Annotated in this window: 52 protein-coding genes, 1 other RNA gene and 1 other annotated feature (1 of these 54 only partly in view); of the genes, 3 read left to right on the top strand and 50 right to left on the bottom strand. The window is 32.0% G+C overall.

The genetic code is table 11. The annotated features are described in order from the left end of the window. The 14 genes from typA to RR409_RS07890 form a co-directional block, all read right to left on the bottom strand. A protein-coding gene (gene typA, locus RR409_RS07955; RefSeq protein WP_332557205.1) for a translational GTPase TypA crosses the window boundary here: on the bottom strand, nucleotides 1–1,201 show its 5' portion. 629 nt of this gene lie to the left of the window's left edge; the window shows 1,201 of its 1,830 coding nt (coding positions 1–1,201); the start codon lies at nucleotides 1,199–1,201; its stop codon lies beyond the left edge, outside the window. 392 nt (nucleotides 1,202–1,593) lie between these two features. After that, a complete protein-coding gene (locus tag RR409_RS07950; protein WP_332557204.1) occupies nucleotides 1,594–3,261 on the bottom strand; it encodes a ribonuclease J in 1,668 nt (555 codons plus the stop codon). Between the two features lie 243 nt (nucleotides 3,262–3,504). After that, nucleotides 3,505–3,942: a Fur family transcriptional regulator gene (locus RR409_RS07945; protein WP_332557203.1), complete on the bottom strand. Its 438-nt coding sequence runs from the start codon at nucleotides 3,940–3,942 to the stop codon at nucleotides 3,505–3,507. A gap of 65 nt (nucleotides 3,943–4,007) precedes the next feature. After that, on the bottom strand, nucleotides 4,008–4,271 hold the full coding sequence (locus tag RR409_RS07940) for a DUF1292 domain-containing protein (RefSeq protein WP_332557202.1): 264 nt from the start codon (nucleotides 4,269–4,271) through the stop codon (nucleotides 4,008–4,010). Between the two features lie 37 nt (nucleotides 4,272–4,308). After that, nucleotides 4,309–4,719 carry a Holliday junction resolvase RuvX gene (gene ruvX, locus RR409_RS07935; RefSeq protein WP_332557201.1) on the bottom strand — a complete coding sequence of 137 codons (411 nt, stop codon included), beginning with the start codon at nucleotides 4,717–4,719 and terminating at the stop codon, nucleotides 4,309–4,311. Nucleotides 4,720–4,809: 90 nt separating this feature from the next. Continuing rightward, nucleotides 4,810–5,067 (bottom strand): IreB family regulatory phosphoprotein, encoded by a 258-nt coding sequence (locus RR409_RS07930; RefSeq protein WP_161624457.1) that lies wholly within the window; start codon nucleotides 5,065–5,067, stop codon nucleotides 4,810–4,812. A 77-nt stretch (nucleotides 5,068–5,144) separates the two neighbouring features. Continuing rightward, nucleotides 5,145–7,796, bottom strand: coding sequence for an alanine--tRNA ligase (gene alaS, locus RR409_RS07925; protein ID WP_332557200.1), 2,652 nt, complete (start codon nucleotides 7,794–7,796; stop codon nucleotides 5,145–5,147). 205 nt (nucleotides 7,797–8,001) lie between these two features. Then, nucleotides 8,002–8,173, bottom strand: a binding site (T-box leader). Nucleotides 8,174–8,258: 85 nt separating this feature from the next. Further along, nucleotides 8,259–9,284 (bottom strand): AI-2E family transporter, encoded by a 1,026-nt coding sequence (locus RR409_RS07920; RefSeq protein WP_332557199.1) that lies wholly within the window; start codon nucleotides 9,282–9,284, stop codon nucleotides 8,259–8,261. Beyond that, nucleotides 9,271–9,780 (bottom strand): PRC-barrel domain-containing protein, encoded by a 510-nt coding sequence (locus tag RR409_RS07915; protein WP_332557198.1) that lies wholly within the window; start codon nucleotides 9,778–9,780, stop codon nucleotides 9,271–9,273. The genes RR409_RS07920 and RR409_RS07915 overlap by 14 nt, the downstream gene beginning before the upstream one ends. 213 nt (nucleotides 9,781–9,993) lie before the next feature. Beyond that, nucleotides 9,994–10,422 (bottom strand): Fe-S cluster assembly scaffold protein NifU, encoded by a 429-nt coding sequence (gene nifU, locus RR409_RS07910; protein WP_332557197.1) that lies wholly within the window; start codon nucleotides 10,420–10,422, stop codon nucleotides 9,994–9,996. Nucleotides 10,423–10,672: 250 nt separating this feature from the next. Further along, on the bottom strand, nucleotides 10,673–11,746 hold the full coding sequence (gene mnmA / locus RR409_RS07905) for a tRNA 2-thiouridine(34) synthase MnmA (RefSeq protein WP_332557196.1): 1,074 nt from the start codon (nucleotides 11,744–11,746) through the stop codon (nucleotides 10,673–10,675). Nucleotides 11,747–11,756: 10 nt separating this feature from the next. Then, a complete protein-coding gene (gene nifU / locus RR409_RS07900) occupies nucleotides 11,757–12,182 on the bottom strand; it encodes a Fe-S cluster assembly scaffold protein NifU (RefSeq protein WP_332557195.1) in 426 nt (141 codons plus the stop codon). A gap of 1 nt (nucleotide 12,183) precedes the next feature. Next, on the bottom strand, nucleotides 12,184–13,368 hold the full coding sequence (gene nifS / locus RR409_RS07895) for a cysteine desulfurase NifS (RefSeq protein ID WP_332557194.1): 1,185 nt from the start codon (nucleotides 13,366–13,368) through the stop codon (nucleotides 12,184–12,186). Then, nucleotides 13,361–13,801 carry an Rrf2 family transcriptional regulator gene (locus RR409_RS07890; RefSeq protein WP_332557193.1) on the bottom strand — a complete coding sequence of 147 codons (441 nt, stop codon included), beginning with the start codon at nucleotides 13,799–13,801 and terminating at the stop codon, nucleotides 13,361–13,363. Before RR409_RS07890 ends, nifS begins: the two co-directional genes overlap by 8 nt. Before the next feature lie 349 nt (nucleotides 13,802–14,150). Between RR409_RS07890 and RR409_RS07885 the strand changes: the two genes are divergently transcribed. Continuing rightward, complete coding sequence (locus RR409_RS07885; protein WP_332557192.1) at nucleotides 14,151–15,503, top strand: aminotransferase class V-fold PLP-dependent enzyme; 1,353 nt, start codon at nucleotides 14,151–14,153, stop codon at nucleotides 15,501–15,503. A 74-nt stretch (nucleotides 15,504–15,577) separates the two neighbouring features. Here RR409_RS07885 and RR409_RS07880 read toward each other — a convergent pair whose 3' ends face one another. The 16 genes from RR409_RS07880 to RR409_RS07805 form a co-directional block, all read right to left on the bottom strand. Next, nucleotides 15,578–16,972, bottom strand: coding sequence for an amino acid permease (locus RR409_RS07880; protein WP_332557191.1), 1,395 nt, complete (start codon nucleotides 16,970–16,972; stop codon nucleotides 15,578–15,580). Nucleotides 16,973–17,376: 404 nt separating this feature from the next. Further along, nucleotides 17,377–17,880 carry a flavin reductase family protein gene (locus tag RR409_RS07875; RefSeq protein WP_332557190.1) on the bottom strand — a complete coding sequence of 168 codons (504 nt, stop codon included), beginning with the start codon at nucleotides 17,878–17,880 and terminating at the stop codon, nucleotides 17,377–17,379. Between the two features lie 237 nt (nucleotides 17,881–18,117). Then, nucleotides 18,118–19,026, bottom strand: a complete 909-nt coding sequence (locus RR409_RS07870) for an AEC family transporter (protein ID WP_332557189.1) — start codon at nucleotides 19,024–19,026, stop codon at nucleotides 18,118–18,120. A 600-nt stretch (nucleotides 19,027–19,626) separates the two neighbouring features. Continuing rightward, nucleotides 19,627–21,444: an ABC transporter substrate-binding protein gene (locus tag RR409_RS07865; RefSeq protein ID WP_332557188.1), complete on the bottom strand. Its 1,818-nt coding sequence runs from the start codon at nucleotides 21,442–21,444 to the stop codon at nucleotides 19,627–19,629. 93 nt (nucleotides 21,445–21,537) lie between these two features. After that, a complete protein-coding gene (locus tag RR409_RS07860) occupies nucleotides 21,538–22,512 on the bottom strand; it encodes a dipeptide ABC transporter ATP-binding protein (RefSeq protein WP_332557187.1) in 975 nt (324 codons plus the stop codon). 108 nt (nucleotides 22,513–22,620) lie between these two features. Beyond that, nucleotides 22,621–23,577, bottom strand: coding sequence for an ABC transporter ATP-binding protein (locus tag RR409_RS07855; protein WP_332557186.1), 957 nt, complete (start codon nucleotides 23,575–23,577; stop codon nucleotides 22,621–22,623). 12 nt (nucleotides 23,578–23,589) lie between these two features. Then, on the bottom strand, nucleotides 23,590–25,101 hold the full coding sequence (locus tag RR409_RS07850; RefSeq protein WP_332557185.1) for an ABC transporter permease: 1,512 nt from the start codon (nucleotides 25,099–25,101) through the stop codon (nucleotides 23,590–23,592). 19 nt (nucleotides 25,102–25,120) lie between these two features. After that, the gene (locus RR409_RS07845) at nucleotides 25,121–26,563 is read right to left on the bottom strand and encodes an ABC transporter permease (protein ID WP_332557184.1); all 1,443 of its coding nucleotides are present in this window, start codon (nucleotides 26,561–26,563) and stop codon (nucleotides 25,121–25,123) included. A 385-nt stretch (nucleotides 26,564–26,948) separates the two neighbouring features. Next, nucleotides 26,949–28,019, bottom strand: coding sequence for an ornithine racemase Orr (gene orr, locus RR409_RS07840; protein WP_332557183.1), 1,071 nt, complete (start codon nucleotides 28,017–28,019; stop codon nucleotides 26,949–26,951). Next, the gene (locus tag RR409_RS07835; protein ID WP_332557182.1) at nucleotides 28,016–29,344 is read right to left on the bottom strand and encodes a GlmL-related ornithine degradation protein; all 1,329 of its coding nucleotides are present in this window, start codon (nucleotides 29,342–29,344) and stop codon (nucleotides 28,016–28,018) included. Before RR409_RS07835 ends, orr begins: the two co-directional genes overlap by 4 nt. Before the next feature lie 116 nt (nucleotides 29,345–29,460). Continuing rightward, nucleotides 29,461–31,638 carry a D-ornithine 4,5-aminomutase subunit OraE gene (gene oraE / locus RR409_RS07830; RefSeq protein WP_332557181.1) on the bottom strand — a complete coding sequence of 726 codons (2,178 nt, stop codon included), beginning with the start codon at nucleotides 31,636–31,638 and terminating at the stop codon, nucleotides 29,461–29,463. After that, nucleotides 31,638–32,000: an ornithine aminomutase subunit alpha gene (locus tag RR409_RS07825; RefSeq protein ID WP_332557180.1), complete on the bottom strand. Its 363-nt coding sequence runs from the start codon at nucleotides 31,998–32,000 to the stop codon at nucleotides 31,638–31,640. The genes oraE and RR409_RS07825 overlap by 1 nt, the downstream gene beginning before the upstream one ends. A 20-nt stretch (nucleotides 32,001–32,020) precedes the next feature. Continuing rightward, entirely contained in the window at nucleotides 32,021–33,433 is a 1,413-nt protein-coding gene (gene ortB / locus RR409_RS07820; RefSeq protein ID WP_332557179.1) for a 2-amino-4-oxopentanoate thiolase subunit OrtB, read from the bottom strand. 24 nt (nucleotides 33,434–33,457) lie between these two features. Then, nucleotides 33,458–33,757: a 2-amino-4-oxopentanoate thiolase subunit OrtA gene (gene ortA, locus RR409_RS07815; protein ID WP_332557222.1), complete on the bottom strand. Its 300-nt coding sequence runs from the start codon at nucleotides 33,755–33,757 to the stop codon at nucleotides 33,458–33,460. A gap of 173 nt (nucleotides 33,758–33,930) precedes the next feature. Beyond that, nucleotides 33,931–34,977: a 2,4-diaminopentanoate dehydrogenase gene (gene ord / locus RR409_RS07810; RefSeq protein ID WP_332557178.1), complete on the bottom strand. Its 1,047-nt coding sequence runs from the start codon at nucleotides 34,975–34,977 to the stop codon at nucleotides 33,931–33,933. Between the two features lie 314 nt (nucleotides 34,978–35,291). Beyond that, nucleotides 35,292–36,650 carry a sigma 54-interacting transcriptional regulator gene (locus tag RR409_RS07805; RefSeq protein ID WP_332557177.1) on the bottom strand — a complete coding sequence of 453 codons (1,359 nt, stop codon included), beginning with the start codon at nucleotides 36,648–36,650 and terminating at the stop codon, nucleotides 35,292–35,294. Nucleotides 36,651–37,112: 462 nt separating this feature from the next. Between RR409_RS07805 and RR409_RS07800 the strand changes: the two genes are divergently transcribed. Both RR409_RS07800 and RR409_RS07795 read left to right on the top strand, forming a co-directional pair. Next, the gene (locus RR409_RS07800) at nucleotides 37,113–37,880 is read left to right on the top strand and encodes a threonine/serine exporter family protein (RefSeq protein ID WP_332557176.1); all 768 of its coding nucleotides are present in this window, start codon (nucleotides 37,113–37,115) and stop codon (nucleotides 37,878–37,880) included. A 2-nt stretch (nucleotides 37,881–37,882) separates the two neighbouring features. Continuing rightward, nucleotides 37,883–38,326: a threonine/serine exporter family protein gene (locus tag RR409_RS07795; RefSeq protein WP_332557175.1), complete on the top strand. Its 444-nt coding sequence runs from the start codon at nucleotides 37,883–37,885 to the stop codon at nucleotides 38,324–38,326. 159 nt (nucleotides 38,327–38,485) lie between these two features. On the opposite strand, the gene ssrS is transcribed toward RR409_RS07795, so the two are convergent. The 20 genes from ssrS to RR409_RS07695 form a co-directional block, all read right to left on the bottom strand. Further along, a non-coding RNA gene (gene ssrS / locus RR409_RS07790) (6S RNA) lies at nucleotides 38,486–38,680 on the bottom strand. 233 nt (nucleotides 38,681–38,913) lie between these two features. After that, nucleotides 38,914–40,695 (bottom strand): aspartate--tRNA ligase, encoded by a 1,782-nt coding sequence (aspS, locus tag RR409_RS07785; RefSeq protein ID WP_332557174.1) that lies wholly within the window; start codon nucleotides 40,693–40,695, stop codon nucleotides 38,914–38,916. Nucleotides 40,696–40,749: 54 nt separating this feature from the next. Beyond that, complete coding sequence (hisS, locus tag RR409_RS07780; RefSeq protein ID WP_332557173.1) at nucleotides 40,750–42,000, bottom strand: histidine--tRNA ligase; 1,251 nt, start codon at nucleotides 41,998–42,000, stop codon at nucleotides 40,750–40,752. A 19-nt stretch (nucleotides 42,001–42,019) separates the two neighbouring features. Continuing rightward, on the bottom strand, nucleotides 42,020–43,477 hold the full coding sequence (locus RR409_RS07775; protein ID WP_332557172.1) for a coproporphyrinogen III oxidase: 1,458 nt from the start codon (nucleotides 43,475–43,477) through the stop codon (nucleotides 42,020–42,022). 87 nt (nucleotides 43,478–43,564) lie between these two features. Continuing rightward, nucleotides 43,565–44,167, bottom strand: coding sequence for an MBL fold metallo-hydrolase (locus tag RR409_RS07770; RefSeq protein WP_332557171.1), 603 nt, complete (start codon nucleotides 44,165–44,167; stop codon nucleotides 43,565–43,567). 9 nt (nucleotides 44,168–44,176) lie between these two features. Then, nucleotides 44,177–44,626 (bottom strand): D-aminoacyl-tRNA deacylase, encoded by a 450-nt coding sequence (dtd, locus tag RR409_RS07765; RefSeq protein ID WP_332557170.1) that lies wholly within the window; start codon nucleotides 44,624–44,626, stop codon nucleotides 44,177–44,179. A gap of 39 nt (nucleotides 44,627–44,665) precedes the next feature. Then, a complete protein-coding gene (locus RR409_RS07760; protein WP_332557169.1) occupies nucleotides 44,666–46,840 on the bottom strand; it encodes a bifunctional (p)ppGpp synthetase/guanosine-3',5'-bis(diphosphate) 3'-pyrophosphohydrolase in 2,175 nt (724 codons plus the stop codon). A 117-nt stretch (nucleotides 46,841–46,957) separates the two neighbouring features. Further along, nucleotides 46,958–47,476, bottom strand: a complete 519-nt coding sequence (locus tag RR409_RS07755; protein ID WP_332557168.1) for an adenine phosphoribosyltransferase — start codon at nucleotides 47,474–47,476, stop codon at nucleotides 46,958–46,960. Between the two features lie 206 nt (nucleotides 47,477–47,682). After that, nucleotides 47,683–48,528 (bottom strand): DHH family phosphoesterase, encoded by an 846-nt coding sequence (locus tag RR409_RS07750; RefSeq protein ID WP_332557167.1) that lies wholly within the window; start codon nucleotides 48,526–48,528, stop codon nucleotides 47,683–47,685. Between the two features lie 141 nt (nucleotides 48,529–48,669). Continuing rightward, complete coding sequence (gene secF / locus RR409_RS07745; protein WP_332557166.1) at nucleotides 48,670–49,554, bottom strand: protein translocase subunit SecF; 885 nt, start codon at nucleotides 49,552–49,554, stop codon at nucleotides 48,670–48,672. A gap of 4 nt (nucleotides 49,555–49,558) precedes the next feature. Continuing rightward, nucleotides 49,559–50,797, bottom strand: coding sequence for a protein translocase subunit SecD (gene secD / locus RR409_RS07740; protein WP_332557165.1), 1,239 nt, complete (start codon nucleotides 50,795–50,797; stop codon nucleotides 49,559–49,561). A 99-nt stretch (nucleotides 50,798–50,896) separates the two neighbouring features. Next, entirely contained in the window at nucleotides 50,897–52,264 is a 1,368-nt protein-coding gene (gene scfB / locus RR409_RS07735; RefSeq protein WP_332557164.1) for a thioether cross-link-forming SCIFF peptide maturase, read from the bottom strand. Nucleotides 52,265–52,322: 58 nt separating this feature from the next. Next, complete coding sequence (scfA, locus tag RR409_RS07730; RefSeq protein ID WP_017414649.1) at nucleotides 52,323–52,460, bottom strand: six-cysteine ranthipeptide SCIFF; 138 nt, start codon at nucleotides 52,458–52,460, stop codon at nucleotides 52,323–52,325. 96 nt (nucleotides 52,461–52,556) lie between these two features. Then, nucleotides 52,557–52,931, bottom strand: coding sequence for a TIGR04086 family membrane protein (locus RR409_RS07725; protein ID WP_332557163.1), 375 nt, complete (start codon nucleotides 52,929–52,931; stop codon nucleotides 52,557–52,559). A 61-nt stretch (nucleotides 52,932–52,992) separates the two neighbouring features. Next, entirely contained in the window at nucleotides 52,993–53,268 is a 276-nt protein-coding gene (gene yajC, locus RR409_RS07720) for a preprotein translocase subunit YajC (protein ID WP_332557162.1), read from the bottom strand. 43 nt (nucleotides 53,269–53,311) lie between these two features. Next, nucleotides 53,312–54,442 carry a tRNA guanosine(34) transglycosylase Tgt gene (gene tgt / locus RR409_RS07715; RefSeq protein WP_332557161.1) on the bottom strand — a complete coding sequence of 377 codons (1,131 nt, stop codon included), beginning with the start codon at nucleotides 54,440–54,442 and terminating at the stop codon, nucleotides 53,312–53,314. A gap of 25 nt (nucleotides 54,443–54,467) precedes the next feature. After that, entirely contained in the window at nucleotides 54,468–55,493 is a 1,026-nt protein-coding gene (gene queA, locus RR409_RS07710) for a tRNA preQ1(34) S-adenosylmethionine ribosyltransferase-isomerase QueA (RefSeq protein WP_332557160.1), read from the bottom strand. Between the two features lie 80 nt (nucleotides 55,494–55,573). After that, nucleotides 55,574–56,587, bottom strand: a complete 1,014-nt coding sequence (gene ruvB / locus RR409_RS07705) for a Holliday junction branch migration DNA helicase RuvB (RefSeq protein WP_332557159.1) — start codon at nucleotides 56,585–56,587, stop codon at nucleotides 55,574–55,576. A gap of 118 nt (nucleotides 56,588–56,705) precedes the next feature. Continuing rightward, a complete protein-coding gene (gene ruvA, locus RR409_RS07700; protein WP_332557158.1) occupies nucleotides 56,706–57,299 on the bottom strand; it encodes a Holliday junction branch migration protein RuvA in 594 nt (197 codons plus the stop codon). After that, on the bottom strand, nucleotides 57,292–57,447 hold the full coding sequence (locus RR409_RS07695; RefSeq protein WP_332557157.1) for a hypothetical protein: 156 nt from the start codon (nucleotides 57,445–57,447) through the stop codon (nucleotides 57,292–57,294). The genes ruvA and RR409_RS07695 overlap by 8 nt, the downstream gene beginning before the upstream one ends. Between the last annotated feature and the right edge of the window lie 224 nt (nucleotides 57,448–57,671).

Genomic DNA, 57,671 nt, shown 5'->3' with positions numbered 1-57,671 from the left:
GCAATTGTCCGTCTTTCTCTTTGTATATAACTGTAGGTTTTGAAACTTGGAATTCATAACCTTCTCTTCTCATTGTTTCTATTAATATAGAAAGATGTAACTCTCCTCTTCCACTTACCTTAAAGGAATCTGCAGAATCAGTTTCTTCAACTTTTAAACTTACGTTAGTTTCAAGTTCTTTCATAAGTCTATCTCTAAGATGTCTTGATGTAACAAACTCCCCATCTTGACCTGCGAAAGGTGAATTGTTAACAATAAAGTTCATGCTTAAAGTTGGTTCGTCAATATCTACAAATGGAAGTGCTTCTGGTGTCGCTGCATCTGCTATAGTTTCACCAATGTTTATATCTGATATACCAGAAATTGCTATTATATCTCCAAGTTTAGCTTCTTCAGTTTCTTCTCTTTTTAAGCCGTTGTATACAAATAGACTTGAAATTTTCACATTTTTTATAGTGCCATCTCTTTTAATTTGTGCAACGTTTTGGTTTCTCTTTACGATTCCTCTTTCAATTTTACCAATACCAATTTTTCCAACATACTCATTGTAATCAATTGATGTTATAAGTAATTGCATTGGCTCATCTATATATCCTACTGGTGGTTTCACAGTATTTATAATCGCCTCGAATAGTGGAACCATATCATTTGATTCTTCTTCTAATTCAGTTTTTGCAATACCATCTCTAGCTGAAGCATAAATAATCTTGAAATCAAGTTGTTCATCATTAGCTCCTAATTCAACGAATAAGTCAAACACTTCGTCAATAACTCCCTCAGGTCTTGCATCTTTTCTGTCAATTTTATTAATAACTACCATTGGTCTAAGCTTAAGTTCTAGTGCTTTCTTAAGAACAAACTTAGTTTGAGGCATTGCCCCTTCATAAGCATCTACAACTAAAAGCACACTGTCTACCATTTTAAGAACTCTCTCTACTTCTCCACCAAAGTCAGCGTGTCCAGGAGTATCTATAATGTTAATCTTAACATCATTATACATTACTGCTGTGTTCTTAGAAAGTATTGTAATACCTCTTTCTCTTTCTAAGTCATTAGAGTCCATTACTCTCTCTTGAACTTTTTCATTTTCTCTAAACACCTTACTTTGTCTTAAAAGTGCATCAACTAAAGTTGTCTTACCATGGTCAACGTGTGCAATAATCGCAATATTTCTTATATCTTCTCTTGTATATAAATTCATAATCTTCCTCCAATGTTTATCATGATTTGTGTAATCTAATGCAAAATCAAACTAGTAAGGGTTTACCCTTACTAGTTAAAACGCAAAACTAGTTAAGTGCAAAATAAAATTGGATACCTAAGGTTGTACCCAATTTAAAAATCACTATACTTATTCTAATATTATGCTTACTAAAAGTCAATGTTATAGCGACAATAGTTATTTGTTAATAGAAATACAATTTTCCACTTATGGTCTACTTTATTTAAAATTAGTTAAAATACATCATTGAAATTTCCACAAATTGAAAAAAACATCTTAATTGGTGTCTATTAACAAAGCAAAGCTACAATAACCCGAAGCTGATTACACTTAAGCTTCAAATTATTGTAGCTTTAGATTTAAATTTGATATTAAACTTCCATAATGATCGGTAAAATCATTGGACGTCTTTTAGTTTTCTCATATAAATAAACTCTTAAACTATCTCTAATGTTAGTTTTTATAGTTGGCCAATCTGTAATACGTTTTTCCTCACACTCTTTAAGTGCTTCTCTAACACGTTCTCTTGCCTGTTCCATTAAATCTTCGGATTCTCTCACATATACAAATCCTCTAGATATTATATCTGGTCCTGCAATAACACTACCACTTTCTTTATCCATGGTAACAACTACTGTTAATATACCATCTTGTGATAAATGTTTTCTATCCCTAAGAACAATGCTTCCTACATCTCCAACTCCAAGTCCATCTACAAATACCTGTCCCGAAATTACTGAACCAGCTTTTCTTATTGAATCTCTTGTGAGTTCAATAATATCTCCATTATCACCCAAATAAATGTTTTTTTCCGGCATTCCAAGCTTAGCAGCAAGTTCACCATGTTGCTTTAAGTGCCTATACTCACCATGAACAGGAATAAAAAATTTAGGTTTTACTAAGGTATGCATTAATTTCAATTCCTCCTGGCAAGCATGACCTGATACATGCACGTCTGCCAACGCTTCGTATATAACTTCTGCACCTTTTTTAAACAGTTGATTTATTACCTTAGAAATAAACTTTTCATTACCCGGTATAGGTGTTGCAGAGATAATTACCATATCTCCTGGAGCAATGGTTACCTTTTTATGTTCAGATGCTGCCATTCTAGATAAAGCTGCCATAGGTTCTCCCTGACTTCCAGTAGTTATTATAACAATTTGATTGTCCTGGTATTTACCTATGGAGTCTACATTTATCAAGGATTCTTCATCAATATTTATATATCCCAGCTCTATAGCAACAGCAATAATATTTTCCATACTTCTACCAGAAAGAGCAACTTTTCTTCCGTATTTATTTGCAGCAGTGATTATTTGTTGCACCCTGTGAATATTTGATGCAAAGGTTGCTACAATTATTCTTCCCTTAGCAGTACGAAATATGTTCTCAAAGGTTTCTCCAACTGTGCTTTCTGACATGGTATATCCCGTTCTCTCTACATTAGTGCTATCTGCAAGCATTACTGTAACACCTTTTTTACCAAGTTCAGCAAATCTAGTTAAGTCGGCTACACAACCATCTATTGGAGTAAAATCAATTTTAAAATCTCCTGTATGAAGTAAAACTCCTGAAGGAGTATGTATTGCCATTGCTACTGAATCTGCAATACTATGGCTCGTTCTAATAAACTCTACAGATGAACTATCTAGCTTAATAATATCTTTCGGTTTTACTGTCACAAGTTCTACAGTACTTAACAACCCATGTTCTTTAAGCTTAGTTTGGACAATTCCTAATGTAAGCTTGGTTCCATAGATAGGAATGTTAATCTGCTTTAAAACATAAGGCAGTGCCCCTATATGGTCTTCATGCCCATGAGTTAGGAAAATCCCTTTAACTTTATCTTTGTTTTTTATAAGATAAGTTACATCCGGAATAACTATATCTATTCCTAACATCTCATCATCTGGAAATTTTAGCCCACAATCTATAACTATTATGTCATTCTTGTATTCGATAACAGTTAGATTTTTGCCTATTTCATTTAGGCCGCCAAGTGGAATGATTTTAATTTTTTCTCTTTCTTTCTTCAAATGTTCTCCCCTCCTTTGCTAAAAAATTATATTATTATGTTACAGGAAGTATATTTCTTATCACATAGTGAGGAATCTCACTTTCATAAACTACTTCTAGAAATAGATTTATCTCTCACCTTCTAAAGGTGAGAGATTTACTTTTCAAAATGTAATTAATTGTTATGTGCACTTATTTGTAAAAAATACTCCTGATAATATATCTAAGTTTTCCTTATAACTTGTTTTGATTTAATCATATAATTATGAACACTCATTACAAAGACCATAAAACTTTAAACTATGGTTTTCAATTGTAAACTTATACTTTTTTTCTATAACTTCTTCAATTTCATGTAATAAATCTCCTTGAACTTCAATAACCTTACCGCATTCATTACATATTAAGTGATGATGCTGATGTATATCATCCGCTTGGCAGAGTTCATATCTGCTACGACCATCATCTAAATCAAGTTTACAAACTACTCCCATTTCCTCAAGTAATTGAACAGTCCTATAAACTGTAGCTAATCCAATTTCAGGACAATCAACCTTTACTAAATCATATAGTTCCTCTGCAGTAAGATGGCAACCTTCACTGTTGATAATTCCATTAAGTATGGCTCTTCTTTGAGGTGTCAATTTGTATCCTTTTTCCTTAAGGATTTCCTTTAAATTTTCAATTTTATCCTTTACCATAGCTAAATTAATACACCCTCTCTTATTTATTTATCATGAAGTCACATCTTAGCTCATATTAAAAATTAATCAAAAAGACCTTCTTCTGAAAGTGTTTCATAGGCATCTGCCACAATGTTAAACTCATCTTCATCATCTACAGAAACTAAGATTTCATTTCCCTCTTCATCTTCAACAACCTTTAATGCTACTGCATCTAATTCCTCTTCTCCAGCAGGAACTACTATAAAGTATTCTGTCTCTTCTATATCTAACTTCGTTATTACATCAAATTCAATTTCATTTCCTTCTTCATCAGTTAATGTAATTTTTTCTAAAAAATTATCCATTTTTGTCCTCCTAATATGTGGTTATTTTTTCTATCTACTAATATATACTATCCAAATATCCCTGAAGTATATACGTTGCAGCGATTTTATCCACTACTTTTTTTCTTTTATCTCTCGACATATTTGATTCTAACATTGCCTTATGGGCCGCTACTGTAGTTAATCTTTCATCCCAATACTTAATGGGAACATCTATATGCTCCTTTAACACTTGGCAAAATTCCATAACTTTTTCACTTTGTGGCCCTAATGTTCCATTCATGTTCTTAGGCAATCCTGAGATTATTGTATCGACATTGTATTCCATGCAAATTTTAAGTAGCTCTTCAATATCGTATTCTATCTTTTTTCGTCGTATAGTTGTGATTCCTTGAGCAGTAAATCCTAGAGGATCACTTATAGCCACTCCTATTGTTCTATCGCCAATATCTAATCCAAGTACTCTCATATATAACTCCTTAGTTTTATTTATCAAGTGTTAAACTTTTACATTTTTAGTATGTGTAAATTACAAATAAAAATGCCCTTACGGGCATTTTTATTTTATCTCTAGATAAGCTTTTAAAACTTCTTCTAATATATCGTCTCTTTCTAGCTTACTAACTAATGCTCTTGCTCCGTTATAGTTGGTTATATAAGTTGGGTCGCCAGATATTAAATATCCAACTAATTGGTTTACTGGATTATATCCTTTTTCTTTTAAGGCATTATATACGTCAGTTAGTATCATTTTTGTCATATCTTTTTTATCTTTGATCACATCAAACTGAACTGTATGCTGTTTATCCACCATAATCACCCTCTCAATTTATCTTTAAATGATAAAGGCATATATTATAGGTATATTATAAATCAATTTTTTCAAAAAGTATACTATTTCACCAAAGTTTCTATTACTGCAGAAGCCTTATCTATAGCCTCTTTAAGCTTTTCTGGTAACTTACCTCCAGCCTGTGCCATGTCTGGTCTTCCACCACCACCGCCACCAGCGATAGTTGCAACTTCCTTAATAATCTTTCCACAATGGATTCCTTTAGTCACAGCATCCTTTGATGCCATAGCTATAAATTGAACCTTTCCGCTACTAATGCTTCCAAGAACAACCACACCTTCTTGAAGTTTATCTCGTAGCTTATCTCCAAGATTTCTTAGGGCATCGCCTTCTACATCCTTTATAATAGCAATTATAGCTTTAACTCCTTTAATATCTACAGCACTCTTTAAAAGGTCATCTTCTACACCACTAGTTAATTTTTCTTTTAACCCTTGAATTTCTTTTTCTTTCTCTTTTAAAGTTGAAACTACTGCATTTAGCTTATTTAGTATATCCTTTTCGCTGCATTTTAATACAGAAGAAATTTCCTTTAAGAAATTATCCTTTTCTTCTACATAATTTACAGATTTTTGTCCTGTAATTGCCTCGATTCTTCTTATACCTGCTGCTACTCCAGTTTCACTTATAATTTTAAATAATCCAATTTCTCCTGAATTCTTAACGTGAGTTCCTCCACAAAGTTCCTTGCTATACTGACCTACTGAAACAACTCTTACATCTTCTTTATATTTCTCATCAAATAATGCTACTGCACCACTTGCTTTTGCTTCATCTATAGTCATTACATTTGTATCTACCATATAAACTTTCATTATTTCTTCATTTAGCATATCTTCAATTCTTTTAACTTCTACTTCGCTAAGAGCTGTAAAATGAGTAAAGTCAAATCTTAATCTTTCATCATCCACATAAGACCCTGCTTGGTTAACATGCTCTCCAAGAATTTCTTTTAATGCTTCATGAAGCATATGAGTTGCTGTATGGTTTTTACAAATATTTTCTCTTCTAGCTTTATTAACTTCTAAAGTAACAGCTTCATTTACACTAAGAATTCCTTCTGTTACCTCTACAAAATGAAGCACCTTACCTGCAATATTCTTCTTACAATTATACACATTAGCCTTAAAGCTATTGCTATAAATTACACCAGTATCTCCAATTTGTCCTCCCATTTCAGCGTAAAATGGTGTTTTGTCAGTAACAATAATTCCCATATCACTTTTTTCAAGTGTATTTACGAATTCGTCACCTTTTGCTATTACTAGAACCTCGCCCTCACAACTTAAAGTTTCATAGCCTTTAAACTCTGTTGTAACTTCAAGTGGAATTTTATTTAAAATTCCATCATCACTTCCCATGTAGCTAGAATCGCCTCTAGCTGCTCTAGCTGTTTTTCTTTGATTTTCCATTTCAGTATTAAAGCCTTTAATATCAATATTTAAGCCTTTTTCCTGTAAAATTTCCTCAGTAAGTTCTACTGGGAAACCATAAGTGTCATACAATTTAAATGATTTTTCTCCACTTAAAGTTTTCTCATTACTTATTTCTAATTCTTCTATATATCCTTTTAATATATCCATTCCAGAATCAATTGTTTCTCTGAATCTTTCTTCCTCAAGTTTAATAACCTTCTTAATATAATCCCTTTTTTCTTCTAGCTCTGGATAAGCACCTTTACTATTTTCTATAACTTTATCACAAAGTTCATTTAAGAATATATTCTTAATACCTAAAAGTCTACCATGTCTTGCAGCTCTTCTTAATATTCTTCTTAAAACATAGCCTCTTCCCTCATTTGATGGTAAAACTCCATCTGAAATTAAGAACGTAGTACTTCTTACATGGTCAGTAATAACTCTTATAGATATATCCGTTTTAGTATCTTCCCCGTAAGTAACTTTTGCTATATCGCAAACTTCTTGCAGAATTGCTCTCATTGTATCTACTTCAAAAATACTATTTACCCCTTGCATTATAGTTGCAATTCTTTCAAGGCCCATTCCTGTATCTATATTTGGACTTTGTAGTTTTATATAATTACCCTTTTCATCTTTATCAAATTGAGTAAATACTAAATTCCAAAACTCTATAACTCTATCATCTTCTCCAGCTTTGACAAAATCCACTTCATTTGTAATAGTTCCTAACTCACTGTTTCTATCGAAGTGAATTTCTGAACATGGTCCACATGGTCCTGGACCAACCCCAACTTCCCAAAAGTTGTCTTCTTTCCCAAGTCTAAATATTCTCTTTGGATCTATGTCCGTTGTTCTACTCCAAATTTCGAAAGCTTCATCATCTTCATGGTAAATAGTAACATAAAGCTTCTCTTTTGGAATTTGTAATGTTTCTGTTACATATTCCCATGCCCATGGAATTATTTCTTCCTTAAAATAATCTCCAAATGAGAAATCTCCAAGCATTTCAAAGAAAGTACCGTGTCTTGAAGTCTTACCTACATTATCTATATCACCAGTTCTAATGCATTTTTGACAAGTAGTAACTCTCTTACTTGGTGGAGTTTGAAGTCCAGTAAAGTATGGCTTAAGTGGTGCCATTCCAGCATTGATTAATAATAAACTATTATCATTCTTAGGTACTAAAGGAAAGCTCTCCATTCTTAAGTGATCTTTGTTTTCAAAAAACTTTAAAAATGATTCTCTAATTTCGTTTAATGACATGTTTTTCATATATTTCTACCTCCGCATCATTATTTTAATTATTAAAAATATAATAAGTTAAAATATAAAAATCAATTTCTTACAATAAAAGTTTTAATACTTTTTAACATTTATGGCTTATTCTTTGAAAGTATTAATAGTTTTTTCTGAGAAACTTACACAATCTTACCTCTAAAACTTAAAAATTTGTATACAAAAAAACTCTCGCCCAAGCCAAAGGGACGAAAGTTTTCCGCGTTACCACCCTAATTATATCAATAAACCACTGATATCTCTCAAGAAAATATAGCTCAAAGACAGCTTCAATATGCCTCCCAAGAAGTTTTCACCTTCCACTTCCTCTCTAAATGTTCAACATATTTACTCATTCTTATCATCACTTACTATTCATTTATATTGTGAATTATAAGTAAAAAAATAGTAATTGTCAATAACTGAATTTTAAAATGAACCATTTATAAAAGTAGACCTTTAAAATAGATAATAATCTAAATCTTCATAGAGAATTTTTATCATTACCCAAATTGGAACTACTACAATCATACCAATGATTCCTCCAAGACTTCCTCCAATAAGTAGCAACAACAATATAGTTAGTGGATGAGAACTCACACTATCTCCCATCATTTTAGGCCCTACCACATTACCTTCTATTTGCTGAATTAAATTAAGCCAAATTGCTACCCAAATTGCTTTTTGAATAGAGGTAAAGCTTGCTAGTAAAATAATTGGAATGCCACCAATTAATGGACCAAAGTAAGGAATAATATTAAATATTGCATTGATTATGGCAAGAGCAAATGCAAATTTAATTCCTGTGAAAATTAATATAATATATGTCAGAACTCCCACAATGCCACAAAGTTCAAATTGAGTAACAATATATCTCCCAAGGACTTTATCAATATGTACAAGGGCCCTTCTTACAACATTTCTACTCTCCATTGGAACATATCTTATTACCCCATTTAGTATTTTCTCATCATCACATAAGAAAAAATACACTAAAGTTGGTACAATAAATATAAGTAATATATTTTCTCCTATACTGATAGTAGTGTTTATGGTTTCTGTAATTACAGATTGAATACTAGCTCTAACTTTTATATAGAGATTGTTCAAAACTTCTCTAACAAACTCATTTTTAGTAAATTCAAATTTATCTATTGAAAATCTATTGAAGTAGTTCTTAACTTCATTAATGGTATTACTAATATTAGCCCCTTCTTTGTATATAGAAGGTATCAGCATGATAAACACTAATATCACAGCCAATATAATTATAGTTATTACCAAAATGGCTGAAAGTTTTTTATTTACTCCTCGCTTAGTAAACATCTTATAAAAAGGTCTTAAACTATAGGATATAATAAAAGAAATTAAAATTACTCCAAATAAGTCTAAAAATATAGGGAACTTCAATATAATCATTATACTGGCAGCAAGTACTAGCACAATTATGAGTAGCTTTTTAAATGATGGCTTAAACTTCGTCATAACTACCTACCACCTTTGATAGGTTATTGTGTGGGGTACAAACCAATTTGAATTTATCTTCTGTTCCAAAATAAAGTAAATTATCTTCACCTAATATTAGGTTCTTTACTAGGAGTACTTTTCTTTCCTTAAAAATACTAGTAATAGTACCTGATTTTATAGAAATCCCTTTTAATTTGAAGGTTTTTCCACAAAAAATTATATCATTAACCATCCCTAAGATATTACAATGCTTATCTAACACATACATATTTTTAAGCTTAGAAAATTGAAGATAATTATCCTTAGTAACCTTACTTACTAACATTTTAGAATTATAATAAATTATATCTTCTTTTAAAATATTAAAATCCTTGCTTATAAACTTATAAGGATTAACCTTAAAGCCCACTACTTCTTCTTTGCTAAAATTTATTAAAATATCCTTTATATATCCTAGATTTTTGCCATTGATATCAATGACATCCATATATATGAAATCTCTACTTTTAAACATATACAATACCACTCCAACCTATGTAATGTCATTATGGTATTATATCCAATAACTGTAATCTTATACTACATGTGCTTTTGCTAACAATATTGCACTTGTATTTATCCCACTTATATAGTTAAAATGCACTTTAATAGCTTTAAAGAAATTATATTTACTTTATTTAAATCTAACTTGTTATAATTAACTTTATTATGCCTTATTATTTAAAAATTACTCTTCATCTTTACGAGCTTCATGGTGATCCTCATACCTATCACTCCATTGCTCTTCTCCTATAGATTTTCTATAGTTATTAATTGCCCTATGAATAGTTTGTTCTGCTAACACTGAACAATGAATCTTTGAAGAAGGAAGTCCATCCAAGGCCTCTATTACAGATTTATTAGTTAGACTCCATGCCTCTTCTAAGGTTTTTCCTTTTATTAGCTCCGTTGCGATACTCGATGAAGCAATCGCTGAGCCACACCCAAAGGTCATAAAACGAACCTCTTTAATAATGTTATTCTCAACCTTAAGATAAATTTTCATTATATCTCCACAATTAGCATCACCAGCCTCCCCTATGCCATTGGAATCTGGTAGAGTACCCACATTTCTTGGGCTATAAAAATGTTCTAATACCTTATCACTGTAATCCATTTAATAACACCTCTTATTTGAAAATTTATAATAATTTTATTTTAGGTCATTCATATAATACTTATCATTATATACCATAAAGTTATATACAATGATAAGTATATATTTTCCCATAGAATAATTTTAGGATATTTGGAGTAACTCCAAATATCCTAAATACAATCTGTGCCTAAGCACTCAAGCTCATGAATTTTCTAGTGTTAAAACACTTTAAAGTTGTATAACATGAGAGTGTTTCATAATTATAAAACTACAGAACTTCCTCTATAACTCCTCCGCCTACTACTAAGTCATCAATGTAGCAAACTACTGATTGGCCCTTTGTAATAGCACGCTGCTTTTCATCGAACACAACCTTAATTCTATTGTCATCTATTTGGATAACCGTAGCTGGAGTTGCTTTAGTTGAATATCTCACTTTTGCAGTAACTCTAAGTTCTCCTTGAATTTTATCAAAAGGAATTAGGTTAATATCCTTTGCAATAAGCTCTGTTTTAAAGATATGTTCTTCATCACCAAGAACTACCTCATTTTTCCATGGAATAATATCTGTTACAAACATCGGTTTCCCAAGAGCTATGCCAAGACCTTTTCTTTGGCCAATAGTGTAATGTATTATACCTTTGTGCACTCCTAAAACCTTACCTTGTCTATCCACAAAGTTGCCAGGTTTAACTTCTCTTTCACCATACTTTTCTATATAACTTCCATGATCATTATCTGGAATAAAGCATATTTCCTGTGAATCTCTTTTTCTAAACACATCTAGCCCTATTTTTTCAGCAATAGCTCTTATTTCAGGTTTAGAATAGGTCCCACAAGGCATTAAAGTATGAGTAAGATGATCTTGAGTTAATCCATAGAGCATGTAGGTTTGGTCTTTTTTGTCATCCTCAGACTTTCTAAGAACAAATCTATCTTCTTCTTTTGTAATTGTAGCATAGTGACCAGTGGCTATATAGTCTGCACCAAGCTGTCTAGCCTTTCTTAAAAGCTCGCTAAACCTTACACTTCTATTGCACATAACGCAAGGATTTGGAGTTCTACCTTGAAAATATTCATCCACAAAATAATCTATAACATTAGCCTTAAAAGGCTTTTTAAAATTTAATACATAAAAAGGAATATCAAGAGCATCTGCTACTCTTCTAGCATCATTTGCAGCTGCTAGCGAACAGCATCCACCTTCTGTTTCTTCATAATCAGGGTTATCAGAAAGCTTCATCATAATTCCTATTACTTCATAGCCTGCTTCTTTGAGTAGATATGCTGCTACAGAACTATCAACACCACCACTCATGCCAACTATAACTTTTTTTTTCATTAAATATCACCTATTCTCCGTGTACATGATCATGAATATCATCATGCTCTTCAAAATCCCAAAGGTCTAATCCTTTGTTTTTTCTGTAATCATTTATTGCTTTATGAATAGCTTCCTCTGCAAGCACTGAACAGTGCATTTTAACTGGTGGAAGTCCATCTAAAGCTTCAGCTACAGCTTTATTTGTAAGCGTCCAAGCTTCATCTACAGTTTTTCCTTTTATAAGCTCTGTGGCCATACTTGAAGATGCTATAGCTGAACCACATCCAAAGGTTTTAAACTTAGCGTCTACTATAACATCATTTTCAACCTTTAAGTAAACTTTCATTATATCTCCACACTTAGCATTTCCAACTTCCCCAACACCGCTGGCATCTTTAATTTCTCCTACGTTTCTTGGATTTGTGAAATGGTCCATAACTTTATCGCTATACATTTTACTTTTCCTCCTTATTCATGAAGTCATCATATAATGGTGACATATCTCTTAATCTTTGTACTATTGATGGTACAGTTTTTAATACATAGTCTACTTCTTCCTCTGTAGTGCCATCTCCTAAAGATAATCTTAAGGATCCATGAGCAATTTCATGTGGCAATCCTATAGCTAAAAGTACATGAGATGGATCTAAAGAACCTGATGTACAAGCGCTACCACTAGATGCACATATACCCATAGCATCAAGCATTAATAGTACTGACTCACCTTCAATAAATCTAAAACATACATTTACATTACCTGGCAGTCTCTTTTCTCCCTTTGGTCCATTAAGTCTTGCGTGTGGTATTTGTAATAAACCATCTATTAATTTATCTCTAAGATAAGTTAATTTTTTATTATGTTCTGCTAAATTGTCTACTGCTAATTCTAAGGCTTTTCCAAGGCCAACAATTCCTGCTACGTTTTCTGTTCCTGCTCTTCTGTTTTTCTCTTGACCACCACCATGAACTAGGTTATGGATTTTAATACCTTTTTTAATATATAGCGCTCCAACCCCTTTAGGTCCATAGAATTTATGAGCAGCTAATGAAAGTAAGTCTATATTCATTTCTTTAACATCTACATCGATATGTCCAACTGCTTGAACTGCATCAGTGTGAAAGAATATTTTTCTTTCTCTACAAATTTCACCGATTTCTTTTACTGGTTGAACAGAACCAATTTCATTGTTTGCCATCATCATTGTAACTAAGATGGTATTTTCTTTTATTGCATTTTTTAAGTCTTCTAATTTAATAACACCTTCAGCATCTACATCTAAATAGGTTACTTCGAAGCCATGTTTTTCTAAATATTCACAGGCATGAAGTACTGCATGGTGTTCTATTGTTGTTGTAATTATATGATTTCCTTTATTTTGGTGAGCAAAGGCTATTCCTTTTATCGCCCAGTTATCAGCTTCAGATCCTCCACCAGTAAAATATATTTCATTAGGATCCGCATTGATAGCTTTGGCAACTCTCATTCTTGCCTTATCCAATGCCTTTTTTGTCTCTCTTGAAATTGAATATATTGAGGATGGGTTACCATAAAACTCAGTAAAATAAGGTATCATTTCCTCTAGAACTTCTGGTTTTGTATAGGTTGTAGCTGCATAATCCATATAAATAGGTTTACTCATTTATGTTCACTCCTTTTAACTTGGCGATGTTAAAGTAATCGTCTACTATATCTTGCAAAGTAATAGATAACGTTACACTATCCATACTTTCCTTTATCTTTTTCCATACAATTCTTGTGGCACAACAATCTATATTGTTGCAAGAACCTTGCTCTAAACAATTTGAAATTTCAATCGGTCCTTCTAGCACCTCTAAAACTTCATATACCGTAATTTCCTTTGGTTCTTTATTTAAAATATATCCTCCATTTGCACCCCTTACACTTTTGATAAGTTCTGCTTTCCTCAGTGATGAAAAAAGCTGTTCTAGGTAATATTCAGATATATTTTGTCTTTCAGAAATACTTTTTATAGACACGGGCTCTTTACCATAATTAATTGCTAAATCCACCATTGCCTTAACGCCATAACGTCCTTTAGTTGATAATTTCATATATATCATTCCTTAAATTTCATTAATGGTTGTAAATTTTTAATGTTGACTGTTTTACTATGTTTTCATAATATCAAATCAGAGTATTCTTGTCAACTATTCCATTTTACCTTCTTATTATAAGGATGTAAAGCAGAATTTATACTTTTTAGGATTAAGGTATTTCATAATAATTGGCCTAATTTATTAATTAATTCAACTTAAATATTTAGTTGAAAAACTTACTTTATTAAATCATACTAATTTCACCTTTATAATAGATTTAATTTATCATTGAAAATCTTTATTTGTACCAATAGTGAAATTTATTAATATTATGTAATAGAAGAACTTTTAGGAGGTTAAAAACATGAGCAACTTTATAGATGGTAACCCATATAGGGATTTAGTCATGGGGATAAATAATAAAGTTCAATTATTAGATGAAAGTTTAATCGCTGGTATAAATTTTGATAACGCTGCTACTACACCACCATTAAAATGTGTAGTTGAAGATATAATAAAGTTTTGTCCTTGGTACTCTTCTATTCATAGAGGAGAAGGTTACAAATCCCAATTGTCCACATCCTTATACGAGGAAAGCAGGAAAATCATCGGAAGATTTGTGGGCTATGATGAAAATAATATGGAAGTCATATATGTAAAAAATGCTACAGAGGCTATTAATAAACTATCCAACATTCTTTGTTGTGGTAAGAGAAGTAATTCTGTAATTTTAAGTACATCTATGGAACACCATTCAAATGATTTACCCTGGAGGTATAACTATACCTTAGATTATATAGATATAGATGATAAAGGAGTACTAGACATAAAAGATCTAAAAAGCAAATTAGAAAAATATGCTGGCAGAGTATCGCTAGTTACTGTCACTGGTGCTTCAAATGTAACAGGTCACAAAAATCCTGTCCATGATATTGCAAGACTTGCCCATAGATATGGCGCAAAGATTTTGGTGGATGGAGCTCAAATGATTCCCCATTCTCCTTTTGACATGAAACCTTTTTATAATGAAGATCATATAGACTTTTTAGCTTTTTCTGGTCACAAAATTTATGCACCCTTTGGCACAGGTGTTCTAATCGGCTCTAAAGAAGTTTTCAATCAATGTGGTCCAGATTATGTAGGTGGTGGAACCATAGCCTTTGTATCTCATGATTTAGTAAAGTGGGCAGCTTCTCCAGATAGACATGAAGCTGGTTCTCCAAATGTAATTGGTTCAGTTGCCTTAAGCTCTGCAGTGGAAAAACTAAGAGAATTAGGAATGGAAAATATAGATAGATATGAACGTTCACTAACTAAATATGCCACAGAAAACCTTATAAGAATTCCTTCACTAATACTTTACGGGGACTATTTGAATTTTAAAGATAAGGTTAGTATCATTCCATTTAATATAGAAGGAATCCACCACACAATCCTTGCTAAAATTTTGTCATGCGAATTTGGAATTGCAGTTCGTAGTGGTTGTTTCTGTGCACAACCCTACATGCAAAAGCTTCTTCACGCCACCCCTGAAATGATTAAAGAAAATATTAATGCCCCAAAAGAAACCATGCCAGGAACAGTTAGAATTAGTTTTGGAATGTATAACACTTTTGATGAAATAGATAGGTTCTTAAGTATTATTTATAAAATAGTAATGAATAAAAACTACTATTTAAATAAATACAACTATATAAATACTAAACTTGTAAGATAAATAATTTCCTTAATAAATTTATTTTTTATTTATAAAAACCCAATGCATAATGCATTGGGTTTTTATAAAATCTATTATAATTCAATTCCTGCTGATTCCCTTAACTTGTCTACAGACTTATCTTGTTTATTCTTCTGTAGCATCATATAAACATATATTGGAATACCTACCAACATCAATATAAATCCATACATTACTGTTTCTGCTCCTGTACCGAAAATTGCGTATATAGAATATCCAAAGGCAATTAAGGAAATAAAGCTATTCTTCAAGAAGTTAATAATATTAAAATCCTTACTTCCTTTAAACAATAACAATATCTCTGCTGCTGCACAGAAAGTGTACGCTGGCAGGAAAGAGAGAGTGGCAAGTAATATCATAAAGTCAAAGGCTTTTTGTAATGTACTTACATAATTCAGTATCAATAATAAATTCGTACAAACACTTCCGATTAGTAAGGCTACTACAGGGGTATTATATTTTTGATTTATCTTTTTAAATATTGCTGGGAATAATCCATCCTCAGCTGCTCCCACAGCACTCCTAGCAGTGGTTAAGAACCATCCTGCTGTTGCTCCCAAAGTAGAAATTAACGCACCTATACCAATAAATGTTCCACCCCAACTTGCACCTGTGGCATTGTTAATTATGTCTGCCAGTGGTGCTTCTGATTTAGCAAGAGAAGCTTGATCCATAGCCCCCATAGCAACAAAGCTCATTAGGATATAGATAGCTGCAACTATTATAATTCCATATACAGTACTTCTCTTGATATTTTTCTCTGGGTTCTTAATTTCTCCACCAGCTACTGTAGCACTTTCAAGACCAACGAATGCCCATAATGCTATAGCTATTGCTGATGGTAACGTACTCATCCCTGTTACTTCTTCACTTGAAATAGTACTTAGATAGCTTGGATCAAAATTAATAGCAGCAATTACTATAAATACAACAAGGACCCCAACCTTTAATACTGTAGAGATAACACCTATTTTTCCTACATATTTAACTCCATAAATATTAATTGCAGTAAATATCCAAACTACAGCCGTACACACTAAAAATGCAATTGCTGGTGATTTTGCCGCAGGAACGAAATATGTAAAATAACTCATAAATGCTGTAATAATGGCAGCATTACCTACCCATGAACCAATCCAAAAGGACCAAGCAATTAAAAAGCCAGCAAAGTCTCCAAAGGCAGCTCTTGTATACACAATTGGCCCACCAGTTTTAGGCATTTTTGAACCCAGATTTGAAAAACTCAATGCAATTAATAAAGATCCAATAGCAGTAATAATCCAAGCTATCATAGATACCTTTGGATTAGTCACTCTTGCAAAACTTGCAGGAGACATAAAAATACCTGAACCAATTATGTTACCAACTACAATAGCAGTTGCTGCACCAAGTCCAAGTTCCCTTTTCAGCTTGCCTCCATCATTTAAATTCACATCATTGTTACTCATAAAATTTCCTCCTATGTTGTTAATTAAATCGAATTTCGTCAAATTATTGAGAATCAACAACAAAAATATGCATACGATTACATTTTTTCGCAAATCTTCATCTCCAAAATTTAGTTTAATATACTAACTCATAAAATTCAATACTTTCTAAAAATTCACTGTTAACTTTTTAACTATAGTTCCTTTGTATAGTATTTAAAAATCCTATACTAACTAGTTTCGTAAATGAAACTTTTAAATATAGCAGTATTCTTTAAATGTACAACTTTGGACCATGTAAGCCCTATAAGTAAAAAAGCTAGCATTTCTGCAAGCTTTAAAAAATTATTTATTATTTATTTAACAAATTTATCCTTAATTTATATTTATTGGATATGTTAAATTCATATTCCTTAGCTGTTTAATTAACTTCTATAACACTCTACAATTTCTCCATAATAAAGAGTGTGGTAGTCACCATCTCCATAACATTCTTCTTGTATCTTTTGGTCTAATAGACTAGGATCCATAGCTTGTTTGTAAACTATTTTGCATTCATAATGATTCATATCTTCTCCACCAATTATTGGAGTTTCCACAGCTTTAGATGGTACTAATTCAAGATTACACTCCTTAAATTTATCAAAATCTCTTCCAGACTTTGAACCACAAAATCCTAATTCTTTTTTTAGGTTATTATTTACTGGAATACTTACTGTAAAAGTTTCTGCTCTTTCAATTAAGTCAAAAGTGTATCTTGATTTTCTTACAAGCACTGTAAAGATTGGTCTTCTCCACTCAAAGCCAATATTTCCCCAGCTAATAGTCATAGTATTAACTCTTTCACCGTCCTTAACTGTAAGAAAGGCTCCTATTTTATGTAGTTTCTCCATAGCTAATTCTAAGTTTTCAACAAATTTAGCACTCATTTTACACACTCCTTTATAAATCTTAAATCTTAAAAATTTTGCCTTAATCTACTTACAAAATAAATTACAACTTAATCCTTTACTGAATTTAATTATTGTTATTCATACTATATATTGTATAACAATAATTAAAATATATTATCATATATCTATTATAGAAATGATTTTATTTTTATAATGATATATTTTTATATTTCCAAAATTTATTACACATTTAATCATGAATTTTTATCTTCTTTAAAACAAGGTTAATATAACAATTGGTATTGTCAACACAGAAAGTATGGTACTTAAAAACACGCATTGAGAAGCATATTGAGCATTCCCACCATACTTTGATGCTACAATTGGGGCCATTACAGCACCTGGCATAGAAATAATTACAACACAAATTCTAATTAGCTCACTATTTAACCCTAAAATAGTCATTCCAAAATAAACTACTAGTGGTGCAATTACTAAGCATGCAAAGGAACCTATGTAAATAGTCCAATCTGAAAGTACCTCTTTCAAGTTAGCACTGGATAGCATTGCCCCTACTATTATCATTGATATAGGTGTGGTGGTATCTCCTAGTAGCTTAAGAGTCTTATATATTGGTGCTGGTAACTTAAAGGGAGAAATAAATAAAACTAATCCAATACACACTGCTATAAACGCTGGGTTTTTTAGTACCTGTATAAAGGATTTTAGCGATTTTTCACCACTATAAAGAGATACTCCTAAGGTCCATACAAAGCAATTAAAAACCATGTTGAATATTGCTCCATAAAAAACTCCCACACCTCCAAAGATACTTTGAAGTATAGGATATCCCATAAACCCAACATTAGAAAAGGTGGTTATAAACCTTAATACAGGTTGCTTGTCCTTAGATATTTTTATAAAAAGCACTTTACTTAAGGAATATAAAACTATATGAATTACTATAGAATATACCGCAATTTTCTTAGCATTATCCAACAAATTGCTGTCAAAATTTAAGTTAAAGGTGCTGACAATTAGAAAAGGTAGAGTAATATTAAGTAGTAAGTCACTTAGTCCCTTCTCTACTTCCTTACTGATAAAACCTCTTTTAGTTGCATAAACCCCTACTATCATCATTAAAAACAGTACTATAACTTGATTTATTACATCTATGTTCATATGCTTAATCCCCCTAAACACCTTATAAATAAGCCTTATTAATAGACTTAAAATAAATTTGTACCTTCTTAACTTTTTTATTTATATAAGACTTTTAATCTCAATAGAAACACTGGCTAACCTTTTATAAATCCTTTTACTGTGTTAAGAAATATATTATTAAGCTAATACTCATTAATAGTTAACATGTTTTTGCAAAGCCACAGTTACTGTAACAATACTTATACTTCAGCAAACTACAAGATATGTCCTTATAAACCGCGGTTTGAAAACATTATTCTCTTTGAATATACATGCTTTTACCAATAATCAATTAATACGTTTTGTAAATAAATGGAAATTTGTTGAAATTTATTACCCGGAAAATAATTTGAAAATCTCATCAATTATAACTATATATTAATCTATAAATTTTTTCTACTATTTATAACTTCAAGAGAAGTATTTTGAATGTATTTTTAATATTCTTGTTTTTTCTCCAACATAATTTTAAATTTATGAATTCTCTACATCGTTATTAAAAGTGATAATGCGGAATAACATATATAAATAAATCATCAACATTATTAAAAGCTTGGCATTAAGGCCAAGCTTTACTTATTATTTCTTTATACTATCTTGATATTTTTGCAGATATTCCTTAGATTTTGTTAAATCAACTTTTAATTCATTACCTGTGTTAACCAATGGAGTTACAGTAGAGTATGCCTTGAATTTAGTACCATTGTATACAGCTAATATATCCTCTTGATTTACTGCGTATAAAATAGCCTTTCTTAAATTCTCATCAGCACATTTTTGTCCTTCTCTCATATTAAACATTGCATAAGAAACTCCATTACCCTTTATTTCACTTAGTTTTAGTTTAGGATCTTCTTTAACTATAGATAATTTATTTTCAGGAACTCCATATAACACATGAATTTCTTCACTTCTTAATGCTGATAAAGCACTATCCATGTCCTTTATGAATTTTACTACTATTTTAGAAATCTTAGGATTATTTTCAGTATCCTTCATATAACTAGGATTTTTTTGGAAAACTGCTTCATAATCATTTTTATATACCATGATATATGGTCCACTAGTGTAAAGAGTGTTATTGTAAGTTGCTCCTTCTGTAACTGCAGATTGATCTCCATAGGCAATATCCTTTGTTCTGTCATAAGTTGCTATATTATAGGTATTTATACTCTCAACTTGTTTCTTACAAACAATACCTGCAGATTGATGTCCAAGATAATTTAACACTTGTGGGAAAGGATTTTTTGTAGTTATCTTTACTACCTGATACTTTCCTTCCTTGTTATTCACTTGTTGTTTACTATCTACTAATTGTTTAATTGGAGATTTTAGTCCGTTATCTAAAACAGCTTTTAAGGTTTTTCCACTTCCTGATTCCTTTAGACTTTCTAAAACGCTTAAGTCAGTAACAATTTCTATTTTTTCCATGCTTTCATGTAGGCTATAAGTTCTATGATCCGGAACGGAAGTTTTGTCTTTTGCTCTATTAAGAGAAAATACTACATCCTCAGCTCCAACTAGCTCTTTTGAATCTACTGCCTGTTTATTTTCAATCTTTGCAAAGTTTATATTATCTCTTAGCACAAAGTAATACTCTTTATTTCCTTCTGCTATAACATGGTTATATGATAAAGCCCCTTCTGAAGTAACCTTATCATCGTCAGTTAAATTTACTAATCTGACATACATATTAGTATTAAGCATATTTATTGATCCATCATTTCCTTTAATAGGATCTAATGAGGTAAGCGTTGGATTTGTTTGGCTTAACATTAGTGGATTTGTATTGTTTTTGGAAGAATCGCTAAAGGTTATACTCTCCCAAACCATAGAACGAGACTTGGATATTCTTACATTATCAACTAAATTTTTGTTATAAGCCTGGCTTTTAATTGAATAATATAGTGGGACTATATAAGCCTTTTGAGTAACTAGTATATCTTCTAATTTTTTGTAGGTATCTTGATATTCTTTAGGAGTTTGAGTTGCAGCTAAATCAATTAACTTATCCACTTCTGAATCTTTTATCGGCCCTTTGTTATAATCTCCACCAGTTTTAAATAGAGATCTTACAGCATAGTCTGGATTACCCGTTACAGTGGTCCAACCACTTAATGCTAGGTCATAATTACCAGCTTGTTCTTGTGCTACAAAGCTACTATAATCTGGTTGAATGTTTAGGGTAACTTTAAATCCTGCCTTTGATAGCTGATCTCTTACAATATTTGCATCCTTTTCGTTAGAGCTCATGGATAATAAAGTTACTTCTTGTACCACAGTGTTATTTTCAGTTGGCTTATTATTATTCACATTATCCTTTGTTTTTGTTGTGCAACCTACCACAGAGAACATCATTGTGGTTGCCACTGCAAGAGCCATGATTCTTTTTTTCATAAATACCCCCCTTTTTATCTTTATAAAAATTAGTTCCTACTATGATTAGCCAATCTACTAATAGTGAACTAATAAATATTGATACTAAATTGCTTAATATCTTAACGTATTACTCAGAATTTCTTTGTATCTATAGCATGCTACAAAGTGATCTTCTTCTACCTGAAGTAGTTCCGGATCCTTGATTTTACATTGTTCTTGAACAAATGGGCATCTAGCTGCGAACCTACATCCTGGCTTTGGATTAATAGGTGAACTTATTTCACCTTTTAAAATTATTTTTTCTTTCTTATTTTTTATATTCATAGATGGTATTGCAGATAATAAAGCTATAGTATAAGGGTGTAATGGCTTTTTAAAGATGTGTTTTTTTGATCCTTTCTCTATTAATTGCCCTAAATACATAACTCCCACATTATCTGAAATATGTTTTACTACAGATAAATCATGTGAGATAAATATATATGTGAGTCCTAGTCTTTCCTGTAATTCCATCATTAAATTTATGATTTGAGCTTGCACAGAAACGTCAAGGGCACTAACTGGTTCGTCACATACAATGAATTTGGGATTTATAGATAAAGCTCTGGCAATAACTACTCTTTGCCTTCTACCTCCATCAAATTCATGAGGATAACAATTATACATTCTTTTTGATAGGCCAACTAATTCCATAAGTTCTTCAACTTTTTGTTTTCTCTCTCCCTCAGATTTATATACTTTGTGCAATTTTAATGGCTCTTCTATTATTTGAGATATTGTAAATCTAGGATTTAATGAGGCATAAGGATCTTGAAAAATAATTTGCATGTGCTTTCTCATCTGCCTCATTTCCTCTTTGTTAAATGAGGTTATATCCATACCATTAAATAATACTCTTCCTGCTGTTGGTTCATGTAATCTTATGATAGCTCTCCCTAAGGTACTTTTACCACAGCCTGATTCCCCTACAATTCCTAAAGTTTCCCCCTCTTTTATAGAAAAGCTCACATTATCTACTGCACTAAGAAGGCCGTTAGAAACTTCAAAATACTTTTTTAAATTTTTCACTTCTAGCAAACCACTCATATTCTTTATTCTCCTTTTTAATAATGAAGGATTTCACTGCTTCAACAGCTTTGAATGAAACTCCAATTTCACTAATAGTCATAGTTGATTTTCACCTTGAAAATACAGTTAAAATAATGAAAAATGGCATTTATAAATATGACCTTCTCCCTTTACACTTGGGGAAATATTTTCACATATCTCTTGCTTATATTTGCATCTAGGGTGAAAATAACAACCACAAGGTAAATCTGCTGAATTTGGAATTTGTCCTTCTATAGGTATTAATTTATCAGTATCCTCTTCTAATTTAGGAATAGATAAAAACAGTCCTCTTGTATATGGATGTAAGGCATTTGTGAAAATTTCTTCTATAGTTCCCATTTCTACTATTTCTCCAGCATACATAATAGCAACTCTATCACAAGTTTCCGCTACCACACCTAAGTCATGAGTTATTAGCATCATTGACATGTTATACTTTTCTCTTAATTTCTTTATAATTTCTAATACTTGAGCTTGAATAGTTACATCTAGTGCTGTGGTTGGTTCATCAGCTATGAGGAGTTCTGGATTACATAGCAGCGCCATTGTAATTACAACTCTTTGTTTCATCCCTCCTGAAAACTGATGCGGATAGTCGTTATATCTATCACCTTTCACTCCTACAACCTCTAACATTTCAATAACTTGCTTTTTTGCTTCTTCTTTACTTATCTTCTTATGATTTATCACAACTTCAGATAATTGTTGTCCAATGGTCATTATAGGGTTTAAAGCAGTCATAGGATCTTGGAATATCATAGATATTCCATTTCCTCTAATCTCTTGATTTTCTTTGTTGCTGTTATATATTAAATTTCTCTCTTTAAAAATTATTTCTCCATCTACAATAACTCCAGGAGGATAAGGAACTAGTTGCATAATAGCTAAGGCTGTAGTAGTTTTTCCAGCACCTGTTTCACCCACTATACCTAAACTTTCGCCACTGTTTATTGCAAAATTTACACCATTCACTGCTTTCACAGTTTCATCTTCAGTAACATAATGAACATGTAAATTTCTTACTTCAAGAATATCATTCATTTCAATCACCTACTATTTTAGTTTTGGATCTAAAGCATCCCTTACACCGTCTCCAAAGAAGTTAAAAGCTAACACAATAGCTATTATTGCAAGTCCTGGATATATAGCTAAATATGGATTTGTTTCTAAATAATTACTACCAACTTTCAATATATTTCCCCACTCTGGTATATGAGGTTCTACTCCCAATCCTAAGTAACTCAAACTGCTTGTAGATAAAACAGCACCTCCTATGGCTAATGTTGCTCTTACAATAATTGGTGCTAAAGAATTAGGTATAATATGTTTGAAAATAATAGTATAATCTTTGGCCCCACAAGCTTTTGCTGCTTCAACAAATTCACTACTTGAAATACTTAATACAGTTGCTCTCACAGTTCTTGCATACCCTGGTATTCCTCCAATACTTAAGGCCATAATTAAATTAAAGGTATTAGCTCCAAAGGCTGCCACTATGGCAATTGCAAGTAATATGCCCGGAACAGCATATAAAATATCTAAGGATCTCATTATGATATTATCAGCTTTTTTCCCATAATATCCTGATATTGCACCTAGGGCTCCCCCAATAACTATAGGTACTATTGTTGATATTAATCCTACTATTAATGAAATTCTTGCCCCAAAAATTATCCGAGTAAATACACATCTTCCAAAATCATCTGTACCAAAAGGATATTGTAAACTTGGTGATAGTAATATCTTGCTATAGTCATTGTCTATAGCAATGGAGTAATCAAAAGTTAAGTAACTACAAATAGATACTGACAATAAAAAAGTTATAAAAAGTAGTCCAACTATTGCCATGTTATTTCTAAATAATCTTCTCAAAATATCTATCCATTCTATGGAAATTTCATCATCTTTATTTCTTAGTTTTCTTAAAATAATCATCCCTAGAATTAATGCAAAAATATTACCTGTAACGGAAGTTAGTATGAGAATTACTGCAATATATTTCAACTTTTTATCTACTTTTTTTCCATTAACGTATTTGTGAATCATCATCATTGTTATTAAGTAAAATATTGTTATTAAAAATAAAATAGTCATTCCAATATTATAAGTATTAGAAACATAGTCTTTGAACAAATTTAATATAGAAATGAACATTATACTTAAAGAAACCAAGGTCATATAAATAGAAAGAATATATTCTATTCCCTTTTCTTTTTTTATTAAAATTAATCCTGATATTACATTGAAAATATTAGCAGTAAAAACTAAAGGTATTAGTATATATCCTAATCTTCTAGTTGAATCTGATATATCATTAAGATTTAATATATCTTTTTTAATTCTTAATGATATATAACATTGGATTATTCCACCTATAAGATATATTAATGATATTGCCATTAATGCTTTATTTGCTTCCGTACCACTTGAGCTTAAATAATTTAAAAATATTATTAGAAAAACACTGAAGGAAGCTCCTAATGCAAAATTCGAAGTAGAATACTCTTTAAATTTATTTAATTTCCTCTGCTTTTCTCGTTTTAAATAATATTTGCTATTCTGCATATGACCAAACTCCTCAACATTAATAATTTTTCATTTTAGATTTGATTCTTGGGTCTAAGAATGAATACATAATATCTACCACAAGGTTTGCCACACTAATAATTACCGCTACATACACAACTCCAGCGAGGACTATGGGTATATCAGGAACAAACTGCTTATCAACTATAAAACTTCCAATACCATTTACATTGAATACTTTCTCTGTAACTGCTGAGCCACCAAGCATACCTCCAAATTGAAGACCTATTACTGTTACTATAGGAATCATAGCGTTTCCTAAGGCATGTTTTATAATAACCTTCTTTTCACTTAGTCCCTTAGCTCTTGCTGTAAGTATATAATCTTGTTTAACTACTTCTAACATGGAAGATCTTGTCATCCTTGCTATGGTAGCAGCCAAATCTGTACCAAGTACTATTGCAGGCATGATGAAGGATAACCAATTTCCTACAGTGAAGGTGGCTGGTAGCAGCTTCATCTCTATAGAAAAATTCAATATTAATACAAGCCCAAACCAAAAGTTTGGAAGTGATAGTCCAATCAATGCTACTAACATAAAAATAAAATCATAAGCGGAGTAAGGACGAGTGGCAGAAATTATACCTGCTGGTATAGCGAGGACTATTCCTACCACTAAAGAGATAAAGGTTAGGTTTAAGGTTACTGGGAATTTTCTAGCAATTGAAGCAATAACTTCTTCATTCCCTGAGAAAGACTTTCCTAAATCAAAGGTAAATAAGTTTTTAAAGGTTTCTAGTAACTGAACAAAATATGGTTTATCAAGGCCATATATTCTATTGAAATCTGCTATTTGTTCTGCTGTTGCACCCTGACCTAAAATATTTACAGCTGGATCTAATGGAGATAGATACATTATAGTAAAAACTAAAAAAGTAACTCCAAAAATAACAAAAATCATCATTACAAGTCTCTCAAAAATATATTTAAAATATGGATTATTGTATATTCCCATAAGCAGCAGCATTGGAAACCCTATAATAACTACAAAGTAGTAAAATGCTTTTTTTTCTAACATACCTTTGAAGCTTTGCGTAAAGGTAACCTTTTTGATTTCTTTATTTTTGAAAGCTTTATCTATTTCAAAAGACAATAATTCTTTTATCCTTCGTTGAAAAATTTTATCTACTTCTTTATTGAACTCATCATCACTTAAGGTTTTATTGAAGAATTTAAGTTTATTATTTAATTGATTCTGAATTTCTTCCTTTAAAACTTTCTTTTTTCCATCTTGATAAAACTGATTCTCAATGTTTTTTTCAAATTCGGCATAACTATAGTCTTTTTTATCCATCAAATATTTTATTCCCACAACAATTAGCACTGGAAAACCTAAAATAGTTAGAAGGATTCGATACAATGACCTTTTAAACATTTTTTCAAAGATATTACCTATCTTTGTTACAAACAAATTCTTATAACTGTTTGTATTAGCATTCATAGAAAAACACCTCCTTAAAAATTCACTATTAAGTTAGATAAGTATGTAAACTACATTATTCAAATGAATAGACATCTTTTGTTTGTAAAAAATTAATGATTTCTTATTAAGGAATCCTCTACTTTTAATAATATTTGATATATTAATATGTATATGTTTGATCACTGTATCCTTATAACAAAACTCCAATTAAAATGTTAAACTTATCCACTAAATAGATTTTTCAAATGCCATATTACCTTAGTGATAAACTTTATCACTAGAGTTTTTCATATTGCACTTTGCACTAAATCTATATCTTTTACTTTTATAATATAAACACAAGTTATTGGATAAATAAAAAAACACTCAAACCTAAGTTAGAGTGCTTAACTAATTAATCTATCTATCCCACATAATATTTGCTTACATAAGGTGAAGTCATGGCTTGTAATAGACATCCATAATCCATATAAAAATCTACTATATCCCCAACTTTATAATCATACTTACTTTCAGTAACATCCAAAATTAGGTGGTCACTACTTGCCCCAAGAACTTTGATTTTATTATCTAAAGGTTCTATGCCATCAACTTTTATGTCTTGCCTTCCTAGTGCTATGATGGCCCTTTTTATAACTCCCCTATCTTCAAACTTTGGTACTTCCCCAAAAGCATCTAACCCTATTTTACCAGTTGGTATGGAAGGTTTATTTTTAATTTCTATGATTTCCCCTTTAAGAATGAAACAATCCTTATGCGCGTTAGGAACCTCATTTCCATAAGCTGTTTCTCTACCTAAAACTATGGATTCCCCAAGTCTTAATTGATTTATTCCTTTTGGCATAGTATCATCTAAAACCATATAAAGACTGCTAGAATTCCCCCCTGATATTATAGGTAATTTTACTTCTAGAACTCTTTCAAGTTTCTCTTTTATCTCAATAAGTTTATTTAAATTTGTTTCATCAGGTAGAACTCCACCATAACAAGTTAAATTTGTTCCTACGCCTATGAGTTCAATATTTTCAAGTTTAATGATTTCCTTTGCAGTATCTAGTACGTCGTATTCAAGAACCCCTTCTCTTAAATCCCCTAAATCTATCATCAGTATAACCTTATGAGTCTTATTTGCCCTCTTAGCAGCTTTAGATATTTTTTTTATAGTGTCAATCTCGGAGTTCAATGATATATCGGCATACTTTACCACAGATGTTGCATCACTTTCCATAGGGATTCTTAGTAAAAGCTTTTCACATTTTGCATCACTGACTTTTCTAAGATTCGAAAGCCTTGAATCTCCTATAACCTTTAATCCACCTTCAATCATGGAATTAACTATTGGTTTTTGTGCGCAAAACACCTTTGTTACTCCAACCACATCTATTCCTAGCCTTTGACAGATTTCAAGGATTGTAGCTGTATTATGTCTTATTTTACTTAAGTTAGCTTCTATACATGGATAGCTTCTTTTCATATTTTAAGACTCTCCTTTAATAATGTTATTGCAGCTTCTTTGTTCTCCCTGCTTAAAACTCCAGCACAAGCCATAATGTACATGTTATCAATAAGGACTTTTGCTTCTCCCCTTGGATACATGGTTAAATCTTCTTTAACTTCTTTTATACCTTCCAAGGTTTCTTCTCCTCTTGGAAGCCTAGTTAAAGCTCCTCCTGTACCAATAATGTATTTAACCATGGAAAGGTCTTTTCCATAAGCTAAAAAGTTTTTCCCTGCTCCATAAACTCTTTTTATACTTCCAACATGTCTATTTATAGCTACTTCTACTGCCTTTTTAGTTAGAACACAACTCCATTTTTTCTCTTCTTCTAGAGATGGAATTGGTTTTATTTGACTTTCTATATATTCTTTTGTATTTCCTTGAAGTTCATGATGACTTAAAAGGTCAATAACATTAGCTCTATTCACATATACTCCTAAATCGCCTTCTACAGTTCTTTTGGCTTTTGGTTCTGGAGTAACTAAAATATCAAGAACCTCTAAACTTCCTTCTGTAACAGAATGAAGATCAGTAGTTGCTCCCCCTACATCAAAAACAATAACATCTCCAAGAATTTCATATAAAAGCTTAGTTGATTCCATTACTGCACCTGGTGTAGGCATTATAGCTCCGTCTACCATTTCTTTTATCTTATCCATGCCCCCAGCTTTAACTATATTTTTTTCAAATGCATCTTGTATTATCGCTCTTGCTGGCTCTACATTTAATTCATCCACCCTTGGATAAACATTATTTATAACATAAAGTTCTTTTCCTTCAAAGATTTCCTTAATTTCTTCTACATTGGCACAGTTTCCACAGTAAACTACAGGGATTCCAAGATCTGCTTCTGATAGTACTTCTGAGTTATAAAGAGCAGTGTCTCTCTCACCGTAATCTGTGCCTCCTGCTATCATAATAAGATTTGGATTTATTTCTCTAATCTTCTTTACATCTGATTTTCTAAGTTTTCCTGCAGTGACCATTTTGATAATTCCACCGGCTCCAAGAGCTGCTTCTCTTGCTGCCTTCACTGTCATATCTTCTACTAGACCATGAACAGTGATTTTTAATCCTCCTGCCGCACTACTGGTTGCTAGCATTCTGCCATATTCTATTTTTTCACCTAAAACTTCTTCTATTTCCTGTACCGCAGTTTTAAGTCCAATAGTTACATCCCCTTGTAATACAGAAGTAAAAGCTTTTCCTTGACCAATTACTTCTACCCCATTTTTAAAGTTAAAGGCTGTAACAAGGGTAGTAGTACTGCCAATTTCTGCAATCAAATACTCTACCTTCATAAACACACTCCTATGTTTAAGGGCATACAAAACTGTTGTATGCCCTTAACTTTATTTTAGTTTATCTCTTTTAAAGCTTACAAACTTAATTATTAGCTTATAATTTTAAATTATATTTACTGCTCTTCTTTCATTAAAGTTTCAATGATGAAGGAAGCTACGTGATGTCCCTTAGTTCCACGTCCAAAACCAGCATCCATTCCATTAGTTACAGCAATTTCATTAGAAACTTGAGTTCCACCACAAGCTAGTATGAATTTGTCTCTAACTCCTTTTTCAATACAAAGATCATTTAACTTTCTCATGTTTTTCATATGAATATCATTATGAGTAATAATTGTACTCATTAATATTGCTTGAGCTTTAGTCTCTATTGCAGCATCAATAAGTTTTTCTATTGGGCAAGATGTTCCAAGATATACAGCTTCAATACCATATTTCTCTATTCCACCGTGCTTAATGTCTATTACTTCTCTTAAGCCAACAGAGTGTTCATCTTCTCCAACTGTAGCAGCTACTACTTTAAGCGGATGCTCTTTTACATAATCTCTCATTACATTATCATCAAGAATTTGTTTAACTTCTGGAAGCTTAAGTTCATCTTTAACAATTTTAAAGTTAACTCTTCCTTTAATTTCAACTAAAGTTCCTTCTGCATCCTGCATTACTTGTTTATGGATAACTTCTACATCTGTTAAGTTCATCTTTTTACCCATTTCAATAGCTGCTGCTTCTGCAACTCTTACATCTTCTGGTATAAAGATTGTAGCAGATATATATCCATCTCTTTTCCATTCAACCTCTGGAACTATTGTTCCATCATCTTTAACTTTTTCCATTCTCTTATAAACGTTATCTTCTTCATCTAATTCATCAATGTATACGATTTTGCTTCTATCACAGAAAGTACAACCTTCAATTGCCTCACAAGCATGTTCATATTTTTCTGGCACATTGTTGTATCCAAAATGGGCACAAACTGGTGCGAAGTAATCCTTATCTCTTGGAACTACAGTATCAACTGCAAGTCCTCCATCTATTTTACGAGCGATACCATCACCATTTCTTGCTGGATATTCACCTGAGTCAACGAAGAATCCTTCTTCAACCGCTTTAAAGTATCCACCATTTTCAATAATTTCTTCTAGGAATAGTACAGCTCTTTCCTTAAGCTCTCTAACTTTTTCTGGAAGATATCCTTCCTTCTTAAGCTCTACCATATCCATTAAACCATCCATACCAATTAAAGCTTGCTTTGCAGTATTTACTGCATGGATGTTATTGTAATGCCATGGAACGTTTCTTCCTTCATCAGGAGTTATTGTACTTTGAATATCTGCTGAAGTAAGCTCAGAAATCAATAGGTTTAAACTATGAGTTACTGTAGCTTCTCTTGTACAAGAATCCATGTACTTAGTGTTCATTTGAGCTCTCATTTTATAATTTTTAAATAAATCTCTTAGTGCAACTGCATAAGGTAAATCATATCTTAATGCTGGTGCTGGTGGAGCTGTTGGTGGTACTGTAGATAATGCTATATTGCTTGGTTTCATACCAACCATTTCAGAGTATTTAGAGTTTATAGCATGTTGAACCATAAGCTCAGGCATTACCATGTACCCTTTCATAGCTGTTGCATTTGCATTATGAGCTCCATCTATTTGAAGCATATCTGCCCAAGCCATCATATGCTTAGCCACAGCAGCATCAACGAAGGATCTTACCATGTTAATGTTTCTGTAAAGAACGTTATATTGTGGGTCTTGGTGAGCACCATTAACTCCCTCTTCAGCAAACATAACTGCTATATCAGGACCTGCAACCCCTGATACATATGAGTGGAAGTTTATTTCTCTTCCAACTTCTTCTTCTATTAAATCAATAGCTTTTCTAGTAGCTCTTACTTCTTTTCTTGTAATTGGAACTCCACCAATTCCTTCTGGCGAACCTTCAATTAGACCATCATAATGACTTTGTCCAGCAGTTCTAATAACCATAATATGGTCAGCACCATGCCATGCAGCCATTCTCATTCTTCTTATATCATCTTCAAATCTTCCTGAAGCAATTTCTGTTGTGATAACTGGTTTTGGTTGAGGATCTATGTTACCAAAGCTTCTCGCTGATGGAAGAGCCTTACTCTTTTTAAGTGGTTTTGTTATTTCTCTATATTCAAACTCACCTACTGGTTCATTGTGAGCTTCTCTCCAATGCCAACCTCTTCTTTTTGGCTCATACTTATCTAAGTCTTTAAGTATCTCTTCCACATTTATTTTTTTGTTTTCTTCTAGCATTATTTATCCCCCCTAAACAATCCTGATGCTTCATTCCAGCCTTTGCCTTCTCCAAGTTCACGGCCAGCCTCAATATAGTTCATTCCTCTATGTTCTGCATATTTTAAAACTACATTACCTATGCCTTTTCCTAAAAGTTTTGCTTTCATACCTTCTTGAACTATTTTTGAAGCTTCTAAGCTTGAAAATCCCATTCTTAAAAGTACTGATCTTTCTATTGAAGATGAAGTATTACCATATGCTAAATCCACCATTGGCTTAGCTATTTCCTCAGTTAATGCCCAAAATCTTTCATATAGTTGTTCATCAGTTAAATTCTTTAAGTGTTCTCTTCTTTTTTGAAAATCGTCTTCTCTTTTCACTACTTTTCCCCCCAATTTACTTATTTAACGTATATATCGTGACTAGAAAGTATATTTAATACTTCTACTTTGCTTAACTTTGTTTCTTCACAAAGGAAATCTACATCAAGAATATCCATTATATTGCTTTCTAACTTTTTAATACTATTTTTGATAAGTGATTTTCTATATCCATTTAAATCCTTATCATCTATTTGAAGCATTGCTGGATTTTCTGGTAACACAATATTTTCACCTGGAACTTCTGTCTTTGGATCTCCCTTAAGGATTTCTATTCCATTTCCCTTAGCAAAAGTAAGCTGAGGTAATATGTGTTTACCTGCTCCAGTATATTCTGTTTCTTGTACAACAATAATTTCATCATCATTCATTTCTTGAGCAATAACAAAGGCTGCGGCAAGGGAAGTGTTTCCTGCTGGTCCTCTTTCTAACCCTTCTAACTGTGCAAGAAGTTCTGTCATGTAGAATACTTGACCTTGAGCCACTGTTACATATCTATCTAAGTATCTTAATGGTCTTGCTGCACTTCTTGGTACATCACTTCTATCTGGCCATACCATGAAAGGTATTCCAAAACCAGTATGTCCTGTAGTAAAGGATTTTCTGTTGAAATCCTTATCACTAGCCATATGAAGTCCTTGTAAGTTTACTGAAGCTCCAACAACTTTTGTATCAGTAGCTCCTGCTTTTATTAATCCTCTAGCAGTACCAGTTACATTTCCTCCACCAGCATGAGTTGCAATTACTACTTCTGGGTCTTTTCCAAATTTCTCTCTACATTGAGTTGCAATTTCATAACCTAAAGTTTCTACTCCTGCAATTCCATATGAAGAATATAGTGAAGCATTATAAAATCCTGTTTCTTCTAATACATTTAAGTATGTGTAAAATAACTCTGGTCCTACAGTAAGTTGAAGTACTTCTGCGCCTAAACCTTCACACTTTCTTCCTTTCTCCAAAATTTCTGGTTGTCCAACCTTTTTAGAATCATAACATTCTTGAACTATTATGCACTTTAAACCCTTCATAGCTGCTTGAGATGCTACTGCTGAACCATAGTTTCCTGAAGTTGCAGATGCAACCCCTTTATATCCTCTTTGCTTTGCATCATATACTGAAACGGAAGCCCTTCTATCTTTAAAGCTTCCAGAAGGATTGCAACTCTCATCCTTTACAAAAATTCTAGCCGCCTTTCCTGTCTTTGAAACCTTTCTAGCAAGAGCTGTGATATTTTTAAGTTCAAGAAGGGGAGTGTTTCCTACTCCAGCTTCCTTTTGTATTTTCATTACATCACTTAGTGAGTACCCTGTATCTCTCATCATAGCTTCATAATCGAAAGCTAATGCTCCTCTTTCATACTTACTAAAGTCAATACCTACTGATTTTATCATTATTTCATTTTTTCTCTCCATAAGAGCTTCGTATTTATTCATCTCATTCACCTACCTCTTCATAAACTACTCAAAAATCATTTCCTTAGCTTGTTTTCCTATATATGCTAGCTCACTTATATATCTACCAAAATCATGAGTGTAGGCTGGTTCCACAGCTGTCACTATTCCTTTTGCTCTTCTACCACTTGGAGTTTCAATTTCTGTTTCTTCTCCTAAATTGCATTCTGTTATAGTAAAACCTCTTACCCACATCATAAGTGGAGTACTTTTTGTTTCTTCTGGTATAGCAGATGATCTATCTTCTGGATCTAAAACTTTGTTAGTTATTTCTACAAATGTTCCTACCTTAATCAAGTTTTTCACCTCCAAAATTTATCAAAACTTCATTGTATTTATCTCATAAACCCTCAATTTATACTTAACTAAAAGTAACATGGAAAATAGAAAAATCCTCTAAAATTGTGACTATCCTTTTAAAATCATCAGTAATTAAAAAAGTATTTCTATTCTCCATACACACTGTGCTTTATAATATATTATCTTTTAATAAAAGTTCTAAAGTCTCCCATGATAGCTCTTGGTACTGGTAAATCTATCATAGTTTTTAGACCTGCATCAGCATTTATAACATGAGGAATCATGTTAACACACATTGCTATTGTTCCAAGTCCTCCATCAACCTCTGGTTTAATTGACATATTAACTTCTGGAGTTCCTTTTATTGTTATATAATCTCCAGTAAAAGTTCCTTCCATTTCAGGCTCAATTTGTTGTGGATGAATCATATCTATTTTAACTTGTCCATCTACATATCCTTGTCCAGTCATATTAACTCCAGCTACATCTCCAGCAGCTGCAAATCCGAAAGGAGACTTTCTATCTACTGATGTAACTATTGGCGCCATTTGCTGCTCAAATTTATCAACTTTCCAACCAATAGCATCTCCTATCATTCTAATAGACTCTGAGAAACCTACGTGTCCAGCTAAACTTCCATCTGCAACACCTTTATTAAATGCATCTACAGTTATTCCTACTCCTTGTTCTTCCATAACTGCTGGTCCAAATGGTGATAAGCTATTAACTCTCTTAGCTTCTATATGTTCTACATCCGTCATACATCCTGTTAAACATACAACTAATAAATCCATTATTAACCCTGGATTTATTCCTGTTCCAAGTATTGAAACTCCATTTTCTTTAGCTATTCTATCAAGCTCTGCTGCAAGTTCTGGGTTTTGTGCTTGTGGATAAGACATTTCCTCTGCAGTAGAAATTACATTCACTTTTTTCTCTAAAATTAACTTTAATCTTGGAAAAGCTTTTTCAGTAAAGGAATCTGTTGCACAAAGACATATATCGCAGCCTTTTTCAGTTACTACTTCATCTATATTAGGATTAATAATAACGTCAGCTCTTTCTCCTCTTTCAACTCCTAAAACTTCAAAAATACTTTTTCCCGCTCTTTGTGGGTGCAAGTCACATACTCCTACTATATCCACGCCTTGTTTCTTTAAAAGCATACGCGCCATTCCGCTTCCCATTGCTCCAAAGCCCCAAATTGCTACTTTAACATTTTCCATTATATTTTCCCCCTTAGATTTCAAAAATATTTTTCATATTGTCTATAGTAGCAATTAACGTGCCAACTTATTTTTATATTTTTTAGAATATTTTCATTAATAATGGCACGTTCCTGTATAATTTCATCTTTTATGAATCAAGAAAAATATAACTTTATGAACCACCGCAAAATTTTTTTCTATTTTAAGTATTTGTAAACCTATGCATCTTCATGTTCCTTTAAATAAAAAAAGATAAGTGCGTGTTTTTTTGCACTTATCCTGCCGAATTTATGGCACTTTCATACTTTTCATAATTATTCAAAAATAATATTTTAAATATTATACTTTTTTAATTTATATTGAAGGTTTTGTCTAGAAATTTTTAATTCATGCGCAGTTCTGGTGATATTTTCCCTGTTTTTTCTATAAATTTTTGTTATAATTGCTTTTTCAACTTCTTCTAGATGATCATTTAAAGATATTTCTCCATTAAACTTACTATCATTACTTAAATCACCTATCATAGCAATTTTATTTTCGAAGAATTCTTTTGTTAATACTTCGCCATCATCTACCATATTCATAGCCGCTTCAATTGTGTTTTTTAATTCTCTAATATTTCCAGGCCAATTATACTCGTGAAACCTTTCCCACACATCATCATTCAGGCATTTGATATTTTTAGAAAGTAACCCATTATAATAGTCTATAAAGTAATCTGCAATTTCCTTAATATCTTCTTTTCTTTCCCTAAGTGGCGGTACATCAATCCTCATAACACTTAGTCTATAGTAAAAGTCCTTTCTGAGTTTACCTTCTTTTATAAGCTTTTCTGGTTCTTCATTTAAGGTTGCAATTACTCGTACATCTATATCGATAATCTTATTGCTACCAACAGGTCTAATATACCCATCTTGAAGTACCCTTAAGAGCTTGGACTGAAGATATGGCTCCATAGAATTAATTTCATCTAAAAGTACAGTACCTCTATGAGCCTCCTCGAAGAGCCCTTTCTTGTTCTCTGCCCCAGTAAATCCGCCCTTTACAGTTCCAAATAGCATTCCTTCTAGAAGGGCACTGGGAATAGCCGCACAATTAATAGGTATAAAAGGTTTATCCTTTCTAATACCGTTATAGTGAATGCTTTGAGCAAATAGTTCTTTTCCTGAACCTGTCTCACCATAAATTAACACAGAAGAATTTGAAAGACTTGCTTTAACCGCTTTGTTCACTTCATTTCTTATCTTGGGACTATTACCTATAATATCTTTAAAAGTATAATTGCTTTCTTTTGCTTTTATTGTGCTTTCTAACTTGCATATTTTTTCATTTAATTTTTTAAGCTGAGTCATATCTCTCGCGATTTCTATGGCAGCTACTGTTTTATCGTTAATCACTACAGGTATTGTTGTATTTATAGACGTAATATTTTTCCCTTGGTTATTGCTATATTCCTGTACTACATCCTTAAACTCCTCATTATTCTTTAGAGCATTCATTAACGTAGATGTCCCTTCCATACCCTTTAAATACTCGTAAACTTTTTTCCCAATTACATCCTCAGCCCTAAGCCCCTCCATGGTCGCCATGGAATCATTATAATAAATTGTCTTCCCTTTGTTATCTACTATGTGAATACCTTCTTTTAAATTATTGATAAGATTTTCTAAGATACTCTCAATTCTATTCATATAGACCCCCTATTTTTTCTTTGAGCAAAATTAAAGTTCTAATTCATTGACTTTATATAATAACTTTTTAATTGTACGGTTAGCAGTAAATTAAAAGATTTAAAAATTTTTAGTACTTCTCACAATACTCTAATTATAATTATTTGTGAATAATTAATCAATTCTTACATTAATATAATAATTAACTAATTATATTTCCTAAAAAATAAATCTAGGTTTTCACTAAATAACTATTCATTTTATTTCTGCATTTCTTTTTAAAAAGGTCTTACCGCTAATCACTTTGGGTTATATCCAGTACCATAATTATGATTTTTTAACGTCTTTAAAGTATTTAATATATTTTATTATATAAAGGTGATACTACATAAAATAGAAATTTAATATTCTAACAAATTACATTTTATTGAGTTTTTGATATATAATAACAATGATATTACTATAGGGAGGATGTGTAGCTAGGTGTATAATGATGAAATTGTTCATATTGCCGCAGAAGCAGGAAAAATAATGCTTGAAAACGGTGGTGAAACCTATAGAGTAGAACAAACCATTGCAATGATTTGCAATGCCTACAATATAAAAACAACTGAAAGTTTTGTCACTCCTACAGTGGTTATGATTTCAATAACAAACGTAATGGGTGAAACTAATACCGTAATAAGAAGAGTTACTTCAAGAACAGTAGATTTAGAAAAGGTGGCTGCCATAAATAATTTATCTAGATCTTTATACTCTAAACCTCTTTTAATGAAGGATTTAAAGGATGAGGTTAAAAATATCGAGAATCATCAAAGATATGGGGATAAAATTTCTATTATTGCAGCTGGAATCACCACTGCTTTCTTTACTTTATTATTCGGGGGTAATATAAGGGATTTTACTATTTCTTTTATTGCTGGTATTCTAATAAAAATTTTAAGTAATTTTTTAAATAAGTTAGATGTAAACAGCTTCTTTATCAATGTTCTAGGCGGAGCCTTAGCTGCGGTAATTGCGCTAGTAGCTGGTACTTTCTTTACTGGATTTAACGTAGATAAAATTATCATTGGTTCAATAATGCTCTTAGTTCCCGGTCTAGCCATCACCAATGGCATAAGAGATACTATATCTGGTGATTTATTGTCAGGGTTATCTCGATCATTAGAAGCTCTTATGATTGCAGGAGCAATTGCTGCTGGTACAGGTATCGTATTTAAAATTTGGATATACATCTTTGGGGGTGTGTAATTATGATAAGTATTCTTTATTCCTTTATTAGTTCTTTAGGCTTTGGTATTCTTTTTAATGTAAGAGGAAAAAACCTAATAATAGCATCTGCTGGTGGAGGTCTAGGCTGGTTAATTTATTCGCTTATAATTAATTCGGGTGGTACTGAAATAGTAGCTTTATTTGTAGCTTCTATAACTATCAGTATATTTTCTGAGGTTTTTGCTAGAATTATGAAAAGTCCTGTTACTGTATTTTTGATATGCGCCTTAATTCCCTTAGTTCCTGGGGGTGGTATGTATTATACTACTTTTGAAGCAGTACAAGGAAACGTTAATGAATCTATTGTAATGGGAATCCAAACCTTATTTAATGCTGCTTCTATTGCTGTAGGTATTATTTTGGTTTCTACTATTAGTAAGATATTCACTAGACTAAAAATGAATAAAGCCAAAGTTAGAAATTAAAAGTCGAAAAAACAGTATAGATAGTTTAAATCTATACTGTTTTTTTGCAATTTTTTTAGCATAAAATAAATGCCACTCATAAGAGTGGCATTTCATTACTCATAATGAGAGTTAGCAAGATTGACCTTGCTAACTCTATTATTTCAAGTAAAATCTTTAATATAAACCGCTGTGCCGTTTATGCTGGTATATTTGAACCCGTTCTCCCACGGGCGGATTCCGCCTTTTCACTTCTGGTACCTATCAGTTAATATTAATAATAAGGGATAGGTCAACACTCCATAAAAAGAACTTCTTCCTATTAAATCAATGTTGGCTCAACATAGACCAGTGCCACGCACACAGCAGATCATTGCTAACTTGTAATTACATTATATAATAATTTTAGTGTAATTGCAAATTAAATTAAAAAGTTTTATTAAAGATTTTACATTAATAGTATATCTCCTAAGAGGATTTTTATTCTTTTTAATATTTGGTTAACCTGTATAATTTTACAAGGACTTAATATTTAAATGCAAAACAATTTTTAGTTTTACTTAAAATTATTTTCTACATTTCATAAAAGGATACGATCCAGTTTAAGACTAATCCTTCTTAGCTATTCCGATACCAAGTTCTCTAAGTTGCTTTTCTTCAACTACATTCGGAGCTTCACTCATTGGGCAGTATGCATTTTGGTTTTTAGGGAAGGCAATAACATCTTTAATGTTGTCAGTTCCGGCTAAGAACATTACCATTCTATCTAATCCATAAGCTAATCCGCCGTGTGGTGGTGGTCCATATTTGAAGGCTTCTAATAAGAATCCAAATCTTTCCCAAGCACTTTCATGACTAAATCCTAGTAAACTAAACATTTTTTCTTGAAGTTTAGTATCATGAATTCTTATACTTCCTCCACCTAATTCTTCACCATTTAGTACTATGTCATAAGCTTTTGCTCTAACTCTCTTTGGATCACTATCCAAGTACTGTAAATCCTCATCCATTGGTGAGGTGAAAGGATGGTGAAGAGCAACAAATCTATTCTCTTCTTCATCATATTCAAGAAGTGGGAATTCTGTTATCCAAACAAAGTTAAATTCTTTATTATTTTCTAGAATTCCAAGTTCTTTAGCAAGTTCTAATCTTAATGCTCCTAGGGATTGCAATACTACATTATCCATATCAGCTACAATTAGTATTAAATCTCCTGGTTTTGCACCAGCCGATTCAATAATAGCTTTCATTCCAGCTTCATCAAAGAATTTCGATATTGGCGATTTAATTTCATCTTCTTTATAAGCTATCCAGGCAAGCCCTTTAGCCTTATATGTTTTTACAAACTCTCCAAGTTTATCAAGTTTCTTTCTTCCCATATCTGCAGAGTTTTCGGCAACTATTGCTCTTACAGATCCACCATTTTCAATGGCACTTTTGAATACAGCAAATTCTGTTCCTCTAACTGCATCTGTAATATTTTTTATTTCCATGCCAAATCTTAGGTCTGGTTTATCACTACCATACTTATCCATAGCTTCAGCATATGGCATTCTCTTAATAGGAAGTTTTACATCTTCTCCAATTACTTCTTTGAAAACTCTTTGAATTAATCCTTCATTTATAGCTATAACATCGTTTAATTCAACAAAAGTCATTTCTAAATCTATTTGAGTAAATTCTGGTTGTCTATTTGATCTTAAATCCTCATCTCTAAAACATTTAACAATTTGGAAGTATCTATCAAATCCTGATACCATTAATAATTGCTTAAATATTTGTGGCGATTGTGGAAGTGCATAAAACATTCCTGGGTAGTTTCTGCTTGGAACTAAGTAATCCCTAGCACCTTCTGGTGTGCTCTTAGTAAGCATTGGAGTTTCCATTTCTAAGAAACCATTCTCATCTAAGTAATCCCTAACAATCTTAGCCGCCTTATGTCTTATCATAAGGATCTTTTGCATGTCAGGTCTTCTAAGATCAAGATAACGATACTTAAGTCTTATATTTTCTGAAGCATCTAAATTCTCTTTTATGTAAATTGGAGGTGTTTCTGATTCTGAAAGAATCTTTATGCTTTCTCCCTTTAACTCTACCATTCCTGTAGGCAAGTTTGTATTTGGTGCTTCTCTTTTAATTATTTCTCCAGTAACCGCAATGCAGTATTCTGATTTTGCTAAATCAGCTTTTTCAAAAGCTTCTTTATTAATCTCTTCTCCAAATACTACTTGTAAAAGTCCAGTTCTATCTCTTAAATCAATAAAAACTAAACTTCCTAAATTTCTCTTTCTTTGAACCCATCCCATTACAGTGACCTTATTAGATATATGTTCTTCTCTAAGTTCACCACACATTATGGTTCTTTTAAGTCCATTAAGTGATTCTCCCATTGTTATTCCTCCCTTTATGCTACAAGGAGTAAATTACTCCTTTGGTTTCATTGTTTATTCTTTTATTATTGTAACTATAGCTTCTAAATCGTCTAAAGAAATCTCTGTAGTTTCTCCATCACTCATTCTCTTTAACTTAGCACTTCTGTTTTTTACTTCATCTTCGCCAAAAATCATAGTGTATCTTGCTCCAATTTTATTAGCAAATTTCATTTGAGCTTTTACACTTCTACCCATATGATCACATTCACACTTGATTCCGTTTCTCCTTAAAGGGTGAATAACCTTAATAGCTTCAACCTTGCCTTCTTCTCCCATGGAACCTACATATAAGTCCATATAAGCTTCTTCTGGAACGTTTAAACCTTTTTCTTCTAGGGTTAAAATCAATCTCTCCATTCCCATACCAAAACCTATAGCTGGCATAGATGGTCCACCTATTTCTTCAATAAGATTATCATATCTTCCACCACCACAAAGAGTGAAACCTTTATCCATGATTTCAAATATAGTTTTGCTGTAATAATCTAGTCCTCTAACCACTTGTGAATTTACCACGTATTCTATTCCCATAGCACTTAAATAAGTTTTTAAACTTTCAAAGTGGTCACTACATTCCTCGCAAATGTAATCTAATATAACTGGAGCACCTTTAACTGTTTCTTTACAGCTATCCACCTTACAATCTAATATTCTTAATGGATTTTTATCTAATCTTGTTAAACAAGTTGGACAAAGTTCCTCTTTTCTGCTAGATAAGAATTCTATTAGTGCCTCATTATACTTTTTCCTGCAAATTGGACAACCAATACTGTTAATATTAAGTTCTATTCCTTCAACACCTAATCTCTTATAAACATCCATAACAACGCTTATAACTTCAGCATCTACAGAAGGTTCTTTTGAACCAAATACCTCCACTCCAAACTGGTGGTGTTGTCTAAGTCTTCCCTTTTGCATCTTTTCATATCTAAAAGCAGGTGTAAAATAAAACATTTTGGTAGGTTGAGCTTCGCTGTAAAGAGAACTTTCTACAAAAGCTCTAACTGCAGGCGCTGTACCCTCTGGTTTTAGTGTTATACTTCTTCCACCTTTATCTTCAAAAGTATACATTTCTTTTTGAACTACATCTGTAGTTTCTCCAACGCCTCTTTTAAATAGATCTGTATGTTCAAAGATAGGAGTTCTTATTTCTCTGCATCCATAGGTTGCAGCAATTTCTCTCATTATTTTTTCAATATAATGCCATTTAAACACACTACCTGGTAAAATATCTTTTGTTCCTTTAGGTGCTTTAAATTCCATCTAACTTCCTCCTCACAGCTTATTTATATAACATATCTAATAATTTGATTTTCTTTTCAATCATTTCATCAATTCTATTTACATATTCTTTAACATCCTTAACATTCCCAAACCTTTCAATTCTGTTTTCTTCTAAAAAAACTATTTTAGATACTGCATCTGCACCTAAAGCTATGATGGTTTGTTTTTCTTCAATCATTTGAATGTTATAAACTCCTTCTTTTCCTCTTTCAGCATATCCCACATTTTCCATGTTTCCTACCATGTTTTTTTGTCTATACATATAGTAAGGAACCATATTTAAATTTTTCGATAATTTCACAGTAGTTTTATACATCGCATTAAGATCCTGCTGATCTGGTATTTCATATTGAGCATTATTTACAATATTTTCATAAAGTTTTGAAGCCCTTTTTATTGACATACCATGAACTGTTAAACTATCTGGTTTAAGCTTTAAAAGTTCTTCGCAGGTGTGTACCATTTCCTTTAATCCTTCTCCAGGTAGTCCTACAATTACATCCATATTTATATTATCGAAACCTAAGTTTCTTGCCATGTTAAACTTCGCCACAGCATCCTCTGTGCTATGATTTCGTCCAATAAGTTTTAAAGTTTTATCATTCATTGTCTGAGGATTTATACTGATTCTACCAACCTGATATTTCTTCATAGTTTGAAGTTTCTTCTCTGTTATACTGTCAGGGCGTCCACACTCTACAGTAAACTCTTTTATATTATGATTATCAACAAAATAATTGTGAATATCCTTCATAATTTCTTCAAATTCATCATCATTTACAGCAGTTGGTGTTCCCCCGCCAAAATATACAGATTCTATTACAAGGTTATTTTCTCTAATATAGCTACTTAGAGATTTAACTTCCTTTGATAGTGCCTCTAAATAAGGGGCAACTAAGTTCTTACACCCACCTATTGGATTAGAGGTAAAAGAACAATAAAGACAACGAGTAGGGCAAAAAGGCATTCCCACATAAACGCTTATTACCCTTTCATCCTTATTTACTATATTTCTTTCATATTTTGCAACTTCTATGCAAAGCTTTGCTTTTTCATCTGAAGTTCCATGAATTTCATTAAAAATCTTTATAATTTCTTCTTCTTTATATCCCTTTTCTAAAAGTTCAAGGGCTTTTTTAGAAGGTCTAATACCTACTAAGGTTCCCCAAGGTAGATTTTTTTTCGTTTCCTTGGAAAGAAAGTTAAACACAGCTCTTCTAACTTCTTCTTTAATTTTACGTTCCTGATTTATTGGTAAAATTTCACTTCCATTATTGCTTGCAATTGAAATACTTTTTTCATTAATATCTATAGATAAAGTAGCAAGGTCTTCTGAGTCATCTTCCTGAAACTTTATATCTGTAAAACTATAAAACAAGTTAATCATTTGAAATACATCGTATCTAAAATCATGATTATTTAGTTTTATCTTTAGTGGTTTATCAGTGTTATACACTTTATATCAAGTCCTTTTTTATTATATGTATTCTTAGAGAAACTTTCCAAGTTAACTCTTTATAAGGGCCCTTAAGATTCATCTGCTTTATAAAAATGGATTATAAATAGCTTCATCTCCAATAGTGGTACTAGGTCCGTGACCAGGATAAACTATGATGTCCTTTGGTAATATCATTAACTTTTCTTTTATACTATTTATTAAAATTTCACCATTTCCACCCAATAAATCGCTTCTTCCTATAGATCCTTTAAACAAGGTGTCTCCTGAGAAAAGATGATTATCCACTAAAAAGCACATGCCCCCTGGTGTGTGTCCTGGAGTTGCAATACATTGCACAGTATATTTTCCAAGAGCTAGTGAATCTCCATGATTTAATTTAATATGTGCACCGCCTTCTATAAATGGTCCATAGTACTGCATACCTTTTAAAATCATTTCATTATCTTCAGAACCTATAGCTACTTCTGCCTTAGTCACTGCTTGCAATCCATCAACCCCAGTAGTGTGATCAAAGTGTCCATGAGTAAGTAAAATGTATTTAACCTTAGCACCAAGGATATTTATTGCCTTTTCTATGTCGTCTACATCTCCACCTGGATCTAAAACCATAGTTTCCTTAGAGTCTTCGTCCATTACAATGTAACAGTTAGCTCCATATATACCTGCCATAAGTTTTTTTATTATCATGGTTCACCTCTAAAAATCTTTTTTACTTTCTAAAAGTAATGTTACTGGACCATCATTTTGAATGTAAACCTGCATATCAGCTCCAAATTCACCAGTCTCAACTTTCTTAACTTCTGCTTTAAATGCTTTTACAAGTTCATTGTAAAGTTCTTCAGCTGCTTCTCCGCCTTGTGCCTTCATGAAATCTGGTCTTTTTCCTTTACGACAATCTCCATAAAGAGTAAATTGGGAAATAAGTAGTAATTCTCCATTCACTTCTCCAAGAGAATAATTCATCTTTCCACTTTCGTCTTCAAATATTCTCATGCCTGTAATTTTACGGACTATGTAATCTATATCTTCCTTTGTATCTTCTTTGCTTATACCTATTAAAACATTTAAACCTAAGCCAATTTCTCCAATAACTTTATTATCAACTTCTACTCTAGAAGCTTTAACTCTTTGTACTACTGCTCTCATAATCATATCTCCTTTTAAACTAAGTTCATTATGTAATCACTAATGTTTAACTCTATAAACATCTTTAACACCTTTTATTCTTCGAATCTTTCCTTGAACCTGTTTTAGGTGTTCTACATCTGTAATCTTAATCTTTATATTAACTAAGGCATCACCAGTCTTCAATGTTTTCCCATTTATAGATAAGATATGTGTTTTAGTTAGCCCTAAAATTTCAATTATATCTGTAAGGAGACCTAATCTATCTTCTCCTCTAATTTGTATGTCTGTAATATAATTTTCTCCATTTTCATTACCCCAAGTTACTTCAATAATCTTATCATGATCTGTAGTCTGAAGTGCTATAAGGTTTTTGCAATCAGCCCTATGAACTGAAACACCCTTACCCTTAGTAATATATCCTATTATTTCATCTCCTGGTACTGGGCTACAGCATTTTGCAAATCTTATATGAACATTGGAAGTTCCTTTAACTTGTACTCCTGAATAATTGTTATAATGTGGTTTAACTTTTTGTTCTTTTTTAAATTGCTCAATTACAGTGGCGTTACTTTCCTTTTCTTTTTCTTTAGCTTCATAAGCTTCCTTTAGTTTAGTTATAAGACTTACAGGAATAATATCTCCAACTCCAACTGTGGCAAACAGATCTTCCAGATTTTTCAAGTTGTATCTTTTAATAATTTTTTCTAAAGCAGAAGACTTCGAAATTACACTAAAAGGATATCCTTGTCTTTTAGATTCCTTTTCAATTAACTCTTTTCCCTTTTCGATACTGTCTTCTCTATTAGCTTTTTTAAACCAAGCTTTTATTTTACTTTTTGCTTGGTTGCTTTTAGCAATATTTAGCCAGTCAATACTTGGCCCCTTAGTATTTGGTGAAGTTATAACCTCTACAATTTCACCAGTTTTTAAACCATATTCTAAAGTTACAATTTTACCATTTACTTTGGCACCGGCACACTTATGCCCTACATCTGTGTGGATTGCATATGCAAAGTCTATTGGTGTTGCAGAATTTGGAAGATTAATTACATCTCCTTTTGGTGTGAAAACAAAAATTTCATCAGAGAATAAATCTATTTTAAAACCTTCCATAAATTCTTCTGCATCGGAGGTTTCACCCTGCCATTCAAGCATTTCTCTAAGCCATGATAACTTTGAATCTAAGGAAGTTTCTTCCTCTGCATTAGCTTCTTTATATTTCCAATGTGCAGCGATACCATACTCTGCTGTTTTGTGCATATCATAAGTTCTAATCTGTATCTCAAAAGGTTTTCCATAAGGTCCTATTACTGTAGAGTGAAGTGATTGATACATATTAGGCTTTGGCATAGCTATGTAGTCCTTGAACCTTCCCGGTATAGGCTTATACATAGTATGAACTATTCCAAGGGCTGCATAACAGCTACCAATATCATCTACCAAAATCCTTACTGCTGTAAGGTCAAAAATTTCATCTATATTTTTATTCTTAGTTTCCATTTTCTTATAGATACTGTAGAAATGCTTAGGCCTTCCTTCAATATCAGCTTTAATGCTTACCATATTTAAGTGTAGTTTTAGTTGTGAAAGTATATGATTGATTTGCTCTTCTCTTTCAGCCCTTTTGTCTGAAATAAGCTTCACTAATTCATAGTATTTAGTTGGATACATATATCTAAGTGCTAAATCTTCTAATTCCCATTTAATCTTAGAAATTCCTAATCTATGAGCAAGAGGGGCAAAAATATCTAAGGTCTCTTTTGCCTTTTCCTTTTGTTTGTTTTCTGGAACATATTTCAACGTTCTCATATTATGTAATCTATCTGCAAGTTTTATAAGAATAACTCTAATATCCCTTGCCATAGCAAGAAGCATTTTCCTTACATTATCAGCTTGTTGTTCTTCCTTAGATTTATATTTTATTTTTCCAAGCTTTGAAACACCCTCTACCAAATCTGCAATTTCTACACTAAATAATTGGCAAACCTGGTCATAGGTGTATTCTGTATCCTCAATAACATCATGGAGCAATCCTGCTACAATAGTAGATGTATCAAGTCCCATTTCTGCTAAAATACAAGCTACTTCTAAAGGATGAATTATATAGGGTTCACCTGATTCCCTACGTTGCTCCTTATGTGCCTCTAAAGAAAATGTGTAGGCTTTATGTATGAAATTTAAATCAACATTATGACAATTGTTGTTTATCTTCTCTATCAATTTTTCAATCATTGGATTCACTCCTAAAACTAAAGGCTGGTTACATAACCAGCCAATTATTTTTACTATATAATATTATATAACACAACCCAAATTAATGCAATTTTTAGTTGAAATAATTGTCATTTTTTATATGTCGTATTTTACTACTGACATTATGTCATGATTACCTAATTTACTTCTTCCATTTAACTCTGTAAGCTCAATTACAAAGTTTACAGAAACAACTTCTCCACCAACTTGTTCTATAAGCTTAACCACAGCACCTACGGTTCCACCTGTAGCTAAAAGATCATCTACTATTGCAACTCTTTGTCCTGGTTTTATAGCATCTTTATGGATTTCTAAAACATCACTACCATACTCTAAATCATATTCTACCTTTATAGTATCATAAGGAAGTTTTCCTGGTTTTCTCACTGGTACAAAACCTGCTCCAAGAGCATAAGCTACTGGTACTCCAAATAAGAAACCTCTTGCTTCTGGTCCAACAACTATATCTATATTCTTATCCTTTAGGTAATTTGCTATAGTGTCAATTGTTGTTTTTAATGCCTCACCATCTTCTAAAAGTGTTGTTACATCTTTAAAACTAATTCCTTCTTTTGGAAATCCTTCTATTACTCTAATTTTTTCCTTAAAGTCCACTTGTATTCCCCCTTAATTAATTTCTATACGCATTAGCTCACTATGCTAAAGCTTTTTAATTTATACCATATTCTCGTAATCTATACGAAGTTTCGCAATCCATACGAACATTATATTCAATTCAAAGTCTATTGTACTTTATTATTATATATTATATATATGTATTTATGCAATAAACCATAAATAGTCTAACTTTTCTATAAGTTTTATAATTTTGCTCTTCTATTTATTTCACTATAAAGATATTTGGAAATTTGTCTAGCTCTATAACTATCCGAAGTTGTTAAAAGCTCTACTATAATTCTAGCATTACTTATTTTTTCCTTTGGAATCATCTCAGGAAATATATTAGCTATATTATAAAAGCTAAAAAACTCATCCTTATATTGGATATTATGTTCTTCTATCAAAGCTTTTATTCCGTAATTATTAGTACACTGAAGCTGTTTAAGTCCCTGTTCAGCAAAAAATAAATTTTCTCCCTCAATAGGTAATTTCTTAGTTACAGTTCCTATCATCACCAAATCTAAATATTTATTTAAGCAACTCATCTTGTAGTAGGAAGAAATAGTTTCCGCTAACTTATACGCTACGCCTGCAGCCCCTAAGTTCTTAAAAGGATATTTGCAGTTAAATCTATTAGGATTCACCACTATTTCATCTGGATATTCTATATTACAACAATGGTAATCTGTAACTATTACATCTATACTATTTTCTCTACAAAACTTAATGTCTTCCAAAGAACTTGTCCCACACCCTACTGTAATAATTAAATCTGCACCTAAATATTTTATATGATTATTAATATCATTTTTACATAGATTTCTAGTATTCCTTACCTCGCTAGGAATAAAATATTCTACATCTGCATTAAGATACCTCAACACCAGCATTAAAAGAGATATTGCAGCTACTCCATCAAAATCATAATAACCGTAAATAACTATTTTTTGCCTTTCATTTATTGCTGTAATTATTCTATTTAATGCATCATTCATGTTTTTTAAAAGTAGTGGATCATATTCATTAACCTTGCAATTATCTTCCATGCACTCTCCTCCAAATAATTAGAAAACAAATATATTATAATTTAAATTCAGCCATAATACAAATATTTTTCATAAAAATAAGCCAAAAATCTACATAAAGTGATTTTTGACTTATTTATTCTACATATATAAAATGACTTATTATGCTGCTACAGCTTTTTTCCCTTTAGATTTTCTTTTCTTTAATATTACCCATAATGGGCTAGCTATGAATATAGAAGAGTATGCACCAGCAGTTATACCAATGATTATTGGTAATGAAAACTCCCTAATTGATGGAACAAACACATAAACAGCTCCTATGGTAATTATTGTAGTTAACGTAGTATTAATAGACCTTGACATAGTTTCATTAACACTCAAGTTTGCAACTTCCTCAGGAGACATTCTTCTATTCTTCTTAACATTTTCTCTTATTCTATCGAAAACAACTATAGTGTCATTTATTGAATATCCAACTATTGTTAGTATTGCTGCAATAAATGGACTATTAACCTGTATTCCAAAGATAGCGTAGAAAGATACCGTTAGGAAAACATCATGCAAAAGCGCTATTATCGCTGCAATAGCGAAATTCATTTCAAATCGTATTGTAACATAAATCAATATAGCTCCAGTAGCTAAAATAAGTGCCCATATAGCTTTTTCCTTCAATTCATTACCAACTGTGGCTCCTATAGTCTCATGTCCTATCACAGCTGCATCTTCTAATGCATACTGAGTCTTAATATCTTCTATTAACTTGGAAACGCCTTCTTCATTTAAAATTCCCTCTTGTACAATGATTTCCACTTCTTTTCCTTCATTTGCAACTTTTGTAGAAAATTTATCCTTTGCATATTTATCTACAATTGTATCTACATCAGCTTTTTTAAATTCCTTATTTATGTTGATAGAAATTAAAGTACCACCTCTAAAATCAATACCATAATTAAGGCCTTTAGTTAAAAAGAAGGCTAAACCAATTATTGTTAATAATATAGATATTCCAAACCAGATTTTAGTTTTTTCGATGATTTTTAACATGGCATTACCCCCTTTTCACACCAAAGTGAGATGGTTTAGTTATTATTCCTGCATTAATCGCATGCTTGAGGAAAAACTTAGTAATTGTTAGAGCTGTGAAGATACTTATTATAATACCTATCATTAAAGTTACAGCAAATCCTTTTACTGCTCCCGTCCCCATAAAGTATAGTACTAATCCTGCAATTATAGTAGTTATGTTTGAATCTAAAATTGAAGACAGTGCTCTATCGAATCCTGAATCCACTGCCGATCTTATGGATTTTCCCGCCTTAAGCTCTTCTTTAGTTCTCTCAAATATAAGTACATTTGCATCTACCGCCATACCAATAGTTAAAATTACTGCAGCTGCTCCTGAAAGAGTTAATACTACTCCAAAAGCTGAAAATGCGTACAATACTAAGACTACATATAGAGAAACCGCAACAGAAGCAATTATTCCAGGTGCTCTATAATAAAGCATCATAAATAACATAACACAAAGTAATCCAACCATACCTGCCTTTTTACTAAGTCCCATAGCTTCCATACCAATTGTTGGTCCTACAGTTTTAACTGAAACCGCTTCTATAGCTACTGGTAGTGCCCCAGATTGAATAATATTTGCTATAGAGTTCGCTTCTTCAAGTGTTTCCATTCCTGTTATTACTGCCTCTCCGTTATTAATTACAGCATTTACTGTCGGAGCTGTAAGAACTTCCTCATCCATCTTAATTGAGATAGGCTTATTCAAAAACTTTTGTGTTGCTTCAGCAAACTTCTTAGTGCCTTCATCATTTAGCTTTAAACTTACAACATTCTCATTTTCTTGAGTCATATAAGCAGTAGCCTCTTTAACATCTTTTCCTGTTAAAATTACATTTCCATCTGGGTCTACAAAAGTTAACTCTCCTGTTTTACCAATTGTATTTAACACCTTATCTGTGTCAGATTCTCCTGGTATTTCAATTCTAATTCTCTTTTGTCCTTCTGGAACTACTGAAGTTTCACTGGTACCTTCCTTGTTAACCCTCATAGAAATTAACTCTACAGTTCTGTTTAGCACACTTGCATCCACATTATCCGCTTTAATTTCCATTAATAAAGAGGTTCCCCCAACTAAGTCAAGACCTTTACTAATTGATTGTCCAAAGGATTTTACCCTATAGTCCCCTAGATTTAATCCAAAAAGTCCTGAATAAGCTAATAGGGCAATTAATAAAACACTAATAATTAATAAAAAGCCACTTCTACCCTTTCTCATTTTTATCCCCTTTCACGTTATTCACATTTATATTTATAATGTAGATTATAAGGCTTTGTAAAAAAATAGTCAATAATAGGTAATTAGTGGGGGATTCCACTAATTACCCATGGTTTTGCTTTTTAAGGCTATAGCACATTCAATTCTTTTCTTTTGCATTTCACAACCTACTTCATATGGAACATGAATATCTCCATTAAAATTAAAGTTGTTAGCTTGGCACCCTCCACTGCAGTAGAATCTTGCCCAACATTCTTTGCAAACTGGCTTATTATATATATGACCTTCTTTAAAATGTTGAACCAATTTAAAGTCTTTTATTCCATCATTAATATTTCCCATTAAGAATTCTTCTTTACCAACAAATTGGTGACAAGGATAAATTTCTCCATCTGGAGTTATAGCCACATATTCATGACCTGCTCCACAACCAGAGATTCTCTTATAAACACAAGGTCCACCTTGTAAATCAATATTAAAATGATAAAACTTAAAGTCTTTGCCTTCTTTATGACGTTTTAACATTTCCTCATAAAGCATATCATATTGTTTAAATATAGTTGGTAAATCCTCTCTTCTTAGAGAAAGTGCATGTTCATCTGGTAATACCACTGGCTCAATGGAAATCTCCTCAAAACCTAAATCTGCCATATGTTTAACATCTTCAAAGAAGTCAGTATTTTCTCTTGTAAAAGTACCTCTTACATAATAAGACTTGGATTTATCTCTTACTTCCACCATTTTTTTAATTTTAGGAAGTATACTGTCATAACATCCACTACCATCAAATCTAATCCTTACCTTATCATTAATTTCTTTTCTTCCATCTATACTAAGAACAATATTTCCCATATTTTTATCTAGGTAATCCATTATTTCATCATTTAAAAGTGTAGCGTTAGTAGTCATAGTGAATCTAATAACTTTCTTATGAATCTTTTCCTGTTCCCTAGCATAATCTACTATCTCTCTTATTGTGTTGAAAGCCATCAGTGGCTCTCCACCAAATAAATCTACTTCAATATTTCTTCTTGGTCCTGAATTTTTGATAACAAAATCTATTGCTCTTTTTCCTATTTCTGCAGACATAGGTTTTCTACAACCACTGTTATACTCCCCTTCATCTGCAAAACAATATTTACACTTCAAATTACAATCATGAATAATATTTAAGCATAGTGCTTTTATATTTACTTCCGCTTGTCCACTTTCCATTGCTATGTCTTCATACAAATCTTTAGAATATAGTATCTCATCCTTGATTAATGCTTCTAGTTCACTGTATACTTCTTCTATTTCTTCTATTGAATATTTATTGCCAAAATCCTTAATCAGTTCTTCCTTAGATCTTAAACCTTCATCTTCTAGAAGGTCATAAACTATTTCATCTACTAAGTGTATTGCCCCAGAATTTACATCTATAATATAAAAATCATTACTTTGTACAAATTTATGAACTAATGACATTTTTTTCCTCCTAACATAACACAAAGCAGTAACCTTTAGTTACTGCCTTTAAAAATTATTAGTTTTCGCAAGCTAAGTTAGCCACTGTGCATGAAGTTTTGCATGCTGATTGACAAGAGTTAGCACACTCTTTGCAACCTGGTTTCTTTAAGCTTTCTTTAATGTTTGATTTGTTAATTGTTTTGATGTGTTTCATTTTTGTTCCTCCACTGCTCATATTTTATTATATTTAGTAGGCCATCATAAAAAACTAATCAATATATTATTTCAGATGCCTAATATAATAACAAATTTAGTCACTTAAATTTACTGCAAGCATTCCAGATAGAGAACCCACTGCTAATGCAAGTAGTAACCTTATTAAATCTCCTGCATCAATCCCAAAACCATTTCCACATAATACAGATACAATATAAAGTATTAACATGTAGAAAAATGCAACCAGCAGTCCTATTAACCATCCCTTATTACCAGATTTTAAAGTAGCAAAAACTGTACCATATAGTACACTTACTAATGTTAACACTACTATAAAAGCAGATGTAACCTTAGGGCTACTTGGTGTAAATGATGTGATTAAAGAATAAACTAGTACGCAAAGCATTGTTACAATTGACGCTCTTAATACTCCCTGTCCAACACAGGCATACTTTATTTTTTTATACATATAGAATCCCCCCCATCTATATAATAAATATGATTAAATAGGGGGAAATATTCTCTATATGTTACTTTTCAGTTTCATTGTTAACAAGTTGACCTATTCCCATTTTAGCAAGTTTTATTCTAGCTCTTTCTGGACCTGTTTCCAATATAATATAATCTTCATGAATGTTTATAATTCTACCCATTAAGCCGCCCTTAGACATTATTTCATCATTAACCTTTAATGATGAAATCATATCACTATATTGCTTCTTTCTTTTCTTTTCTGGTATGAAGATCATAACATAAAATAATGCAAGAACTACTATCATAGGTAAGAAAGCCATTATTTGTTGCATAATATCCCTCCTTTCTAAGGTTATTTGTATACCTTACTACTTCCTATGCTCTTCCATTCCATTGAGAAAGTTTTTCTGCCTTAAACTCTTCAAAATAATCTCCATCAATGGCATTTCTTATATCTTCCATAAGTTTATTATAAAAATATAAGTTATGAAGCACACATAATCTCATAGCAAGCATTTCTTTTGCTTTAAATAAATGTCTTATATAAGCTCTTGTATAATGTTTGCATGCTGGACAGTCACATCCTTCATCGATAGGATTACCATCTAATTCAAACTTTGCATTCATTAAATTTATTTTACCATATTTAGTGAACACATGTCCATGTCTTCCATTTCTAGCAGGTAATACACAATCAAAGAAATCTACGCCTCTAGAAACAGCTTCTAATATGTTACTTGGAAGGCCCACTCCCATCAAGTATATTGGCTTATCTTGTGGTAGATATGGTACAACTGCATCAATGACTCTATACATTTCCTCATGGGTTTCACCCACTGCAAGACCTCCAATAGCATATCCATCTAAGTTCATTTCTGAGATAGTTTTGGCATGCTCTATTCTTATATCTTCATAGGTTCCACCTTGATTAATCCCAAATAACATTTGTTTTTTGTTGATAGTGTCAGGAAGAGAATTTAATCTATCCATCTCTATTTTACATCTTTCAAGCCATCTAGTTGTTCTTGCTACAGAATTAACTACATACTCTCTAGTAGATGGGTTCGGAATGCATTCATCAAAGGCCATTGCTATAGTTGATGCCAAGTTGCTTTGTATTTGCATGCTTTCTTCTGGTCCCATGAAAATTTTTCTTCCATCTATGTGAGAGTTAAAGTAAACCCCTTCTTCTTTTATTTTTCTCATAGCAGAAAGTGAAAACACTTGGAAACCACCAGAGTCAGTTAAAATTGGTCTATCCCAATTCATAAACTTATGAAGTCCCCCCATGTTTTTAACTACTCCATCTCCCGGTCTTAAATGAAGGTGATATGTATTAGATAGTTCTACTTGACACTCTATTTCCTTTAAATCCATAGATGAAACTGCACCTTTAATGGCAGCTAATGTTCCAACATTCATAAACACTGGAGTTTGAATTACTCCATGTGGAGTATGAAACTCACCTCTTCTTACTTTCCCTGATTTTTTTAGTAACTTATACATCTTATCCCTTCTTTCCTATTTCAGCTTAATGTATAAACATAGAATCTCCAAAACTAAAGAATCTGTACTTATTTTTCACTGCGGTTTTGTAAGCATTCATAACTATATCTCTAGATGAAAACGCACTAATTAACATTATTAAAGTGGATTCTGGTAAATGAAAGTTAGTTATTAATGCATCTACAATTTTGAATTTATAGCCAGGATAAATAAATATGCTTGTATAACCTGAAGCTTCTCTAACCCTTCCATTTTCATCTGCCACACTCTCTAAAGTTCTATTAGAAGTAGTTCCTACTGCAATTACTCTCTTGCCTTTTTCCTTTGACTCATTTATCATATCTGCATTTTCTCTGTCTAAATAGTAGTATTCTGAATGCATCTCATGCTCTTCTACAGTTTCAGCTTTAACTGGTCTAAAGGTTCCTAGTCCTACATGAAGAGTCACAAAGGCAACCTTTATGCCTTTAGCTCTAATTTTCTCTAATAATTCTTTTGTAAAATGAAGACCTGCAGTAGGTGCTGCAGCTGAGCCTACTTCTCTAGAATAAACTGTTTGATACCTCTCTTTATCTTCAAGTTTTTCTGTTATATAAGGTGGAAGAGGCATTTCTCCAAGAGAATCCAGTACAGCCTCAAAGACTCCCTCATATTCAAACTTTACTTTTCTGTTACCATTTTCTAAAACCTGAACTATCTCTGCCTTCAATTCTCCATTCCCAAAGGTAAACCTTGTTCCAACCTTAGCTCTTTTCCCAGGTTTAACCAGTGTTTCCCAAATATCTTTTTCTAATCTTCTTAAAAGAAGAAACTCCATTTTACCACCAGAGCCTTCTTTTGCTCCATATAATCTTGCTGGCATTACCCTTGTATCATTTAAAACTAAGCAATCTCCTTCATTAAGATAATCAATGATATCTTTAAAGGTTTCATGCTGAATTTCTCCACTTTTCTTATCTAATACCATTAGCTTTGATTCATCTCTTTTTTCTAAAGGATGTTGTGCTATAAGTTCTTCTGGCAAATAAAAATAAAAATCCTTAACCTTCAAAATTTACACCCTTTCAATCTATAAATTGGCTATAGGGTTTCACTATATTGTTACATACATGTGCCTTAAAGCCTTAATGTTTAATAAAAAATTTTATTTTCAGGAATTAATCTATTTAGATGCTTATAGGCCTTTTTAGAGGCGATTCTACCTCTTGGAGTTCTAATAATAAATCCCTTTTGAATTAAATATGGTTCATACACATCTTCTATGGTACCTATTTCTTCTCCAATAAAGTAAGCAAGAGTTTCAAGCCCCACTGGACCTCCATTAAAATTATCTATTATCGCCTCAAGTATTTTGTTATCTATCCTATCAAAACCTTGATCATCAATTTCAAGAAGCTCGGCAGCAGCCTTAACGGTTTTATAATCTATGTGTCCATTTCCTCTTACTAAACAATAATCTCGAACCCTTTTTAATAATCTATTTGCTATTCTAGGAGTCCCTCTTGATCTTTTAGCGACTTCAATAGCAGAATCTTCGTCTATTCCTACATCTAAAATCCCTGCAGACCTTGTAACAATTTCCTTCAATTCATTTTCATCATAATATTCCATAGGGCAAAGTACCCCAAATCTATCTCTTAATGGTGCTGTTAAAAGTCCTACCCTCGTAGTTGCGCCAATAAGTGTAAATTTAGGTAAATCCAATCTTATAGATTTTGCTGAAGCGCCTTTGCCAATAACAATATCTAACGCATAATCTTCCATAGCTGGGTAAAGAATTTCTTCAACAGCCCTATTAAGCCTGTGAATTTCATCAATAAAAAGCACATCGAAATTATTTAAACTTGTAAGTATAGCTGCTAAATCTCCAGCACGTTCAATTGCCGGTCCTGAAGTCACTTTCAAATTGCCGCCCATTTCTTTGGCTATAATATTCGCTAAAGTAGTTTTCCCGAGCCCTGGTGGTCCATATAGTAACGCATGATCCAAAGGTTCATTTCTCATCTTAGCCGCTTGCAAAAATATATTTAGTCTTTCTTTTACTTTTGATTGACCTATGTATTCCCTAAGCTTCTGAGGTCTTAAGGAATACTCTACCTCTACATCTTCTTCCTTAAACTCGGAAGAAATAAGTCTTTCCTCCATAATCCCCTTCTCCTTTTTTATTATATGTGATTAATATTTGTTACTACCTTCAACTATATAATGAATAAACTTATTTTATTTAATCATTTCTGGAAGTAGGCTTAATTAATGATGGATTTTAATTCATTAAAAATTGTAGACATGCTTTTATCATTTCTTCAATACTATATGTCTTATCTGTAGTTTTCAATGCTTTTTCAGCTTCTTTTTCTGAATAGCCTAAGGCTATCAGTGCCCCAAACACCTCTGAGGTTTTACTTTCATCTTCTACTAATTCTATCTTACTAGAATTTCCATTAACTATACTTTCTAAACTAATCTTATCTCTAAGTTCTAATATTATTCTTTGTGCAATTTTTTTTCCTATTCCAGGTGCCTTCGTAAGAGTTTTTTCATCACCACTTAATATTGCATACTTTAAGTTAGTTGAATTGCATATAGACATTAGAGATAAAGTTGCCTTTGCTCCAACTCCATTAATTGTAAGCAAAAGTTTAAACATACTAACCTCATCCTTAGTTAAAAACCCATATAACCCAATGAAGTCTTCTCTTACTAACTGTTCCAAATATAATGTGACCTGTTCTCTAACATTAGGCAAACTAGACATTGTACTTCCTGAAGTAAATATTTTATATCCTATATTATTATTTTCAATTATTATATAATCTTTAGCAATTCCTACAAAAGTTCCTTTTATATATTCATACACAGTTATCACCTATCATTTTAAGCATCTGAAATAAAATAGCAAGTCTAAGGTGCCACAGAGATTCCACGTCCACAAGTAAGCTTATGCAGGCAAGAGTTTCATTGATAGCTGTTGTATCAAAAGGCTCTGTGGATGCATCATGCAGCAAAATACAATATCACACTAACTAGGTATTTTATTCAAGATACTTTACTTTATTTTTACAACTATATATTACTTTACCATCTATATTGCTACAATTCAACAAAAAACCTTAAGGAAAGAATTCCTTAAGGTTTTTGTTAGGCATCTAACAATAACATTTTAATACTTTGATAAATATTTTGCATAACACAAGAAAGTAGTCTATTGGATAGTTGTACTATTAATAGT

The organism is Clostridium sp. (genome assembly GCF_036642255.1).
Lineage (GTDB): Bacteria > Bacillota > Clostridia > Clostridiales > Clostridiaceae > Clostridium_J.
Note: the sequence above shows the minus strand (reverse complement) of the source record. Positions and strands in the feature narration are given on the sequence as shown.

What these genes read in the sequence shown, in the direction of transcription:
- ord (WP_332557178.1), bottom strand. Translation starts at nt 34,977, where the DNA reads ATGGAAAATGTTAAAGTAGCAATTTGGGGCTTTGGAGCAATGGGAAGC.
- alaS (WP_332557200.1), bottom strand. Translation starts at nt 7,796, where the DNA reads ATGAAAAACATGTCATTAAACGAAATTAGAGAATCATTTTTAAAGTTT.
- mnmA (WP_332557196.1), bottom strand. Translation starts at nt 11,746, where the DNA reads ATGAAAAAAAAAGTTATAGTTGGCATGAGTGGTGGTGTTGATAGTTCT.
- RR409_RS07760 (WP_332557169.1), bottom strand. Translation starts at nt 46,840, where the DNA reads ATGATTGAAAAATTGATAGAGAAGATAAACAACAATTGTCATAATGTT.
- RR409_RS07915 (WP_332557198.1), bottom strand. Translation starts at nt 9,780, where the DNA reads ATGTTTAAAAGTAGAGATTTCATATATATGGATGTCATTGATATCAAT.
- ruvB (WP_332557159.1), bottom strand. Translation starts at nt 56,587, where the DNA reads ATGGAGGAAAGACTTATTTCTTCCGAGTTTAAGGAAGAAGATGTAGAG.
- RR409_RS07920 (WP_332557199.1), bottom strand. Translation starts at nt 9,284, where the DNA reads ATGACGAAGTTTAAGCCATCATTTAAAAAGCTACTCATAATTGTGCTA.
- nifS (WP_332557194.1), bottom strand. Translation starts at nt 13,368, where the DNA reads ATGAGTAAACCTATTTATATGGATTATGCAGCTACAACCTATACAAAA.
- nifU (WP_332557195.1), bottom strand. Translation starts at nt 12,182, where the DNA reads ATGTATAGCGATAAAGTTATGGACCATTTCACAAATCCAAGAAACGTA.
- RR409_RS07855 (WP_332557186.1), bottom strand. Translation starts at nt 23,577, where the DNA reads ATGAATGATATTCTTGAAGTAAGAAATTTACATGTTCATTATGTTACT.
- RR409_RS07835 (WP_332557182.1), bottom strand. Translation starts at nt 29,344, where the DNA reads ATGAAGGTAGAGTATTTGATTGCAGAAATTGGCAGTACTACTACCCTT.
- RR409_RS07890 (WP_332557193.1), bottom strand. Translation starts at nt 13,801, where the DNA reads ATGAAATTATCAACTAAAGGACGTTATGGCGTTAAGGCAATGGTGGAT.
- RR409_RS07875 (WP_332557190.1), bottom strand. Translation starts at nt 17,880, where the DNA reads ATGAGTGCTAAATTTGTTGAAAACTTAGAATTAGCTATGGAGAAACTA.
- scfA (WP_017414649.1), bottom strand. Translation starts at nt 52,460, where the DNA reads ATGAAACACATCAAAACAATTAACAAATCAAACATTAAAGAAAGCTTA.
- secF (WP_332557166.1), bottom strand. Translation starts at nt 49,554, where the DNA reads ATGTTAAAAATCATCGAAAAAACTAAAATCTGGTTTGGAATATCTATA.
- RR409_RS07795 (WP_332557175.1), top strand. Translation starts at nt 37,883, where the DNA reads ATGATAAGTATTCTTTATTCCTTTATTAGTTCTTTAGGCTTTGGTATT.
- RR409_RS07725 (WP_332557163.1), bottom strand. Translation starts at nt 52,931, where the DNA reads ATGTATAAAAAAATAAAGTATGCCTGTGTTGGACAGGGAGTATTAAGA.
- RR409_RS07750 (WP_332557167.1), bottom strand. Translation starts at nt 48,528, where the DNA reads ATGGAAGATAATTGCAAGGTTAATGAATATGATCCACTACTTTTAAAA.
- nifU (WP_332557197.1), bottom strand. Translation starts at nt 10,422, where the DNA reads ATGGATTACAGTGATAAGGTATTAGAACATTTTTATAGCCCAAGAAAT.
- RR409_RS07880 (WP_332557191.1), bottom strand. Translation starts at nt 16,972, where the DNA reads ATGAGTAACAATGATGTGAATTTAAATGATGGAGGCAAGCTGAAAAGG.
- RR409_RS07860 (WP_332557187.1), bottom strand. Translation starts at nt 22,512, where the DNA reads ATGAGTGGTTTGCTAGAAGTGAAAAATTTAAAAAAGTATTTTGAAGTT.
- scfB (WP_332557164.1), bottom strand. Translation starts at nt 52,264, where the DNA reads ATGTCATTAGTTCATAAATTTGTACAAAGTAATGATTTTTATATTATA.
- secD (WP_332557165.1), bottom strand. Translation starts at nt 50,797, where the DNA reads ATGAGAAAGGGTAGAAGTGGCTTTTTATTAATTATTAGTGTTTTATTA.
- RR409_RS07945 (WP_332557203.1), bottom strand. Translation starts at nt 3,942, where the DNA reads ATGGTAAAGGATAAAATTGAAAATTTAAAGGAAATCCTTAAGGAAAAA.
- oraE (WP_332557181.1), bottom strand. Translation starts at nt 31,638, where the DNA reads ATGCTAGAAGAAAACAAAAAAATAAATGTGGAAGAGATACTTAAAGAC.
- RR409_RS07805 (WP_332557177.1), bottom strand. Translation starts at nt 36,650, where the DNA reads ATGAATAGAATTGAGAGTATCTTAGAAAATCTTATCAATAATTTAAAA.
- hisS (WP_332557173.1), bottom strand. Translation starts at nt 42,000, where the DNA reads ATGGAATTTAAAGCACCTAAAGGAACAAAAGATATTTTACCAGGTAGT.
- RR409_RS07850 (WP_332557185.1), bottom strand. Translation starts at nt 25,101, where the DNA reads ATGCAGAATAGCAAATATTATTTAAAACGAGAAAAGCAGAGGAAATTA.
- dtd (WP_332557170.1), bottom strand. Translation starts at nt 44,626, where the DNA reads ATGAGAGCAGTAGTACAAAGAGTTAAAGCTTCTAGAGTAGAAGTTGAT.
- RR409_RS07885 (WP_332557192.1), top strand. Translation starts at nt 14,151, where the DNA reads ATGAGCAACTTTATAGATGGTAACCCATATAGGGATTTAGTCATGGGG.
- tgt (WP_332557161.1), bottom strand. Translation starts at nt 54,442, where the DNA reads ATGTATAAGTTACTAAAAAAATCAGGGAAAGTAAGAAGAGGTGAGTTT.
- RR409_RS07940 (WP_332557202.1), bottom strand. Translation starts at nt 4,271, where the DNA reads ATGGATAATTTTTTAGAAAAAATTACATTAACTGATGAAGAAGGAAAT.
- RR409_RS07870 (WP_332557189.1), bottom strand. Translation starts at nt 19,026, where the DNA reads ATGAACATAGATGTAATAAATCAAGTTATAGTACTGTTTTTAATGATG.
- orr (WP_332557183.1), bottom strand. Translation starts at nt 28,019, where the DNA reads ATGAAAAGAAGCTATCCATGTATAGAAGCTAACTTAAGTAAAATAAGA.
- RR409_RS07770 (WP_332557171.1), bottom strand. Translation starts at nt 44,167, where the DNA reads ATGATAATAAAAAAACTTATGGCAGGTATATATGGAGCTAACTGTTAC.
- ortB (WP_332557179.1), bottom strand. Translation starts at nt 33,433, where the DNA reads ATGAATAAATACGAAGCTCTTATGGAGAGAAAAAATGAAATAATGATA.
- RR409_RS07845 (WP_332557184.1), bottom strand. Translation starts at nt 26,563, where the DNA reads ATGAATGCTAATACAAACAGTTATAAGAATTTGTTTGTAACAAAGATA.
- yajC (WP_332557162.1), bottom strand. Translation starts at nt 53,268, where the DNA reads ATGCAACAAATAATGGCTTTCTTACCTATGATAGTAGTTCTTGCATTA.
- RR409_RS07865 (WP_332557188.1), bottom strand. Translation starts at nt 21,444, where the DNA reads ATGAAAAAAAGAATCATGGCTCTTGCAGTGGCAACCACAATGATGTTC.
- ruvX (WP_332557201.1), bottom strand. Translation starts at nt 4,719, where the DNA reads ATGAGAGTACTTGGATTAGATATTGGCGATAGAACAATAGGAGTGGCT.
- aspS (WP_332557174.1), bottom strand. Translation starts at nt 40,695, where the DNA reads ATGGGAGAATCACTTAATGGACTTAAAAGAACCATAATGTGTGGTGAA.